Source organism: Vibrio cholerae (assembly GCF_008369605.1).
Lineage (GTDB): Bacteria > Pseudomonadota > Gammaproteobacteria > Enterobacterales > Vibrionaceae > Vibrio > Vibrio cholerae.
Genome location: NZ_CP043554.1, coordinates 1,799,286 through 1,856,956 on the forward strand (window position 1 = coordinate 1,799,286; position 57,671 = coordinate 1,856,956).

A 57,671-nucleotide genomic window follows, 5' to 3' on the forward strand; every position below is an offset into this window, starting at 1 on the left:
CATTCTGAGCGCGGTCAACGAAGGTCGCTTAGACTACTGCCTGACTAAACCACTGCAAGATAACGTGCTACGCAAAACGGCTTTACAAGAACTGACCTCCTTTGTACTTGAACACGATAAAGACAATATCTTGAGCTACAGCACGGTGTTGGATCAGCAGCGTCTGTTACGCGCGCACATCGATAATAAGATGCGCAGCTACCGTGAAGGATTCATCACGGATTATCACCGCTTATCCGATAGTGAATTAGCCGAAAAAGTGATTGGTGCGCTGTACCAGTTTTTTGATGAGAAAGACGAGACTCAAGCGTGCCGAACCTATTCCGCGCAGCATTTACTGACCGAAGAGGGCGAGCCTAACCGTTTCTTATGGTTTATCACCGAAGGCGAAGTGGCTTTATATAAGCGAGACGATCTTGGTCAACAGCGTGAAGTGGTACGCCATAAAAAAGGCAATATTATTGGCGGTATGTCATTTGTGACTGGCGAACCCTCTTTTTCGACTGCGATCACCCTAACCCAGACTGAAGTGATAAAACTTGATCGTGACGTGTTCGCCAAAGTCATGCACAACGACACCAGTCTACTGCCGCTGTTTACCAACTTACTTCTGCGCCATTTTAATCGTCGATTGCAACGCAGCATTACCACGAAACTTGAACTGCAAAAAACGTTGGAGTCTTTAGAGTCTGCCCATCAACAATTGATGGAGCGTGAAAAAATGGCGATGTTAGGACAACTGGTGGCAGGCGTTGCCCACGAGTTGAATAATCCGGTCGCTGCCATTTTGCGCGGTACTGAAACCTTATCCAGCCATATTGGACATTTGATTGAGGGTGAAGAGCGAGCGCCAACCGAGCAATTAGGTGCGCAACTATTGCAAAAAGCCATGCAGGCTAAGCCGATATCCACTTCCGAAGAGCGTCACAAAGCCAAACTGTTAGAAGAGCTTATCCATCACCGTTTAATCGCCAAAAAAATGGTCAAATTGGGCTTGGATGACGATGAGGCCATGATCCAACTCGCCAAAAGTCGACCGGAAATAGCGCAAAAACAACTTGAACAGCTGGAAAGCTATCACCTCACCGGCAGTACTCTGCGTTCAATCCAAGTCTGTGCACAGCGGATTGCTGACATGGTGAAAAGCCTTAAAGGCTATGCACGTCCTGACGATGAAACTTATCGACTCTCCGATATTCATGAAGGGATAGAAGATACCTTGGTCATTTTTGAAAATCGCCTAAAACGGCATAGTGTCGAAAAAGAGTACGCACAATTACCATTAATCTATTGTTTGCCAATTGCGCTACAGCAAGTGTGGACCAATCTCATCTCAAATGCGATTGACGCTTTTCCTGAACATGGCGTATTGCGAATTGAAACCGAGCAGCAACGTCGTCAAGATATCGACTACGCCGTAATTCGCTTCACCGACAATGGTTGTGGCATTCCACAAGCGTTACAGCAGAAGATTTTTGCCCTCAACTACACCACCAAACGAGAAGGTAACTTTGGTCTTGGGATTGGCCTATCTGTCTGTCAACAGATCATTATGCAACATCAAGGTTGGATTGATGTCGACTCCCAACCTAACCACTACACCACCATGACGGTGTGGCTGCCTTTAATGGTATCCGCACCCACCTTGGCAAGGAGCAAGCCATGAACAAATTTTTGATTTTATGTGTGGATGACGAACGAGAAGTGCTCGACAGTGTGGTGCAAGATCTCGACTGTTTTGAAGAGCATTTCATTATTGAAGCGGCCGAATCGGTTGCGGAAGCGAAATCCGTGATTGAGGATTATCGCCAAGAGGCGATCCCCCTCGCCCTGATCCTGTGTGATCACATCATGCCGGAGCAGACTGGCATTCAATTTCTTATTGAGCTCAACCAAGAAGCCGATACCACCAAAACACGCAAGATGTTACTCACAGGCCAAGCAGGACTGGAAGATACCGTACAAGCCGTTAACCATGCCAGTTTACACTTTTACATCGCTAAGCCTTGGCATGGCGAACAACTGCGCCAAGCCGTAAAAGAGCAATTGACTCATTACGTGATTGAGAACGAAGAGGACTTAATGCCTTGGATTCAAATTCTCGATGCAGAAAAAATTCTAAATGCGATCGCCGCTAAAAGAATGAGCTTTGGTGAATAGGGAATTTGGCACTCTAATTGCTTAAATTTCATATGAACGACAAAACTCTGACATTTTTTGATAGTAGCTTGATACATCAATGCTTTATGATGTCAAACCATGAACCCGGAGTCGATTTTAAGGCTTCAGTCACTGCAACTTTCAGGTAGTGGCCTTGGAATTAATCAGAAGATAAAGGTTTATCTTAATTATGCGTAAAACAATCGTTGCAACTGCACTACTTCTCGTCGCTGGCTCGGCACTGGCTGAAGGTGAGCGTGATAGCCGTACCGTAATGAGCAACTTTAGCTATGACTATGTAGAAGCGCGCATCGGCGCCAGCCCTATGACTTTTGGTGCTGCGATGAGTCGCTCTATTCACCCTAATGCTCATGTGATTGGTCGAATCGACTCAGAATTTGAAAGTGACTACGATGTCGCGGCCGGATTTGGATTCCACGCGCCGGTCAATAACTGGGCAGATCTTACCGGTGAAATGCTGTTTCGTTTAGTCGATGATCGCAAACGCTCTAGCGCCGATACCGGCATGGAACTAAACATTGGTATTCGTCAGTGGTTAGGGCCTCAGCTTGAGGTGGGCGGTAAAGCAGGTTACGTCTCTATCGACAACAATGATGATTGGCTAGGCTCAGTATACGCACGCTTCCACGCAACCGAGCTGTTCTCTCTCGGTGCAGAAGCTCGCATAAACGACTTTTATGACGATCAGTTGATGTTCACAGCTCGCTTTAACTTCTGATCCGTTAGCGTTCGTCGCGATACAGTAAAAAAGCCATAAACCAGATTTCTGGCTTATGGCTTTTTTATGATTGAGAACGTGGGTAACGCTTTAACTTAACGCTGCTGACAACTTTCTAACAGTTGGCGCTTACGCGGCTCTTGCAGCAGTTTCCAGTGAATGCCTTCAATCGCACCCGCAAACTTCCACAGTAGTTTTACATCGACATCACTTCCATAAGCTTGACGCACCTTATTAAACACTTCTGGCGCACCGAGGCTCATAAAAGTTTCCACATCGTCAATGCCCGCTTTTTTTACCATACGCTCCAAAGTCAGTTGCATATTGGGTAAATCCCGTAGACGACGACTGGCTGCTGAGCGTTGAAATTCCCGCTGATTCACAGAAAACTGAATCGAGCGTTCAATGATCGAGTCTAGCTCAGGGTGATGTTGCTCATACAGTTCAGTGATGTCGTAATAGTTTACGGTTGCCGTTGTCTGTTTTTTAACATGGCGATATTTCTCACACCCTAAGGCCAAGAGCTCAGGGTCGAGCTCTTCTCCACCACGCACAAAAATGCGGTCTTCACTGACCAACACATACATAGCGTCGTGTTGAAACAAGCCAATACCACCAAACATCGAGCGTTTTTGGTAGGCGCCAAACTTAGTTACGTAGTCGAAAAACTGTTGCTCATTCATATCCATTGATCCTTTAATCACGTTCCCCGATTAAGGAAGATCACCAGATAGCAGCAATAAAGCGAAAATAATGAAATTGTTTAGCAAGTCTATTCAATCGTTCGTATGAGCTTGCTTGTTTTATGAAGCTAATGATAGTTTACGAAGAGAAATAAGTCTGGACTTATCTCACATCGATGCAATACTTTTGCGCCAGATTATGAGACCAGTATCACAGCGTCAATTTTTTGTTGCTCCTCTATACTTAAACCTCATCTATTAAATCGCTCAATAGTTCAACGAAAAAACCAGCGTAATCGGTAAAATGCATGGAACCGTTTGCTTATTTAGTTTAGCGATAGTTAAAATGCTACCAACTTTGCTTGATCGTGTATTTTATGAGTCACCTATCTTTTTACTGGTTACCCGAAACCAAACATAAACTCATCCAAGGATTGGAAAGTGAATTTGCGCAATTGGTCGAGCTTTCTATCAGTACCGGGAAAATTTCGCTTCCCCCAATTCCAGATGTCGTTTTAAAAATTCAGCGCCTGTGCTTAGCGGAATCGACATCCATATCCGATGTCGCGGACTGCTTAATTGAAGATCCTGGGCTCTCTGCGATTGTGATTCGCGTGGCGAACTCAGTTGTGTTTAATCGTCGAAACATTACGTGCACCGATATTGTCACGGCCGTTTCACGTCTTGGCATTTTGCGCGTTCGTGATATTGTGACGGCGCAAGCTATTGAACAGTTGAAGTACTCCGTCAACCTCAGTAAAGAGTGCAATCGCATCTTACTTAAAAGTGCGACCATTTCTCGCGAAATGGGGGCCACCATGTTACTGGTGACCCAGACATTTAAGTGTGTGGATGCGAAGAAATACCAGTACCTTGAGCTAGAAAAGGCACTACTAGTCGGTTTGTTGGCGGATATCGGTATCTTCTGTCTGGTCAATGAGTACCATTTATATCTACAAAATGGTAATTATCTGGATCCCACTATTGCACTGAAGATTTTCCAATCTCAGTGCTCACCAATCAGTCAATTGGTGTTACGTCACTGGGGATTTGATCATGACTTTTTGGAAGTCGCTTGCAACACTGAGCTGGTAACCGAGCGACAAGAAGTCACTTACCTCGATATTGCTCGTATTGCTCATCACTTACTGATGTTCAGAAAGAAAGATGATGCGATTGACGATCACAATGTCGAGATCAACTCTGAAGGCGCTGAAGTGCTCTACCAGCTCAGCAACTTAAGTGAAATGGAATTTAACAACAAGCTAAGTGATGTGATCAGTGCCAGTGGCATCTGAAGTACCACTGTGAGGATGTTATGCTGTCAGGGATGATCTTTGTTTTTGCACCACTCGTGGTGGGTTACCTATTCATTATTCGTAACCCATCTCATCTCCATCGTTTGAGTCGAGCAACCTCGCATCTCGTTTACGTCATCTTATTTTTGATGGGTCTCAGTCTCGCGGGCTTAGATAACCTACAAAGTAACTTACAAACCATTGTCAAATACACGGCCGTTTTTTTCGTGGTGCTAGGGACATGCAACCTCTTAGTCTTACCTTTAGTTGATCGCTATCTGCCACTTAGTACCGATATCACTCATAAAAAAGTCCCGCTCTCAAGCATGATGTTGGAGTCTGCGAAGCTTATTTTGGTGGTCGGTGCAGGCCTGGTGGCGGGTGTGTTACTGAATCAAGACTTACATTGGGTCGAATCCGCGAGCGGCTGGATCCTCTTCCTTTTGCTGTTTTTTATTGGTATTCAACTGCGCAACAGTGGTTTATCGCTCAAACAGATCTTGCTAAATAAGCACGGAATGGTTATTGCGGCAGTGATCATCCTAACCAGTTGGCTAGGTGGCGTGATTGCTGCGTGGCTACTCGACATGCCAATTTACCAAGCACTGGCGATGGCCTCAGGTTTTGGCTGGTACTCATTAGCCGGTATCTTAGTCGGCGATGCTTTTGGGCCGGTACTCGGCGGAGCCTCTTTTATGATTGAGCTACTGCGCGAGCTAGTCGCGCTGGTGTTAATTCCCATGCTGATCCGGCGCAAACCCTGTACCGCGATTGGTTATGCAGGAGCGACAGCCATGGATTTTACCCTGCCCGTCATTCAAACCACTGGCGGTGTAAAATGTGTTCCGGTGGCGATTGTTAGCGGCTTTATTCTGAGTCTATTGGTGCCGGTTTTGATCCTGTTCTTTGTTTCTCTTGCAAGCTAGATCGCAGGATTTCCCTCTGAGCTCGTTTACAATGTTTCGCCTTGAGATTTACAATTTAGTAAACAATATTTTAACCTAGCGCCCCTAAATGATTGGGTAGAACAAGTCTCTTCGAGTTAGGGGGTTAAGGTTTATCTCAATGAAGTCCCATCAAGAACGACTAAAAATAACAATTCAAAAGGAAAGATTATGAAACGCCTGAGCACTGTTTTACTGATGTCGGTCGTCTCCGCTTCAGCCTACGCGGATAACACCTGCTTCAGCCAAAAATACGATGCCTACATCGATGCTTCATTGAACTGGTATGCCGATCTCACCAAACTGACCAGTGAACGCAACCCAGATTTAGCCGAAGTGAGTCAATGGTTTTTAGAGGGCAGACAGCACCACTTTGCCTTGAATCGCGCGGCTGTTCATTACTACTTACAACATGACCCAAGTAAAGTCGCAACCACCCAACATGTTGAATCATGGTTAAAACTAGAACAGCCAGAAATCAAACAATTGGCGACACGCAGCGATGAGCTTGGCAAGTTAGCCAGCGTAACCTTTGCCGACCGACAAGCCACACCTCACCCGAAAAATTATGAACTGCGCTCCGCGTTGGCAGACCTGCTCAGTCACCCTAAGCAGATCGAATCGGCGCTGAATCGCTATAATCAGGCGATTGAAAAAGTCGAAGCGATGAAGTGCCAATAATCACACACCAGTGCAATCAAGGCTTTCCGAATTAAGACGGGACATTGTTCCCGTTTTGAATTAGATTGTCCCGCTTGAAGCCCATCAATCAGAATAATAACGACGCTGTATGGTATCAGAACACAAATCCGCGCAAGTCAACTTCGATTCTCTGCTCAAGATCTTCACCGTACCGGAAGGTCCAGACTCAACATTAACTAAAATCGATGAAGAGCTTTCTCGCAATTTAAACCACTTCTTGCGCAAACACATTGTGGCAGAAGAAAAGCCGCTCAAAGAGATTGAGAAAGATTTTTCCAACGCGCACATTCCCGAACAGCCTCAATTCGTTTCCGATCATACCCAACATTTACTGGATACACTGGTGTCACACTCGGTGCACACCGCATCCCCCAGTTTTATTGGCCACATGACATCGGCACTGCCCTACTTCCTGATGCCGCTGTCAAAAATCATGATCGCTCTTAATCAAAATCTGGTCAAAATTGAAACCTCTAAGGCATTCACGCCGCTAGAGCGTCAGGTGCTAGGCATGATCCATCGCTTGATTTATGGCGAGACGGATCACTTCTATCAACAGTGGATGCACAGTGCTGAGCACTCACTCGGCGCTTTCTGCTCAGGCGGGACCATCGCCAACATTACGGCACTTTGGGTTGCTCGCAATAATGCGCTTAAAGCAGAAGGCGATTTCCCCGGCGTTGAAAAAGCGGGGCTCTTCAAAGCCATGCGCCACTACGGTCATGAAGGTTTAGCCATTTTGGTTTCCGAACGAGGCCACTACTCGTTGAAAAAAGCGGCCGATGTGCTGGGTATAGGCCAAGAAGGCTTGGTCGCGGTCAAAACCGATGCGCATAACCGTATCTGCCCACACGATCTAGAGCAGAAAATCACCGAGTTAAAAGCCAATAAGATCAAAGTGTTTGCCGTTGTCGGAGTCGCCGGCACCACAGAAACCGGCAATATTGACCCACTGCGCACCATTGCTCAGATTTGTCAGCGTGAACAGATCCACTTCCATATCGATGCGGCTTGGGGCGGCGCGACGTTAATGTCAAACCGTTATCGAGGACTGCTTGATGGTGTCGAGTTGGCCGATTCAGTGACCATTGATGCTCATAAGCAGCTCTACATCCCTATGGGTGCGGGTATGGTCTTGTTTAAAGACCCGAATGCGATGCGCTCAATTGAGCATCATGCCCAGTACATTTTGCGTCAAGGCTCTAAAGATTTGGGTAGCCATACCCTGGAAGGATCACGCTCAGGCATGGCGATGTTGGTTTACGCCAGCATGCACATCATTAGCCGCCCAGGCTATCAGCTACTTATCGATCAAAGTATTGAAAAAGCGCGATATTTTGCCGACCTGATTGATGCGCAAACTGACTTTGAGTTGGTTTCGCAACCGGAACTCTGCTTGTTGACTTATCGATATCTACCCGCGCATGTCCGCATGGCGCTAGAAAAATCGCAAGGGGTACAGCGTGCGCAGTTGAATGAGCTACTGAACGAACTCACTAAGTTTATTCAGAAGAAACAAAGGGAAACGGGTAAATCCTTTGTGTCACGTACCCAACTCAATCCACACCAATGGGATAAATTGGCAACCATAGTCTTCCGAGTGGTATTGGCCAACCCTCTGACAACCAAAGAAATTTTGCATAACGTGCTGGATGAACAACGAGAAATCGCACAACAAGCGCCAAAGTTGATGCGTCAAATCGAACATCTAACCCAATGCATTCTGAACCAATAATCCTTCGCTAAGAGTTACAGCAAACAGAAATAAAATTTCAGTTTGCTGTAACTCTTGCGTCAATCATGGGCTAGAAGCACCAGATATGGGCAACACCACACCTCAAAAGTGTAGTTTTTATAAAATTTAATTGAGGCTTGTCATATTCTCACGGTCTTTCTGAGAGTTTCGTTTCTGGATCCATCACGCTTAGGTTTATACTCGGCTTATTGGCGTTGGTGGGTTTAACATTTGGAAGCCATTGATTTCTCCCCTATTGTTTCCAAAGCCCAGACCAACGAGTTGTTCTCTAGCCTGCGTGAACACTATGAATACATTAGAAAAAATTCAAAAAAACCTGGAAAACTTTAGCAAGTCTGAGCGTAAGGTTGCCGAAGTGATTATGGCATCACCACAAACCGCTATTCATTCCAGCATTGCTACGCTGGCAAAAATGGCGGACGTGAGTGAACCTACGGTGAACCGTTTCTGTCGCCGCCTTGATACAAAAGGTTTTCCGGACTTTAAACTGCATTTAGCTCAAAGCCTTGCAAACGGCACGCCTTACGTTAACCGTAACGTAGAAGAGGATGATGGCCCAGATGCTTACACCCACAAGATTTTCGAATCGACCATGGCGTGTCTGGATGTGGCGAAAAACAGTTTGGATCCCGTGCAAATCAACCGTGCTGTTGACCTGCTCACTCAAGCAAAACGTATTTCGTTTTTTGGCTTAGGCGCGTCCTCTGCGGTCGCACGCGATGCACAGAATAAATTTATCCGCTTCAATATTCCGATCAGCTGCTTTGAAGATATTGTGATGCAGCGAATGAGCTGTATCAACTGCACTGATAATGATGTTATTGTGCTGATTTCTCATACTGGCCGCACCAAAAGTCAGGTTGAAATCGCCAATCTTGCTCGTGAAAACGGAGCAACGGTGATCGCGATTACCGCTAAAGATTCACCACTGGACAAAGCCAGTTCATTATCGATCTGCTTAGATGTGCCTGAAGACACAGACGTGTATATGCCAATGGCAAGTCGCGTAGTGCAAATGACCGTGATCGATGTATTGGCAACTGGCTTTACTTTGCGCCGAGGTTCAGGCTTTAGAGAAAATCTTAAGCGCGTGAAAGAAGTGCTGAAAGATTCTCGCTACGACAAACTACCGCCTTACTAGGCCACACACAAAGACAGAATAACGGAGCCCAGTGGCTCCGTTTTCATTTTGAGTCAGAATAATGATGGCTTCCAATAAAGAGGAATAGGCTCAATGTTGCCCGCTCAAACGGCTCCCTTCCTCTTTTAGCAAATGGCGAATCTCCACCTCACCTTGTGATGCTCGAGGCTCTATCGCCGCAAGTGGTTGACAAGAGCAGACTTGATGCAGAATGTGAGTCAAGCGCTCCATGGTCAAAGGGATCGGGTTACCTTTAATCGCTGTTGATTTCAGTGCATCTGCGGCCACGCGTTCAAAAGAGGTCGCGCAGACACCAAAATCGGTCAAATTAGGAATCGATAATTTTTCTAGCATCATATTGACCCATAAGATGCCATCTTCCACACAGGCATTTTTACGGCCAGTCAGAATGCGCGAAACGATCTTGTAGCGCTGTAGAATATCACTGCGCCCAGCCTCTTTAGCCACATCAATATTTTCTCGCATTACAATCGGCGCAAGTCGCGCGGTAATCACACTGTGTGGCGCATCCAATTTGCCGCCCAGTGCAGAAGCCAGCCCATGGGCGGCCCCTAATTTGGCATTGGTTGTCGCCATTCCACCCAGCATGGCAGCGAAGGAGAGATCACTGCGTGCTTTTTTATCATCGCGCAAGCAGCCCGCGATCATCGCTCGGCTTAAACGCCGTAACCCTTCCTCACAAATCATATCGGTTAGAGGATTGGGCTCTCCACACACGTAAGCTTCCATAAGATGGGTAAACGCATCCATGGCTCCTCGACCAGACGTCACAGGATCTGTACCGTAAGTCAAAGTGGGATCAATGATCGCAACGTCCGCTAACATCTCAGGACTGCGCAAGCTAATTTTGACTCTGTCTTGCGCCGATTTCAGCACCGCATTACGCGTCACTTCAGATCCCGAGCTAGCAGTAGTCGGAATCGCGATAAATGGCAGTGGTTTGGCTTTGAGAGGCACACTGCGCCCAACCACCTCAACATAGTCATACACGTTGCCTTGATTGGGGATAATCGCCGCGACCGCTTTCCCCATATCCAGCACACTACCGCCGCCTATCGCAATCACCATGTCAGGTTTAAAGCGACGACCGAGCATCGCGGCTTCTTCAACCATAGTGATATTGGGCTCGCCAGAAACTACAACATGTTGGTAGCGCATGTTCTGCTGTTGTAGATAGGCCGTTAGAGGAGCATAGCGCTCAGCGTTTTTCCCCGAGACCAGTAGCACGCTGTATCCGTACTGGCTGATTATCGAAAGGGAGCTCTCTAGCGACCCCTCACCAAAGATGATCCGTGTCGCGGTCATAAACTGGAACATGCTCCCTCCAAGGCCTTTCACACATCAGATAGTGCTAAGCTTGCATCCAAATGGGAGAAATTTGTTTGACCCAGTGCAACTTGCCGAAATTAGCCACAAAAAATCTGCTAGTTCTTGCACAACATCACATAGAAATTGAGGATTTTCAATCTCTTCCATGATAACTGCGAGCCAAGAAGAGTGGTGAGAAAAAGCGAAGCAGAGAGTAAAACCATTGTTTTTATCTATTAAATCAAGAGGAAAAATCACGCTTTATTTCCCCCTTTGAATCGGGCATAGTACCCGCAAACAAAATGAAGGAGAAAGATATGTTTGTGGTCATTTTTGGTCGTCCTGGCTGTCCTTACTGTGTTCGTGCCAAAGAGCATGCTGAAACATTGAAAGCAAAGCGTGATGATTTTAACTATCGCTATGTTGATATCCACGCCGAAGGCATCACTAAAGCCGATCTAGAAAAAACCATCGGCAAGCCAGTCGAAACCGTTCCACAGATTTTCATCGATGAACAACACATCGGCGGCTGCACAGACTTCGAAGCGTACGCAAAAGAGAATCTAGGTCTATTTGACTAATAAAATGATAAATCGAAAAAGCCTGTGAATATCGCAGGCTTTTTTGTTCGTACGAGATTCTGCAGACTTAGGATTTTTTAGCTATTTCGCTCCAAATAATGCGCATCCGCGCAAAAATTCACTTATCTTTTTGCAATATTCGGATACAATTCCCAAAATTTTATTATTTCCCCTCTTGTCACGCGTGAATTGAGTTAAATCGTGAACATCGACGTCGTTTTGTTGCTAGAGCAAAATCCAATTTTGCTGATATTTGTTGTCCTCGCCATCGGTCTCTCTTTCGGGAAAATTCGCTTTGGCAGCTTCCAATTGGGTAATTCGATTGGAGTGCTCATCACCTCTCTGATCATGGGACATCTTGGTTTTTCCTTTACACCGGAAGCATTAACCATCGGCTTTATGCTCTTTATTTATTGTGTCGGCATTGAAGCGGGTCCTAACTTCTTTGGTATTTTCTTCCGCGATGGTAAACACTACTTAATTCTAAGCTTAGTGGTTTTGATCACTGCGACTTGGATTGCCTACTTTGGTGGTTACTATCTTAATCTGGATTATGGCTTAGCCGCCGGGATGATGGCGGGCGCATTGACCTCAACGCCCGTACTGGTAGGTGCTCAGGATGCGCTCAATTCTGGACTTGCCGCGGTACCAAGACATATGGATTTGTCACTGATTCTAGATAATGTCTCGGTCGGTTATGCGATGGCCTACTTGATCGGCCTTATCAGCATGATCATGTTTGCTAAATTACTCCCTAAGTTGCAAAAGCAAAACCTGTCCGATTCTGCTCAACAAATCGCGCAAGAACGAGGGTTAGGCAGTCAGCGTAAAGTCTATCTGCCGATCATCCGTGCCTATCGAGTCGGACCTGAACTGATTAACTGGATCGACGGTCGTAATCTGCGCGAGCTGGGTATCTATCGTCAAACAGGCTGTTATATTGAGCGTATCCGCCGACATGGCATTTTGGCCCATCCTGATGGTGATGCCATTTTGCAAGAAGGGGATGAAATTGCTCTCGTAGGTTTCCCAGATAGCCACGCTCGTCTTGACCCGAGCTTTCGCAACGGCAAAGAAGTGTTTGACCGTAACTTGCTCGACCTACGAATTTCAGAAGAAGAGATCGTGGTAAAAAGTGACAGCATTGCGGGAAAACGCCTCTCCGATCTTAACCTTTCGGAATACGGCTGCTTCCTTAACCGAGTCGTTCGTGCACAAATCGAAATGCCGATGGATTTGGATATCGTGCTCGCCAAAGGCGATGTCCTGCAAGTCAGCGGCGAGAAAAGCAAAGTAAAGGGGCTGGCAGATAAAATCGGTTTTATCTCAGTACACAGCCAAATGGCCGACCTGCTTGCCTTCTGTAGCTTTTTTATTCTTGGCATTCTGTTTGGTTTGGTCACCATGACCTTTGGCCAAGTTTCGTTTAGCTTAGGTAATGCGGTGGGGTTACTGCTCTCTGGTATCACTTTGGGCTTTTTGCGAGCCAACCACCCGACTTTCGGTTATGTTCCGCAAGGCGCACTCAATATGGTCAAAGACCTTGGTCTGGCCATCTTCATGGTCGGGATTGGGCTCAATGCAGGTAGCAAAATGTTCCAGCATCTCTCCGAAGTAGGTGTGCAAGTGATCGGCTTAGCCTTTTTAGTGAGCGTTGTACCTGTCGTGTTCGCTTACTTGGTTGGTGCCTACATTCTAAAGATGAACCGCGCTCTATTGTTTGGTGCGATTATTGGCGCGCGCACCTGTGCTCCGGCGATGGATGTGGTTAATGAATACGCTAAGTCTACCATTCCAGCACTGGGTTACGCGGGTACCTACGCGATTGCCAATATCTTAATGACCTTAACGGGCACCATCTTTATCTTGCTCAGTTAAATTGGAGTTATCCAATACTGTGGATCAAAAAAGGCACCTTGCGGTGCCTTTTGCGTATTGTGAGATGTCTAGTGAACCACCTCTTCACGAGTACCGAAATACTCGAAAGCCAGTCTGTCATCACTCAGCGTCACTTTCACTGTGCCACCATCGACTAACGAGCCAAACAACAGCTCATTGGCGAGTGGTTTCTTCAGTTGTTCTTGGATCACACGTCCCATCGGACGAGCACCCATCTCACGGTCATAACCTTTCACTGCTAACCAGTGGCGGGCATCTTCCGAGACTTCCAGAGAAACGCCACGCGCATCCAACTGAGCTTGCAGTTCCACGATAAATTTATCGACCACTTGATGAATCACACGCTCATCTAAGCTATTGAACCAGATAATGTGATCAAGACGGTTACGGAATTCGGGAGTGAACACCTTTTTAATTTCCGACATCGCATCATGACTATTATCTTGCTGGATCAAACCAATCGATTTTTTCACCGTTTCAGCTACACCCGCGTTGGTGGTCATCACAAGAATCACGTTACGGAAATCGGCTTTACGACCGTTGTTATCCGTCAGCGTACCGTTATCCATCACCTGCAATAGCAAGTTAAAAATATCGGGGTGCGCTTTTTCAATTTCGTCCAACAAAACAACCGAGTGCGGGTGCTTAATCACAGCGTCCGTCAGTAACCCACCTTGGTCATAACCCACATAACCTGGAGGTGCACCAATCAAACGGCTTACCGAATGGCGCTCACCGTATTCCGACATATCAAAACGTAGTAGTTCGATACCGAGCAGCTTAGAAAGCTGCAGAGTCACTTCTGTTTTACCAACCCCAGTTGGGCCTGCAAACAGGAAAGAACCGACTGGCTTATGTTCTGCGCCTAATCCAGCACGGGTCAGCTTGATCGCCTCTGTCAGCACATCAATCGCCGCATCTTGACCAAACACCAACATTTTCATCTTCTGATCCAGATTCTTCAGAATGTCTTTATCAGAAGAGGAGACGGATTTTTCTGGGATCCGCGCCATTTTGGCGACCATGGATTCAATTTCCGCCACACCGACCGTTTTCTTACGACGGCTTGCTGGCATCAAACGTGCCCGCGCACCCGCTTCATCAATTACATCAATCGCTTTGTCAGGCAGATGACGCTCATTAATGTATTTGGCTGAAAGTTCAACCGCAGCACGCAGCGCTTTATTGGTATAGCGCACATCATGGTGAGCTTCGTATTTGGTCTTCAATCCCATCAAAATCTTGGTGGTATCGTCCAATGAAGGCTCTACAATATCAATCTTTTGGAAGCGGCGAGATAGCGCACGCTCTTTCTCAAAAATGTTGCTGTACTCTTGATAGGTGGTTGAGCCGATACAACGCAGTTTACCGCTACTAAGCAGAGGCTTAATTAGGTTCGCCGCATCGACTTGACCGCCAGAAGCGGCACCCGCACCGATGATGGTGTGAATTTCATCGATAAACAGGATGGCGTCTTTCTCTTTCTCAAGCTGTTTCAAAATCGATTTGAAACGTTTTTCGAAATCACCACGATATTTGGTGCCCGCTAACAGCGAACCAATATCCAGTGAATAAATCACACTACGCTGAATCACTTCCGGCACATTGCCTTCAACAATTCGCCATGCCAAGCCTTCCGCAATCGCAGTTTTGCCGACACCCGCTTCTCCCACCAGCAGTGGGTTGTTTTTACGACGGCGACACAGAACTTGAATCGTGCGTTCCAACTCTTTGTCACGGCCAATCAGTGGATCGATCTGGCCTTGTTTTGCTAACTGATTAAGATTGGTCGCAAAACTTTCCAAACGCTCGTCAGCACTCACCTCTTCAGAAGTATCACTGCTGCCAAACGAATCGGAAGAAGAGTCTTCACTATGGTTAGACGCTTTGGTAATGCCGTGCGAAATAAAGTTGACAATGTCCAAGCGGCTGATGTCATTTTTCTTCAGCAGATAGGCCGCGTGCGACTCTTGCTCACTGAAAATCGCCACCAGCACGTTGGCTCCCGTCACTTCGCTTCGACCGGAAGATTGCACGTGGAACACCGCGCGTTGCAGTACGCGTTGGAAACTCAACGTCGGTTGTGTCTCGCGAGTTTCGTCATTTTTGGGGATAAGGGGCGTGGTCTGGTCGATAAAAGTATCCAGCTCACGGCGTAATACATCAATGTCGGCTTGACAGGCTAACAGGGCTTCCCGCGCTGCATCGTTTTCCAACAATGCAAGTAGGAGGTGCTCGACGGTCATAAATTCATGTCTTTTGTCTCGTGCCCGAGCGAACGCGCCGTTTAGACTCGACTCTAATTCTTTGTTAAGCATAAGGCCTCCTTAAGGAACAACCACATTGCCCGGCAAGTTTAAGCTTGCTCCATCGTGCACAAAAGTGGGTGCTCATTTTCCCTTGAGTACATCGTTACTTGAGCGACTTTCGTCTCTGCAACTTCTGCAGTAAACGTGCCACATATTGCTTTTCCTTCGTAATGCACTTTGAGCATCACTTGCGTCGCTCTCTCTATATCCATAGAGAAAAAGCGCTCAAGAATCTCAATTACAAAGTCCATCGGTGTGTAATCATCGTTGTTTAACACCACGTGATACATAGATGGTGGCTTAACCGCCGTCTTTTCTTTCTCCAGCAAATCAAAGTCTGGAGAGATCCATTCAAAGTTTTTACTCATGACACTTCAATATTTGAGGGCTTCTTACAGAGAATTCAACTATAAAGTGCTGTAAAACTAGCCGTTTAAACTCACTGACGGCATCCGCACTTTAATGAATTTCGCCTCTTACTTAGAGACTAATGCAGCAATTGTAACGCTGCAAATAAAACATTGCGAATGACGATCACGAATAGCGCGATTGCTTACTTTACCGACACCAATATGCAAGTTTGTTAATAATTTGCTTCGCGATTTGCAAATGACAAATTTATATAATTGCAATTGCAAAATTGAGTTTGCATATCAAACTGTGTGCTTTTATACGTTCGTCCTATTGACTGCGTTCAATCATCGTCTAAATTGGTCAATTAGTGACTAACGTTAAGCATAGGCTGAATCGCTATTCACTTTTGAGAAGTCAGGATGTCCTAGGGACAAATTGACGTTTCTCTTAAAACATCAGTTATAAAATGCATGAGGGATGTATAGCATGGCTACAGGTACAGTGAAATGGTTTAATAATGCCAAAGGCTTCGGTTTTATTTGCCCGGAAGGTGAAGACGGAGATATTTTCGCTCATTACTCAACCATTCAGATGGACGGATACCGTACACTCAAAGCCGGTCAACAGGTTTCTTATCAGGTGGAGCAAGGTCCTAAGGGATACCACGCGAGCTGTGTTGTGCCAATCGAGGGACAATCAGCAAAATAGTGGATTGATTGCCACACTAGCGTGCTTTGGCAATTTGCAAAGCACAAAAATAGAAACCCGCCCAATTGGGCGGGTTTTGTTTTGGTGTCTAAACTAGATTAACGGTCAATGATCGCGTTGAAGGTCGAGCTAGGACGCATAAGCGGAGCCACCTTCGCAAACTCAGGGGCGTAATAGCCACCCAAATCGCCAGGCTTGCCTTGCGCGCCATTCAGTTCTGCGACAATTTGCGCTTCTTTCTCTTCAAGCGCTTTTGCAATCGGAGCAAACTCAGCTGCGAGATCTGCATCTGCCGTTTGTTCAGCCAGTGCTTGCGCCCAGTAAGTCGCCAAATAGAAATGGCTACCACGGTTGTCAATTTCACCGACACGGCGTGAAGGCGATTTGTTCATATCGAGGAACTTACCCGTCGCTTTATCAAGCGCATCCGCCAACACTTGTGCTTTACGATTGCCAGTGACCACACTCAAGTGCTCCAGAGATGCGGCAAGCGCTAAAAACTCACCCAGTGAATCCCAACGCAAGTGGTTCTCTTTTTGTACTTGTTGTACGTGCTTCGGTGCCGAGCCGCCCGCGCCCGTTTCAAACAAACCACCACCGTTCATCAACGGAACGATAGAGAGCATTTTCGCCGAAGTACCCAGTTCAAGGATTGGGAATAAGTCAGTCAAGTAATCACGCAGCACGTTACCTGTTACAGAAATGGTGTCTTGTCCCGCCTTCATACGCACAAGTGAGTATTGCGTGGCTTCAACCGGTGACAGGATCTTGATTTCCAAACCAGAGGTATCGTGATTAGGTAGGTACTGATTCACTTTCTTGATCAGCTCAGCGTCATGAGCGCGTGCAGGATCCAACCAGAAAACGGCTGGCGTGTTGGAAGCGCGAGCACGAGTTACCGCCAATTTTACCCAATCTTGGATAGGGGCATCTTTTACCTGACACATGCGGAAGATGTCGCCCGCTTCCACGCTTTGTTCAAGCAGCACTTTGCCCGCTTCGTCAATCACACGCACCACACCTTCAGCATCCAGAATAAAGGTCTTATCGTGTGAGCCGTATTCTTCTGCTTTTTGTGCCATCAGACCCACGTTGGGCACACTGCCCATAGTGGTTGGGTCAAACGCGCCGTGCTGTTTACAGAAATCGATAACGGTTTGGTAAACGCCTGCGTAGCAGCGATCGGGAATCGTCGCTTTGGTGTCTTTCTGCTTACCATCAGGGCCCCACATTTGGCCTGAAGTACGGATCATTGCTGGCATAGACGCATCAACAATCACATCGCTTGGGACATGCAGGTTGGTGATACCGCGGTCAGAGTCCACCATCGCCAGAGCGGGTTGAGTCGCATATACCGCTTGAATCGCCGCTTCAATTTCTGCACGTTGCGCTTCTGGCAGCGATTGAATTTTCGCGTAGACATCACCTAGACCGTTATTAACGTCCACACCCAGTTGATCGAACAGTTGACCATACTTATCAAAAACCGCTTTGTAGTACACCTTCACCGCATGACCGAAGATCACTGGATCCGAGACTTTCATCATGGTCGCTTTCATGTGCAGTGAGAACAGCACGTCTTGCGCTTTCGCATCCGCGATTTCTTTTTCAAAGAAGGCAATCAGCGCTTTTTTGCTCATCACGCTGGTATCGATGATCTCTTTATCTTGCAGCGCAAAAGGCTTTTTCAGCACTTTCACTGCACCCTCTTTACCCACGAACTCAATCGTCACTTTAGTTGAGCCGCTCACCGTCATCGACTTCTCGCTACCGAAGAAATCTTTATCGCTCATGCTTGCAACATGTGATTTTGAATCCTTACTCCAAGCGCCCATGGAGTGCGGGTTTTTCTTGGCGTAGTTTTTCACCGAGGCTGGCGCACGGCGATCGGAGTTACCTTCACGTAACACGGGGTTTACCGCACTACCCTTGATCTTGTCATAAGTGGCTTTGATCGCTTCTTCTTCGTAGCTGCTCGGTTCTTCTGGATAATTTGGCAGTGCATAGCCTTTGTCTTGCAGCTCTTTAATCGCCGCTTTGAGTTGAGGAACAGAAGCTGAAATATTGGGCAGTTTAATGATGTTCGCTTCAGGCGTTTTTGCTAGCTCACCCAGTTCAGTCAACGCATCGCTGATACGTTGTTCTTCGGTCAAATGCTCAGGGAAATTAGCCAGAATACGGCCAGCTAATGAAATATCGCGTGTTTCTACGTTAATGCCTGATGAAGCAGTAAATGATTGAATAATCGGCAGTAATGAATACGTTGCCAGCGCTGGGGCTTCATCAGTAATGGTATAAATAATTGTAGGTTTATTGGTAGGCATGAACTTTCCCTATCTGTTCTAACAGCACCATTGGATGCAATGACACTGTGTGACTGTCCGTTCTCAAGTCGGCGACATCCCCTCAACCTGAGTACGATCTTCTCACTCTTGCAAATCCTGTGTTCGAATGACGTTGAGCCGCCTTCGAGCTCGTCCTTGAGTGAAGGTATTTATAATTAAACAAATTGAAGACAATAGTCTATTATCTTGTTCGTTAAACCTTTTCCCGGGCGCGCAAATGATAGCCGATCTCGCCTCTGCGGAAAACTTTCAAACACAGTTTATTTACATTTTTGCAAGGTGCTTAACATGTCATCTCGCTTGTCCAGCGATGCCACCTCCTCTTCTTCCGATCAACGAAAGTCGCATTTTAAACAAAGAGCCGCGAGAAACGCAGGCCATCCACCAACGAGAGCAAATCGAAAAAGTGTTGCTAACAAGAAAAGAAATGCCACTCAAACGGCTTTGTCACCTAAGCGCCCCCTTTCTCCTGCTGAGCGTAAAGTGGTCCTGTTTAATAAACCTTATGACACTTTAAGCCAATTTACCGATGGGGACGGAAGAAAAACCTTGGCCGACTACATCCCAATTAAGGATGTTTACGCGGCAGGCCGTTTGGATCGTGATAGCGAAGGGCTACTGATTTTGACCAATGATGGGATTTTACAGGCTAGATTGACTCAGCCGCAATCCAAAGCGCCAAAAACTTACTGGGTGCAAGTTGAAGGTGCGCCACAAGAGAGCGACCTTGAGGCATTGCGCCACGGAGTGACCTTAAAAGATGGCCCGACTTTACCGGCGAAAGTCGACATCATGCCCGAACCCACGCTTTGGCCACGCAATCCGCCGGTGCGTTTTCGCGCAGCAATTCCGACCACATGGTTAGCCATTACTTTAATGGAAGGGCGTAATCGCCAAGTACGACGCATGACGGCGCACATCGGTTTCCCGACTCTACGCTTGATTCGTTACTCCATGGGCGATTGGAACTTGGGAGATTTGCAGCCCGGTGAGTGGCGGGAAGTGACGCTTTAACACTCTGATTAATCAACGATATATAGCCAAACTACTTGGAGTTGCCGGTAGGCGGCAAATGAGTGAATCCCCATGAGCATAGATACACTATGTGATTGGGGTGAACGAATACAGCCAACACCGCTGCAGCTTCAAGTCGGAAGGCAATAACGCCCCAATAATGGGGCGTTATTGTTTGGTTGGAGAAACTCGTCTACCAATTACTTATGGCGTTCTTTCAGCTTATTGATCACATCATTCATGGCTAAGCCTTGCTCTTGCAGCAACACCAACAAGTGATACATCAAGTCGGCGGATTCGCAAATCAGCTCCTCCTTATCCCCTGCCGTCGCCGCCAGCGCGACTTCAACCCCTTCTTCACCCACTTTCTGCGCAATGCGTTTGGTGCCACGCGCATACAAAGAGGCCGTGTAAGAAGAACTGGGATCGGCATTTTTGCGCTCTGCCAACAGTTGTTCCAACTGATGAAGCCAAACCATTTGTGACTCTTCTTGTGCATCACCATCCCAACAGGTCACGGCGCCTGTGTGGCAGGTTGGGCCAATCGGGTTCACTTTCACCAATAGCGTATCTTGGTCGCAATCCAGCGCGATATTTTTCAGTTGCAACACATGACCTGAGGTTTCTCCCTTAGTCCACAAACGCTGTTTGCTGCGCGAGAAAAAGGTCACTTGTTGAGTATCAAGGGTTTTTTGCAACGCCTCAGGGTTCATATACCCCATCATTAAGACTTGGCTGGACTGAAAATCCTGCACAATCGCTGGCACAAGTCCATCGACTTTCTGCCAATCAATACGGTCGGTTAGCGTGGCAAATGGGCTTGCTGGATTCATCGTCTCACCTCAATTCCTTGTTGTTTTAGATACTGCTTGAGTTCACCGATATTGATGATCTGCTTGTGAAAAACCGAAGCGGCTAAAGCGCCATCGACGTTCGCTTGAGTAAAGGCTTGCGCGAAATGTTCCATCGCCCCTGCACCACCGGAAGCGATCAGCGGAACTCGGCACACCGAGCGCACTAAGTTGAGCTGCTCAAGATCGTAACCATTGCGCACACCATCTTGGTTCATCATGTTCAGTACGATTTCCCCAGCGCCGCGCTTTTGCACCTCTTGCACCCAATCGCAAGTTTGCCACTGAGTCGCTCGGGTGCGGCTTTCGTCACCGGTAAACTGATAAACCTGATATTGACCTGTTTCTTTATCAAAATAAGAGTCGATACCAACTACGATGCATTGCACGCCAAAGCGATCCGCAAGATCGGTGATCAGTTGTGGATTCGCCAGAGCAGGTGAGTTAATTGACACTTTATCTGCACCGAACTCCAAGATTCGTGCAGCATCTTGCGCCGATTTGATTCCACCCGCGACACAGAAAGGGATGTCGATCACTTCCGCGACTCGCGCGACCCAGCTTTTATCGACAACGCGACCATCACTGGAAGCGGTAATATCGTAAAACACCAGCTCATCCGCGCCTTCTTCGGCGTAACGTTTGGCCAGTGGCACAATGTCTCCAATGATTTCGTGGTTACGAAACTGAACGCCTTTCACTACCTGTCCATCACGTACATCCAGACAAGGAATTATCCGTTTTGCCAACATGCGAATGCCTCCTGCGCGGTAAATTTGCCATCCAATAGCGCGCGACCGACAATCACACCCGCAACGCCTGTGCCTTTCAGTGCCTCAATATCGGCGAGTGAACCAATGCCACCGGACGATTGAAACTGCACTTGTGGGTATTGACGGCAGAGATCGAGATACAGCTCAACGTTCGAGCCGGCTAGCGTGCCATCGCGGGAAATATCGGTACACAGTACGTGCTTTAAGCCAACCGTTAAGTAGTCATCAATCAAAGCTTCGATCGTCACGCCGGAATCTTCCTGCCAGCCAGAAATCGCGACTTTGCGCGTACCTTGTTCATCAATGTTGATGTCCAACGCTAAAACAATTTTCTCAGCGCCGTATTTTTCCATCCAGCTTTTGACCAATTGCGGCTGTTTAACCGCGGTTGAGCCCACCACCACGCGCTGCGCACCTGCTTCAAGCAGATCCACCACGTCTTGTTCGCTGCGTACTCCACCACCAATTTGAATATTGGCGGGTGTGCTCGCGAGCAGGCGAGCAATCAAATCCAGTTGGCGTGCTGCGGTATTTTTCGCGCCAGTTAAGTCCACCAAGTGCAACCAACCTGCCCCTGCTTGGTGGTACAAATTAAACTGCTCTGCTGGGTCTACTTTATATTCGGTCACTTGTCCGTAATCACCTTGATACAGACGCACAACCTGACCTTCAATCAAATCTAATGCGGGAATAATCATTGTGGTTCCTTGTATTGCGCCAGCTTTGACCAGCGCTTGTCCCTAAAGCTCAAGAAAGTTTTGAATCAAGCGTGCGCCCGCTTTTGAAGAGCGCTCAGGGTGAAATTGCACCCCGTAATAGTTCCCCGCTTGAATCGCTGCGCTAAACGGCTGACCATACTCGCACTGGGCAATGGTGTAATCGCCAACGGGCATGGCAAAGCTGTGCACGAAGTAGAAGTACGCATCACGTTCTATACCGTTAAACAGTGGATGCCCCTCTTTCACTTGCACCGTGTTCCAGCCCATGTGTGGCAACGGCAGATCGCCGGTTTGCAGCAAACGGACTTCGCCATCGACCAGCCCTAAGCACTGCACAATCTCATCGGCTTTCTGACCTTTTTCTTCCGACAATTTGCCAAGCAATTGCATGCCAAGGCAGATGCCAAGCAATGGTTTCTCAACCCGTTTCACCAACTCGATCAAATCACGTTCGGTGAGGTTTTTCATCGCTTCGCTCGCGGTGCCAACTCCGGGCAGAAACAGTTTATCTGCCGCGAGTACCACTTGCGGATCGCGCGAAATCGTCACCGCATAACCTAATCGTTCAATGGCGAATTTGACCGAGGAGATATTGGCGCAGCCAGTATCAATAATCACCACATTCTGAGTCATCAGAGCACCCCTTTACTGCTCGGCAGATCGTTACCTTGCACCGTGATGGCTTGACGCAGCGTGCGGCCAAACGCTTTAAACAGGCTCTCAATGATGTGGTGATCGTTATCGCCACTGGAAGAGAGGTGCAGAGTACACGCCAAAGTATCGGTCAATGAGCGAAAGAAGTGATACACCATCTCAGTCGACAGATCGCCCACTTGCGGGCGGCTAAAGCTCGCATCAAATTTCAGATACGGGCGGCCCGAGAGATCCAACGCGCACTGTGCCAAACACTCATCCATGGGCAATGTGAAACCAAAGCGTCCAATACCACGTTTGTCACCCAGTGCTTCACGCAGTGCTTGCCCTAGTGCCAAGGCGGTATCTTCCACCGTGTGGTGATCATCAATGTGCAGATCGCCCACCACTTTCAGTTGCAGTTGGAAACCGCCGTGGGTCGCGATTTGATCCAGCATGTGATCAAAAAAGCCCAAACCCGTTTCGATCTGATTACCGCCAGTTTGGTCAAGATTGACTAGAACCTGAATATCGGTCTCTTTGGTTTTACGCACCACTTGGGCAACACGCGGCTTGGTGGTGAGATCTTTAACGATATCCAGCCAACCCATAGTTTGCGGGTGGTATTGAATACCGCGAATCGCCATATTTTCCGCCAGTTGCAGATCGGTCATGCGATCGCCAATCACGGCTGACGATTTGAAATCGACTTTGCCACCTTGTAGATACTCTTTGACCAAGCCAAGTTTCGGTTTGCGGCACGAACAGTTATCACGCTCAAAGTGCGGGCAAATCAACACATCATCAAACTTCACGCCTTGCGATTCAAAAATGTCCATCATCATGTTATGCGGCGCATCGAAATCGGCCTGCGGGTAGCTTGAAGTGCCTAAACCATCTTGATTGGTCACCATCACCAAACGATAACCCGCCTCTTGTAGCTTGAGCAGGCTTGGGATCACATAAGGCTCAAGTTTGAGTTTGTCCAAACGGTCAACTTGGAAATCCACTGGCGGCTCAACAATTAAGGTGCCGTCGCGGTCGATAAAAAGAATTTTTTGTTGTTTGCTCACAAGAATGTCCTTTTCATCAGCAGCCCGCGCTGCGAGCTGCTGTAAACAAAATTACTGGTAGTAGTTACGGATGAACGCGACGGTTTTTTCACACTCTTCGCGATTGCCAACACTGATACGCACACAGTTTTCAATCGGTGAATTACGCAAAATAATGCCGTGCTCCCACGCCGCTTTAAACAGTGCATCACCATCAGGGAATTTCACTAATAGATAGTTACCCCAACCTTCAAAGACCTGCACACCCGGAACCATAGAGAGCCCCACTTGTAGGTAAGCTCGATTCGCGCCGAGATCCAATACTTGGTATTTGGCGCGCGCGAGACCTGCAGGTGATAAGGCTTGCACCGCGATTTCGGCAACCGGCACTGGCACCGGATAAGGCGCGATCACTTTGAGTAACACATTGATGAGTTCAGCATTGGCAAGCGTGAAGCCACAGCGTAGTCCCGCCAAAGCAAAAGCTTTAGAGAGTGTGCGTAGAATCGCCAAGTTCGGATATTGGGCGAGCAAATCAACCGTCGATGCCTCTGGGCAGAAATCGATGTAGGCTTCATCCATCACCACAATCGCGCGATCTTTGGTCATATCAAGCAGTTTGATAATGTCGGCACGTTTCACCAAGTTCCCAGTCGGGTTATTGGGGCTACACACAAACACCAATTTGACGCGATCCAGATTGGCTTCGATGCTCGGTAAATCGAGTTGCCAATCGGCAGTCAACGGCACTTTTTTACGCTCGACGCCAAAGGTTTCTGCACTGATCGCGTACATGCCATAGGTTGGAGGACAAAACAGAATCGCGTCTTGATTGGGTTCGCAGAAAGCGCGGATCAAAAGCTCAATCCCTTCATCCGCGCCGCGCGAAGTCAGCACTTGCTCCGGCTGTACCCCTGCGTAATTGGCGTAGGCTTGGATCATCGCCTTAGGTTGGCAATCACTGTAACGATTAAGGCGCGCAAAATCGGTTTTGTATTCGTTATTGAAAGGCGATTCGTTGGCATTGAGCCAAACATCACCACTACCACCAATACGACGCGCAGAAAGGTATGGGGTTAACGCCTGAATTTGTTGACGAGCCAGTTTTTCCATAATTTATTGAGCCTTCTGTAATTTTTCTACTCGAATCGTAACCGCACGTTTGTGCGCGTCTAACCCTTCCGCTTCCGCCATCGTGACGACGGTAGGCGCGAGCAATTGCAAGCCATCAGCGGTCAGTTCTTGCACTGTCATGCGTTTGCTGAAATCGGCCAAACCTAAGCTGGAATAGGTGCGGGTGTAACCGTAAGTCGGCAGGACATGGTTAGTACCTGAAGCGTAATCGCCTACCGATTCTGGCGACCAATCGCCAAGGAAAATGGAGCCTGCGTTATCGAGCAGTGGAACCAACTCACGCGGGTTGCGCGTCTGCACAATCAAGTGCTCAGGTCCGTAGTAGTTAGAAATTGACACTGCTTGGGTGAGTGATTCAGCAATAATGATCAGACTGGAAGCCAAGGCTTTTTCAGCAATGCTGGCGCGCGAAAGGACTTTAAGCTGCTTTTGCACCGCATCAGTCACTTGATCGGCCAACACTGGTGATGGTGTGACCAGAACCACCTGTGAATCTGGGCCGTGCTCTGCCTGACTGAGTAGATCGGCGGCGATAAAATTGGCATCCGCCGTTTCATCAGCAATCACCAACACTTCAGAGGGGCCAGCTGGCATATCAATCGCTGCGCCACGGAAATCGTTACTCACTTGGCGTTTTGCTTCCGTCACATAGGCGTTACCGGGACCGAAGATTTTGTCGACTTTAGTGACCGTTTCCGTGCCATAAGCCATAGCAGCGATCGCTTGGCCGCCGCCTAAGTTGTACACCTCATCGATGTTACACAGCTTAGCGACGTAGAGAATTTCATCAGCGATGGGCGGTGGTGAGCAAAGCACCACTTTACGGCAGCCTGCAATTTGTGCAGGCACACCAAGCATTAGCACGGTTGATGGTAGCGGCGCGCTACCACCCGGAATATACAGACCCACTTTATTGATCGGACGAGTCACTTGTTCACACACCACTCCGGGCATGGTTTCCACTTTGATTGGCTGAGCTTTCTGCGCCTTGTGGAATTTGCTGATGTTGTTGTATGCCAGCTCCAACGCCTGTTTCATTGTTTCCGACAAACGCGCGGCCGCGGCATCCATCTCTTCGCGAGATACGCGCAGTGAAGCGGGTTTTACACGATCAAATTTTTCAGTTAATTCAAACAGGGCTGCATCACCCTCACTGCGCACTTTCGCAATCACCTGCGCAACTGCGGCAGTGATGTTTGCTCCTTCGGTAATCGCAGGACGTTCTAAAATCGATTCTTGCTGAGCTTCACTCAACGATTGCCAAACAACGGTTCTCATCGCCTTACTCCATCATTTTTTCAATCGGTAACACCAGAATTGAGCTGGCACCGAGGGCTTTCAGTTGTTCCATGGTTTCCCAGAATAGATTTTCCGAACTCACCATGTGCACTGCAACTTTGGATTTGTCGGCAGACAAGGGAAGCACTGTTGGGTCTTCCGCTCCGGGCAACAAGGTTTTGATTTGCGCCAGCTTCTCAACCGGAGCGTGCAGCATGATGTATTTCGATTCTTTGGCTTGTTGCACGCCGTGCATGCGAGTGAGGAGTTTATCGATCAGTGCGGCTTTATCGGCAGCAAAAACACCTGGGCGCTGAATAAGCGTCGCTTTCGATTCAAAAATCACTTCCACTTCTTTAAGACCGTTGGCTTCCAAGGTTGCGCCAGTGGAGACCAGATCCGCAATCGCATCCGCTAACCCCGCGCGTGGTGCAACTTCAACCGAACCCGTCAACATACAGGTGCTGAAATCCACGCCTTGGCGATCCATATAAGCTTTGAGCAGTTGTGGGTAGGTGGTGGCAATACGCTTACCATTCAGATCTTGCGGGCCACGATACTCAGCATCTTTTTCAATCGCGATCGAGAGACGGCAACCACCAAAATCCATACGGCGCAGAGTGATAAATTCGTTACGTTGGTTGAGCGCTAGGCGATCTAAACGTGTTTCTTCAAGCACGTTTTCACCAACAAAACCCAAATCCACCACCCCATCCATGATCAGTCCTGGAATGTCATCGTCACGCACCAACAACAGGTCAATCGGCATATTCAGTGAATGAACCACCAAGCGCTCACCCATGATGTTGAATTTCACACCGCATTTTTTCAGCAGTTCTTGGCACTCTTGGCTCAGGCGGCCTTTTTTCTGTATCGCGATTCTGAGTCGTTGTGTTTGCATGTCATTCTTCCTTTGCAATTTGTTGAATTTAATAATTTTTCCAAAGCTTAAAACGAAAAACCCTCGGGAGGTTTGGTCTCCCGAGGGTTAGAATCTTTTTATGGCTCTGATTTCAACTCCGGGAGATTCCTGTCCCCCGGGTATGCGTACATCTCCCGAAAGACACCTTAGGGATGATGATGGTGATGAATGTTCATTACGAAATTACGCATACTTAGTGGTTTCTGTCTGTTTGAGAACTGCCTTCACACTAACCAAGCTAAGTTTTTTTTTCAACCACAAATTGACACTTTTCTGGTTATTTTTTTATGACGGCTTTAAGAGCTCATCACCACAACTCAAAGCTGCAACTAAGGTTAGCGATAAAAAAAGAGGCCGACTGGCCTCTTATCTCTATAGCGATGCGAATTAGGCAGACACCTGTTTGCTCACTTTGGCTTTTGATAGTGCTGCAAAAATTAAGCAAACCACCACAAAGCTCACGGATGCGGCAGCTAAAGCCAGCCCGAGTGAAGCAAAAATTCCCAGCACCACGTAACCAATCGCTGACACTAACGCAACCGCCAATGCGTAAGGCAGTTGAGTCGCAACGTGGTCAATATGATGACAACGTGCTCCCGTCGAAGAGAGAATCGTGGTATCTGAAATCGGAGAACAGTGATCGCCAAATACGGAACCGGCAAGCACCGCACCGAGCATCGGCAGCATAAGTGCAATATCTGTAGCGCCCGCCATGTCACCCGCAATCGGCAGCATGATGCCAAAAGTGCCCCATGATGTGCCGGTAGAGAAAGCCATCGCGCCTGACAAGATGAACAGAATGACCGGAAGCCAATGTGGGTCAATATTGCCTTGTACGAGAGAAGAGAGATAAGCACCGGTCTTCATGTCACCGATGACAGAACCTATGGTCCACGCAAAAATCAGGATCAAAATTGCACCAAACATCGATTTCGCACCAATCCATAAGGTTTTTGCGATTTCAGCCATCGGTAGTTTTTGGCGCAACACGGTCACGAAAGCCATCGCCAGACCGACTAATCCACCATATACCAATGAAGTACCAACATTGGTATTTTCAAACGCCCCAAAAATATCAAATGACTGACCACTTTCCGCTAATGCACTTGCGCCAGTCCAAATCATTGCACCAATGGTCGCAACGACCAAAAATACAATCGGCAACATGAGATCGAGTACTGTACCGCGTTCACTTTCACGAATATCAAGCTCTTCATTGAGTTCGTGAGCCTCTTGTGTATCTGTACTCGGGTCTTCATCAAAACCACGCCCTTGAGAAGCGGCAATTTCATGCTTGCGCATCTGGCCGATATCCATTTGGAACCACACCACCGCAAATACCATCAGCAACGCAAAGATCGCATAGAAGTTCATCGGCACTAAACGCAGATAAGCACCTAATGCGGAATACTCCTCGATACCGTGCGAAACTAAAATGCCACCGATAATGGTCATGATATACGCGCCCCAACTTGAGGCGGGCATGACCACACACATAGGCGCAGCAGTAGAATCGAGAATGTAAGCGAGTTTGGCACGCGAAACGTAAAAACGATCGGTCACTGGGCGAGAAATAGAACCGACAGCGAGGCTATTAAAATAGTCGTCAACAAAAATGAATACGCCTAAAAATGCCGCCAGTAATTTAGAGCCACGTTTACTTTTCACCCGGACTTGTGCCCACTGAGCAAAAGCGCGAGTGCCGCCCGACAACGTCAGTAGCGCAGTCATCATACCCAGTAACAGTAAAAAGCCGACAATACTCATATTCCAAGCATTGATCGCGCCCTCTTTGACAAACACGCTACCCACTTGTGTGGCGATATATTGCAACGACTGACCAATAGAATAATCAGCCAGCAGTAAAGCACCTAAAAAAATCCCCACGCCAAGAGAAAGAAGTACACGGCGAGTCACAATAGCCAAACTCAATGCCACCAGCGGTGGTAAAACAGAGAGTGGCGAAGAAGCAAAATCGATTAAATTCATGATCTTCCTAAACCAGTAAAAAATGGTTAGAGATCTACTGCAGACAAATCAAGCGACATCATGTCAACTTAATTTATGTTGAACTAAGCGAAAGGGAAGCGAACACTTCACCCAACCCTACAGTAGCGCTCCATAGTTTAACAACAATATAGACTATGGCAGTGTTACACCTATTGAATGTAACCCCAGCCAACTGCGTTGATGGGCAAGTTGACTTCGGCGGCAACGCCTTTTTCCACAATTCATTGGCATCACCCCAACTGTGGATACTTTTCGTAACCGCTCCTCTACGGCGAAAACTTCATCCTAATCTGCCAATTCATTTGGCTCATTTAGTCTGCTTTTCGCATTAGGTGAGAGACATTTTACTTAACAAAAATATCAATGCAACTAGGTTCCAGTGAGAAAAACAAGTGCCACAGCTCACAAATCAATCATTTCATTGATACTTATTTCATAAAAACACCGCAAGACTTGATATATAGAACTAATATTATTTACCTGTATGATAAGTTCCTGCAGCTGCTTTTATATGCGTCTGCAGTATTCTAAATAGTAAATTCATTAAATAAACATCATTTTATATTTTTACTTTCTTACTATTTTGACTTAATATTTGCAGCGAAAACTTGTCAGTATAATAAGCTAGGTTTAGTATTAACTCGTTATCCAAATTGTGAACAGGAAATGGTAATGTCGGAAATCACTAAGACTTTATTAAATATTCGTAGCCTACGTGCTTATGCACGCGAACTGACTATTGAGCAACTTGAAGAAGCGTTAGATAAATTAACGACCGTCGTTCAAGAGCGTAAAGAAGCAGAAGCAGAAGAAATTGCTGCTCGTGCAGAGCAAGAAGCGAAATTAGCCGCAATTGCTGAACAAATTGCTAAAGATGGTATCGACCTCGAAGCGCTTATTTCTGCGCTATCAGGCGAAACTAAAACGAAAGCAAAAGGCAAACGTGCACCTCGCCCTGCAAAATACAAGTATATCGACACCAACGGTGAAGAAAAAACTTGGACAGGCCAAGGCCGTACTCCTTCAGTGATCCAAAAAGCACTGGATGAAGGTAAATCTCTGGAAGAATTCGCTCTGTAATTTTGCCAGAAACTAAAATGATAAAGGCTCCGGAAGGAGCCTTTTTGTTATCTTTCCCAATAAGCCTCTTCAAGGCTATCTTCTCGCTCAGGAAGACCACGTGAAAGACGTGGTGAGTGCTGCGCCAATACTTCATAACTTGCACGGTTAGAGTATTTGCAAACTTGAGAGAAAGAAGAATAGGTTAAAAACTCATGTTGATGCTTACTTGAGTTAGGGACATTTTCTTTATGGTATTTATTAGCAGCCATATCATGCAGTAGAGCGGATAATGCTGCGTCTCCAGCACCATTGGTATTTTTTATCTTCTCTGGACCGCCCATATACGGTGAAATATGTGAATAAACACGAATAGGATTTATACAACTCTCTTTACGGGCAGGACGGCTAAATTCATAGCGGTTAAATTCTGGGACCGATCCCGGTAATAACGGTAATGACGTTTCACGTTTAGCGGAATCTTCGGTGTAACCCGCCATAAATAAACCGACTGGGCCTGCAGTACACAGTACTAAATCAACCCAATCTAACGCTTTATCTGAGGCTGCGAGCGGATCGCTTTCTCCTGTTAAAGCTAATGCTTCATCTTCATTCATTGCCACCACAGTGACATGATCACGTAAAAATTCTTGCCAGAATTTCGGATCATCTTGAATAACAAATTTAGTACCTAGGGTTAATACCACAGGCACATCATATTTTTTGGCATATTCAATGGCACGCATTGTTGCTTCCGGCATAGGGTCGCCTTCTTTACAACGAACTAAATAAGCCGTGATCACTAATGCAGAAGCACTAGCAAATATTTTTTCAGGAATACTGTCTGGGCGTAATTGGTTCATTTGACCTTCGCTGATCGCGAAAGTACGTTCACCATCTTCGGTAATCAAGGCAAAGCAGCGGCCAATAGCACCATCTACACCTTGTAAATAGTTGAGATCCATCCGGCTAGAAGTGTTACACAGATAGCGATAACCGTAACTGCCAATTTTAATATCTTGGCTCATCACACCCAGTAGCGTGGAGCGATCATCCGCAAGCACGGAGTAATTATGCAGCGTATTCCCTATGGTTCCACCTGCATATTCATTGGTAATCAAACGCTGCTCTTTTAATTCGTTGTATAACGCTTCTGCAGCCTGATCATCAATGACCAATGAGTGTCCTTTACTTAAACCATAACGCTCAATCAAATCTGAATCGACTTTGGCCTCAATATCCACTAGGGTTTGATCAATACCGATAATGTGGGTGCGCGACATCTTCTTATTTTCTTGCGCTTGAATGACCAGAGGATCACGCGCGTGAACCGGAAAATAATGCTTAGATTTGCGTTGGCCAGGAAATTTCATAAAGGTTACTTGGGTTCAAGGATGAAAGGAGCGCCGATTCTACCGCGCACCTTTTAGTGCAGCAATAAAGGAAAAAAAAGCAAACGTTTGCACGCTGAGGATTTTATTTCGCGCTCTTCTCTTAGCGCTTGGAGCACAAGTGATTCAATAGGTTAGCAACATAGCGCTTAAGTTCGGGGAAGTGTGATTAGCGTCTCGGATCTGTCCTCGAAAAATTCTTTCTGTTAGAATCCCCGTCCAAGTTCCTCAAGTGGTAGATAAGTGATGTCTGTAGAGCACAGCGCAAACAGCCAAAAGAAAGTGATTGTCGGTATGTCTGGAGGGGTTGATTCCTCTGTTTCAGCCTATCTTCTCAAGCAACAGGGTTACCAAGTGGAAGGCCTGTTTATGAAAAACTGGGAAGAAGACGATAACGAAGAGTATTGTACTGCGGCGGAAGATCTTGCCGATGCTCAGGCGGTGTGTGACAAACTCGGCATCCCACTTCATACCATTAACTTCGCAGCAGAATACTGGGACAACGTATTTGAATACTTCCTCGCGGAATATAAGGCGGGACGTACTCCTAACCCAGATATTTTGTGTAATAAAGAGATCAAATTTAAAGCCTTCTTAGAATTTGCTGATGAAGTGCTGGATGCGGACTACATTGCCATGGGGCACTATGTGCGTCGCACCTTCCCGCAGAATGGCGAAAAACCGCAAATGCTGCGCGGTTTAGACGGTAATAAAGACCAAAGCTACTTCCTTTATACTCTGAGTCATGAGCAAGTGGCGCGTAGCCTATTCCCAGTAGGTGAACTAGAAAAACCTGAAGTACGCCGCATTGCCGAAGAACAAGGCTTAATTACCGCGAAGAAGAAAGATTCAACCGGTATTTGTTTTATCGGTGAGCGCAAATTTACCGACTTCTTATCTCGCTATTTGCCAGCCCAACCGGGTAAAATTGAAACCCCGGAAGGCAAAGTGATTGGTGAACACCAAGGCTTGATGTACCACACTCTCGGACAGCGTAAAGGTCTGCACATTGGTGGTATGAAAGAGAGCAGCGAACAGCCATGGTATGTGGCGGATAAAGATCTCAAACGCAACGTACTCATCGCGGTACAAGGCGCGGATCATCCCCTACTCAAATCGCATGGTTTGGTGGCGGCTCAGTTACATTGGGTTGATCGCACCCCCATCACAGAACCTGTACGTTGCAGCGTGAAGACGCGTTATCGTCAAAGTGACATCGCTTGTACCATCATTCCCCTGAGTGATGACCGCATCAAGGTGATGTTTGACGAGCCACAAGTGGCCGTGACTCCGGGACAATCCGCCGTCTTTTATCAAGGTGAAATCTGCCTTGGTGGCGGCATTATTGAAGAGCGCATTTAAAGTCAATTTTTAGGAGATTTACGTGGCTAACGCAATTTACGACCGTACCATCGCTTTCGCTGGCATTTGTCAGGCAGTGGCACTTGTGCAGCAAGTCGCCAAAAATGGGTACTGTGATTCTGATGCGTTTGAAACGTCGCTCAAAGCGATTACTTGTACCAATCCAAGTAACACGCTTGAAGTTTTCGGTCACGAAAGTCAGCTCAAGCTCGGCTTAGAGTGCTTGGTCAAAGGGATTGACAGCACGCCATCAGGTAGCGAAATTACCCGTTACCTGATCAGCCTAATGGCGCTTGAGCGTAAATTAAGTGGTCGCCGCGATGCCATGAGCCAACTCGGTGACCGCATTCAAATGATTGAGCGTCAGCTTGACCATTTTGACTTATTTGATGATCAAATGATCAGTAACCTCGCCAGCATTTACCTTGATGTGATTAGCCCAATTGGCCCGCGCATTCAAGTGACTGGCACTCCAGCCGTATTACAGCAAACCGCTAACCAGCACAAAGTGCGCGCCCTACTCCTGTCAGGGATCCGCTGCGCCGTATTGTGGCGTCAGGTTGGTGGACGCCGTCGTCACCTGATTTTCGGTCGTAAAAAGATGATCGAACAAGCGCAGATTTTGTTAGCGCGAATCTAAGTGATGACTACCCACTCGAATTACTCACACCTTTAACTCAATATTCAGGAGAAGAACATGGAACTGTCAGCATTGACTGCTGTTTCACCGGTAGATGGCCGCTACGGAAGTAAAACGATTGCGTTACGCAGTATCTTCAGTGAGTTTGGTCTCCTAAAGTACCGCACTATCGTTGAAATTCGCTGGCTACAAAAGCTAGCCGCCACTGCTGAGATCGCAGAAGTGCCTGCATTCAGTGCCGAAGCGAATCAATTCCTTGATGCGATTGCCGCCAACTTCAATGAGGCGGATGCACTCCGTATCAAAGAGATTGAACGCACCACCAACCACGATGTAAAAGCCGTGGAATACTTCCTGAAAGAGAAAGTAGCGGCCATGCCTGAGCTGCATGCCGTCAACGAGTTCATTCACTTTGCTTGTACTTCCGAAGACATCAACAACACTTCACATGCGTTGATGCTCAAAGAAGCGCGTGACACGGTGATCCTGCCTGAAATTCGCAACGTGATTGACGCAATTCGCAAACTGGCCGAAGAGTACCGCGATATTCCGCTGCTTTCTCGTACTCACGGTCAGCCAGCCTCTCCATCGACCATGGGTAAAGAGATGGCGAACGTGGCCTACCGCATGGAGCGCCAATACAAGCAGATCGCTAACGTAGAAATCCTAGCCAAAATCAACGGTGCGGTGGGTAACTACAACGCGCACCTTTCTGCTTACCCAACGGTAGATTGGCATAAATTCAGCGAAGAGTTCATCACTGAATCTTTGGGCGTAGATTGGAACCCGTACACCACGCAAATCGAGCCGCATGATTACATTGCTGAGCTGTTTGAAGCGGTGGCACGTTTTAACACCATCTTGATCGATTTTGATCGTGATGTTTGGGGTTACATTGCTCTGGGCCACTTCAAACAAAGAACCATCGCGGGTGAAATTGGCTCGTCTACCATGCCACACAAAGTCAACCCAATCGACTTTGAAAACTCAGAAGGTAACTTGGGTCTGGCGAATGCGATGTTTACTCACCTAGCGCAAAAGCTGCCTATCTCTCGTTGGCAACGTGACCTAACGGATTCTACTGTGCTGCGTAACCTCGGTGTGGGTGTCGGCTATGCCATCATCGCTTATACCTCAACTTTGAAAGGCATCAGCAAGCTGGAAGTGAACCGCGACGCACTACTTGCAGAACTGGATCACAACTGGGAAGTTCTGGCAGAGCCAATCCAAACTGTGATGCGCCGCTACGGCATTGAAAAGCCATATGAGAAGCTCAAAGAATTGACTCGTGGTAAGCGAGTAGATGGCGAAGCGATGCGTCAATTCATTGATGGTTTAGCACTGCCAGCGGAAGAGAAAACGCGCTTGAAAGCCATGACACCAGCCAGCTATATTGGCTACGCGATTGAGCTGACGGACAAGCTGTAATCTCGACAAGAGAGACCAAATGACTAAGGGGAGCAACGGCTCCCCTTTTACTTATCGACGACTTATCGACTTGGTTTATACCAGACCGTTTCACTCTTGCTTTTCAAAAAACAGAGTAATCCGACCGACTTCAAGACCAAATTTGCGAATTTTGGTTAAATTAAATACTCGCTTGTCATCTTGTCGATACAGCCAGTCATCGAAGTGTACTTGCACATCGCCGCTGTCGAGTTTCAACACAAAATCGTATTGCCACTGCAGTGCATTACCCACTTCTTTACCGCGAGCCGTTCCAACAATGTCATCCGCTTGTCCTTCGTACTCATCATCAGCCGTTCGGTTAATCGTCCAGATCCGTTGATCCTTCTCCCCATCATCAAACACGAAGTCTTCGACTAAAATCAGTTGGTTATTCTCAATCCGACCTTCAATTACCACCTCAAAACGGCGCGTCTGCTTCTCGGTATAGTCTTGCACCATACCCCACGCATGTGTCGTTCCGACAAAGTAATTGAAGAGATCAAACTTAGGCGTCGTCGCACGATAATCATCAATCTCTGCCGAGCATCCACTAAGCCAGATACAGAGCAGTAATAGCCAACATTTAGCCAATCTCATGGTCGATTCATTCCTATCAATTGATTACGTAAGGTTAAATATTCCGTTTGCGGCGACAGCCAAATGGAGAGAAAAGCATCATTAAACGCTTCATCATCAATGCGGCCTACCGAACGTTCCGTCTGTTGCTGTCGACTAAAGAAAAACTCTCCGCGCTGCCCATCAGAGACATACACTAGGCGATCTCCCGTCGCGACATCCGGCAGTATTTGCTGCAGTTGCTTCAACCACGCTTGGGTTTGCGGTGCGGTGAATCCCAGTTTTCGCCACTGATCCTCAGTAGCATCCACCAACTGTTTACTGCTGATATCGCGCAAATAACGGATCTCAAGAGCCACAGGATGTGGCGAGACATCTTGCGACTCATGATACAGGCCATCAGGCGCTCGCAACTGCGAGGAGTAGATATCCAGCCACAGCCATGAAAGGGTGGCCTGCCCAACAACTGGCCATTCTGCCCATCGCTGGAAAGTTTTATGCTCCGCTTGCGCCGCATTAGCGACGGCGGCGTAACCAAGTCCGCTCGCGAGCAAAACGAATAGGGTTATAAGTCCTTTTTTCATGCCTCATTACCTTCAACAGTAACCAAGTGATACCTATCCATTCCAAAAACAGTGCCAACATGACGATAAAGGTGGGGTATTCCCAACCAACCGCGCCCATTCGGTAACCAAACCAATAACTTAAACTTCCCAAAACGCCTCCGGCGAGACACAGAAGAGTATGGGAATATTGGTTAAGCTGCGGCAGTAAGTGGCCTGCATACCAAGTAAACGCAAACCAGAGTGCCACCAACCAAAGTGGAAATTGATCGTCGGCAAAGGTGAGTAACCCAAGCAGCATATTGCTGCTGTCTATCATGATGCCAACCACCGCCATCCAAACCATTTTTTCAAACAGCGGATGGCGCTGGATTGCCGTTAAGCCATAGGTGGCAACCACCAGTAATGTGGTGAGCCATAACCAGGTTTGCTGCCCCAAGACAGCCAGTGCCCAGAGCAGGTCAAACCACAATGAGATCGCCACTAACGCCATGATTAATCTCGTTCAAAAGTCATGTGCACGGTACTGATGCTACGGGCTAAAAAGCCACCTTCGCAGTAACAAAAGTAATAACGCCACATACGGATGAAACGTTCGTCATACCCAAGATCACGTACTTTCGGCAATTGCTGCTCAAATCGGTCACGCCAGTGTTGCAACGTCAGTGCGTAATCTATGCCGATGTCATGCAAGTTACGCAACACCAACCCAGTTCGTTTGGTGGCTAATTCGGTCAACACACTGATCGAAGGCAAAAAACCGCCGGGGAAAATATATTTCTGAATAAAGTCCACGTTATTGCTGTAGCTTTCATAACGCTGATCGGCAATGGTGATTGCCTGAATCGCCATTTTGCCGCGCGGCTTCAGTAACGCATAGCATTGGCTCAAAAACGTCGGCAAGTAGGCCTTACCCACCGCTTCAATCATTTCAATCGATACCAACTTGTCATACTGACCGCTCAGCAAACGGTAATCTTGTTTGAGCAGGGTAATTTGGTTATTTAGCCCAAGTGCCGTAATTTTTTGCTGTGCGTAAGCATACTGCTCTTCAGAAATGGTGGTGGTGGTGACCTTACAGCCATAGTGCTGCGCCATGTAAATCGCCATCGCGCCCCACCCCGTACCAATTTCTAACACGTGATCGGTCGGTTTCAGTTGTAGTTGATCACACAAACGCTGCATTTTGGCTTGCTGCGCCTGCTCTAGTGAGAGCTCTGGTTGGGTAAACAGCGCGCTGGAGTAAAGCATCTCTTCATCGAGGAACAGTTGATAAAGCTCATTCCCCAAATCATAGTGCTGGTGAATATTATCTTTGGCTTGATCTATGGTGTTGCGTTTGAGCCAGTGAGTGAAACGGTTTAACCATTGAGTCACAGGACTACTTTGACTTTCTAGCTTATCCAGCGTACCGAGGTTGGCAGCCATCAACTGCATCAAGGCCGTCAGATTAGGGCTTTCCCACCACCCTTCCATGTAAGCTTCTGCGGCAGCAATACTCCCGCCCTTCAATACTCGGCTATAAAAATCCGGGTGTTTAACTTCAATCACCGCATGAATGGCATCGGGCTTATCTTGGCCAAATTGTTCATGCGTGGTTTGGGTTTGATCGGGGAAATGTTCTATCACCGTTAAATTGCCTTCGAGATACTGTAATGCACGGTGAATGATACTGCGGGCACCTTTCTGCCAACTGGTGAGAGAGCGGGATATTTCCATCGACGAGCTATTTAACATGAGGTTGCTCCTTATTATTGTTCTGAGTTTGGTCTGGGTGCGCATAAAACGGGGCACCTTTGCGCCACAATTTGAAAGCGTGCCAATAAATGCCCAATACCACTTTTACTGCCATGATCGGCGTTTTGATCAATCGAGGTAATAAATTGCCTGCGCTCAAGGGTTCAGCCTGCATCGCTAAGGTGGCATCAAACTCTTTATCACTACGATGACACTCAAGATGGATCATCAGCACGCGAGTTAAGGGTTTAATTTTCCAGCAGTATCTCTGTTCGATGGGATTGAATGGCGAAACATGAAACGCTTTCGCATGCTGCCATTCAATCACGGCAGCCTCTTCTGAGGTTAATGCTGCTTGTGCTGGAACCGCATAGTAGTGGCGCTCATTCCACGGGGTATTGCTGACTTCAGCCAACAAATAACGCCAACGCTTTTCGCTATCGTAGACGTAGTAAAAGTTGACTGGGCTAAAATAGATTCCGAGATAACGCAGGTGCAGCAAAGCCACCACTCTGCCGCCTTCTATTCGCTCTCCCGTCAGTTGCTCGACCTTATCAAGTACTGCTTGTTTGAGTGGGCCTTGCCCGAGATAATCTTCACGGCGAAAACGCGCCCAATGCCACCAACGCTCACCCAATCCCCACACTTTATCCGCCAACTGTGGCCATTCATCTAAATCAATACAAGGCATAAACAGCGGATAGTTGAGTGCGTGCCCGACCGGCGTAAAACGTCGGTGTCTGACTTGTCCAACCATCAAACAACTTTGCCACTCGGTGCTATCTTGGGGCACAGGCATTAGGCCGCTCCTTGCTCACTGCGCTGTGCGTAAGCTTCCAATTGGGTCACCACATCCAGCGCACTGCGTACCCCATCTTCATGAAAACCGTTATGCCAGTATGCGCCACAAAACCAAGTATGGTTGACACCGCTGATCTGCGCTTTTTTCTGCTGCGCTTCAATCGCAGGACGAGAAAACACCGGGTGATGATAGGTAAATCGGCGCAGTATCTTGCTCGGGTCAATATCCTCACTACTATTGAGTGTGACACAGAACGTCTCAGGCGCTTCAATATGCTGCAAAATATTCATGTTGTAGGTCAAAGATGGCAAACGCGTTTCTTGATTGGCTTCACCTTTCAACCAGTAATTCCAAGCCGCCCAAGCCGCTTTACGTTTGGGCAGCAGACGAGTATCCGTATGTAGCACCACTTCATTCGCCTGATAAGCGAGTGCAGACAGCAGTTGTTGTTCGGTGGAACTTGCATCACTGAGCATGGCAAGAGCTTGGTCGCTATGGCAAGCAAAAATCACCTCATCAAAACGCTCACTCTGACCATTGACCACAACTTCTACCCCACTTGGTAAACGCTTCACTTGAGTGACCGCGCTATTGAGGCGGATGCGATCGCCAAATCCTTGGGTTAAAGGCGCAATATAACTGCGCGAACCGCCGGGGATCACATACCACTGTGGACGATTGGTGACATCCAGTAGGCCATGGTTTAGGAAAAAGCGCGCGAAAAACATCAGAGGGAAAGCTCGCATATCCGCCAGAGAGGAAGACCAAATCGCCGCCCCCATGGGCAGAATGTAGTTTTCACAGAAGTATTCAGAAAACTGATGCTGAGCCAGAAAATCACCTAAGGTTTGCTCATTCGCCAATTGATTATCGACGCACGCTTTCGTTAAACGGTTAAAGCGTAAAATCTCCGCGATAAAACGATAAAACTTTGGATTCAGCCAGTTACGTTTTTGAGCGAATAAGGTCGTCAGGGTATGCCCGTTGTACTCCAAACCGTTAGCATCATTACGCACACTGAAGCTCATCTGCGTCGGTTTACCTTGTACGCCAATCTCATCCATCATTTTGATGAAATTAGGATAGGTTCTGTCGTTATAAACGATAAAGCCTGTATCCACTGCGTATGGCTTACCCGCAAGCTCAACATCCACCGTCGCAGTGTGCCCGCCAATGTAGTCATTGGCTTCGAATAGGGTGATATCGTGATAACGGTGCAGATAGTAACCACAGGTTAAACCTGAAATGCCCGAGCCAATGATTGCAATTTTCATCAAAAAATCCTTATTAAGCCTTCAACAGACGTCGAACTAAGCGACCTTGCCATGCATAAGGCAAAGCACCGAGTAACCGAATCAGCCAAGTAAATCGTTTAGGGAAATAGAGTTGTGACACACCGCGCGCCAAGCCAGCTTTGATCTCCTGGGCGGCACGCTCTACTGTGATGATCATGGGCATGGCAAAAGTATTGCGATCCGTGAGTGGTGTGGCGACAAAGCCCGGAAAAATGGTGGTGACTTCGATACCAAGCGGACGCCAATCGAGTTGAAGCGTTCGTGCTAAATAAGCGACGGCCGCTTTGGAAGCGCCATAAGCTTCTGCTCGCGGCAAGGCCAGCTCACTGGCAATCGAACCAACAATCGCCACACGGTGACCACGGGACAAATGTGGCTGTATACCTTCAATCACCGCCGCTACGCCAAGCACATTGATATTGAACACACGTGCCATCAGTGTGACATCCATCTTGCCATCGTCAATGTACTCACAATCGCCTGCATTTAAAATCCAGAGTTTCGGCTGACATGGAAGCTGCGCTAATGCCGCTTTTGTGCCGGGATGATCGGTAACATCAAACGCCAAGGGAAAAATGTTGGCATATTGTGTATGTAAGCTGTCTAACACCGACTGATTACGTCCACACGCAATCACTTGCCAACCCTGTTTGGCATAATCCAACGCCAGTTGTTTACCAATTCCGGAGGTCGCACCGGTAATGAACACCGCGGTCATTGTCCTAGTCTCCGCTTAATCGCGCGGATAACTTGCCCAAGCACAGGCAATTGCTCATAAAGCATTTCCCCCATATCGAAATAATCGCGATGGTAGGTCACTTTGCCCTCGGCAAAGCGCAAGTGGCTCACGCCTTTCACATCCACCTGTTCGCCCTTGGCTAATTTGGGGTGACGCAAATGCATGGTCCAGACCAAAAACGCGCCCTCATTGACTGCATACTGCTCATGAATGGTAAAAGTGCAGGTCTGAACATTTTGGTAAAGATTCAAAAAATACTGGTAAAGGGCGTCAAACCCTTCGATGCGATGTGCGGCATCTTCAAACACCACATCAGGATGATAGATTTCAATCAGCCTATGTAATTGGCTTTTATCTAATTGTTGATAAAACTGCGCGACGTGTTGTACGTCCATAATGCTCATCCCTAAAGTTATACAAATTTAAGATTCGTATAATGCATTACAACCATAGTTGAGTTTGTAAAGTTGTACAAGATTTTTTCTGTACAACTTTATACTTCATGTTACGAAACTCAGAATGTAAGGGATCACTAAAGAGCGTTAAGAAAACGAGCTCAAGAAGACTATAAATAAAGATAAACAAAACCAGCCCGAAGGCTGGTTGGAAGAGATTACATATTGCGCAGTGCTGCGATACGTTTTTCAAGAGGTGGGTGAGTCATCATTAATTCGGATAGAGAGCGTTTACCTGTGATGCCAAACGCCATCATCGAACCTTCAAGATGCGACTCCTGACCCATTTTCAGGCGTTCTAACGCCGCAATCATCTTGTGCTTACCGACTAACTGAGCGGCACCCGCATCGGCATGGAACTCACGGTGGCGGCTATACCACATGGTGATGAAGCTGGCTAAGAAACCAAACACCAATTCAAGCACCATAGATACACCGAAATAGACCATCATGTTGCTACCTTCACCTTCTTCCGAATCACGTGAAGCCACGATATTGGCAATAAAGCGCGACAAGAAGATCACGAAGGTGTTCACCACCCCTTGCATCAGCGTCATGGTGACCATGTCACCGTTAGCAATGTGGCTAACTTCATGCGCCAACACAGCTTCAGCCTCATCACGCGTCATGTTGTGCAGCAAGCCCGTTGAGACCGCGACCAGAGAATCATCACGCTTTGCACCCGTGGCAAACGCGTTCATGTCTGGCGCATCATAAATCGCCACCGTTGGCATACCGATACCCGCTTGGTTTGCTTGGCGACGTACCGTTTCCAATAGCCAATGTTCCATCTCATTGCGTGGAGTATCAATGACGACACCACCCACTGAGCGTAGGGCCATACTTTTTGACATCAGCAGTGAAATAAATGCACCGCCAAAGCCAAACACAGCCGCCATCACCAACAGACCAGACAAACTCCCTGGCTGCATGCCCGTGACGGCATAAACAATATTCAAAACAACACTAAGCACCAATACGACAGCAAGGTTGGTTGCTAAGAATAACAATATACGTTTCATGACTTAATCTCCGAAGGAAACTTCTCAGCGGTTGTGATGCGCGACTTTACCACACATCGTTTGTTCTTATTTACAACATATGTTCTTCCATTTGAAAAACAAGGTTAAGTAGTAAATTGCAACATTTAATGTCCAGATTCTGTTCAGCAAATGCTGAGCAGCCTAGAAGGCGCAAGGATATAGACTTTGGTCGTATTGAGATAGCCGTAATGAAGGCATAGAGTGCGTGAGTCGAAGGAATTTAACCACAAACAAAGGAAAACACATGGCTGAAGCACATAGCTACCAAATGGCGATTGATTTACTTTGTTGTCATTTAGGTATCAGTGAACAAGAAGCTCGTACTCAACTCGGATTGGAAGCCAAAGAGCAGACGCTGCAGCAGCAGATCGTCGATACTCAACACTCTTTAATGGGTTTGAGCGCAGAGAAATAGCCTCTCGCACACTCAACTTCCATACAATCTGAGACGAAAAAGGCTGCTCATGTTTGAGCAGCCTTTTGTTATTTAGCGTCGTTATGCCACGGTGTCGGGTTCTAACAAGTGATCCAGTTGGATGAACTTGCCTAACTCTTGACGTTTAGCCTTAGGCATATAAGGGATCTCCCCTAATTTCGGTGTACCAAGCCGCCCTTCTAGATGCTCAATGATCTCTGCATAGTGTTCAGTCCCCGGATTAATCCGGTTGGCAATCCAGCCGACTAGCTCTAACCCATCGGCACGAATCGCTTCTGCGGTCAAAATCGCATGGCTCAGACAACCGAGTTTAATTCCAACCACCAAGATGACCGGTAAACGCTCTTGTTTTACCCAAGTAGATAAACAATCGGAATCGGAAGTAGGAACTCGCCAACCTCCCGCACCTTCTACCACGACTAACTCTGCATTTTGCTTATGTTTCGAGAGCTTATTGCTTAGCAGCGCATAATCAATCGTAACATTTTCATGCTTAGCGGCGATGTGTGGTGAAGTGGGAAGTACTAAGGCATAAGGATTGACGTCCTCATACGGCATATCGACGGTCGCGGCTTTCATCAGATGCAAGGCATCGGAATTGCGATAGCCAAACTCAGTTTTATCACTCCCCGCTGCGACTGGCTTATAGCCAATCGTAGCGATATTGTGTGTCGCGAGCGCCTGAAGAATCGCTTTCGAAGCGACTGTTTTCCCAACGTCGGTATCCGTCCCTGCGATAAAAATTGCATTTCTCATCGGTGAATAACCCCTAAACAAACCTGATATGTGGCAGGCACAAGACCCTGTTGGTTACGAAATGATTGGTAGGCCAATTCCACTTTTGCCAACGTTCGGCGACTGATTAGCCCCGTTGAACGTCCACTGACATGATTGGCGCCGATCCCTTTTAGATCGCGCATCAGCATAAAGGCAGTTTCATACCAAACCGTAATTGCCGCTAAGTCTAAGTGATGTTGCGAACATCCGGCTTGCGCTAACGCAATTTTTACCTGATTGATGGAAATGAACTGATTGATATGACGATGATGATCAACGCTGCGCCACGCTTGCTCGAGTTCAAACAGCGAACCGTCTAACAAGGTGGAGAGGAAGGCTTGACCATGTGGTTTGAGTACACGGCGAATTTCGCTCAGCGGCAGCGACAGATCTTCACACCATTGTAATGCTAAGCTTGAAAATACCATGTTAAAACAAGCAGATGCAAAAGGCAGTTGCTCGGCATCCGCTAACTGGTAACTCATGCCTTCATCACCGCAGCGTTGCTTTGCTTGCTCAAGCATGGCGTGTGAGATATCGGCGCACACCACTTGCGCTCCCCGCTCGCGCAGCAGGGCTGAAAAATAACCGGTACCACAACCGAGATCCAATACTCGCAGCCCCTTCAGACAACTGGGCATTTTTTGCAGTAAACGCAATCCGACATCGCGCTGAAAAGCCGCGTGCTGATCATAGTGCGCGGCGGCTTTGCCAAAGGCTTGCGCAATCGCACTTTTATCTTTTAATTCAACACAAAGCTCCGTGGCTGTCATGCTCATGTGTCCTTCTCCATCACATGTTCTAACTGCTCCGATAACCGGCGTATCTGCGCTTGGGTATGTGCCGCCGTTATCGTGATACGTAAACGCGCACTGCCTACAGGCACGGTGGGTGGTCGAATGGCACTCACCCAAATCCCTTGTTGCTTGAGCTCGTGGGATGCGCTCAATGCGGAATCAGAGCTGCCTAACAACCAAGGTTTGATGGGCGTTTGTGTTGCCACAAAACCCGGAATATTGCGGCACTGCTCATCAAAACACGCCATCAGCTCAGCCAGTTTTTCTCTGCGCCAAGACTGACTTTGGATCATCCGCGCAGCATGAGTCAGAGCATGCGCTTGTGCCGGAGGCATAGCGGTGGAATACACATGGTGGCGTGCAAATTGCGTCAGATAATCGCCAACGTGTGCATCACACAACACCGCCGCACCTGCTAAACCAAAGGCTTTACCAAAACTAACGACCAGAATCTCGGGATGAATCCCTGCCGCTTGGCAGCTCCCCGCCCCATGCTCTCCAAGCACGCCAATGCCGTGTGCATCATCCACCATCAACCAAGCGCGCTGTTTCACTAAAGTTGCAATTTGCGCCAAGGGTGCGCAATCACCATCCATACTAAACACCCCTTCCGTTACCACTAAGCTGTTGCTCTGCTCATGCAGTAATTGGCGAAGATGCTCAGTATCATTGTGCTTAAAGCGTTTCATGGTGGCAGGACTTAACATACCCGCTTCCATCAAGGAGGCGTGATTGAGTTTGTCTTGCAGCAGCAAGTCCTCTTTTTCGAGCAGAGTAAACAGCAGGGCTTGATTGGCACTAAAGCCAGAGCTGAACAAGACTGCTCGCTCGTAACCAAGCCAGTGACACAACTCATGCTCTAACTCGGCATGAGCTGAGCTAAAACCAGTCACCATCGGCGAAGCGCCACTGCCAGCGCCAAAGCGCGCCAGACCGGTTTGCCAAGCCTGTATTAGCTCTGCATCATTGGCTAAACCAAGGTAATCGTTGCTTGAGAAGTTCAGGTAAGTACGATCTTGCTGAATCAGTTCACCTTGTGCGCTTCGCTCTAAAAGCTGAAGACGGCGAGTCAGCCCTGAATGTTCACGCTCATTCAGAGCTTGCTCAATCCGCGACTTAAAGCGCAGCGTCATAAAATAAATCGCTGGCGGTTGGGCGCGCGGCTACTCGTTCAACGACTCTATCCAACAACTCATTTTCCGTGATTTCATCGGGCTTTTGCGCCACTTGTTCACGGTTAATTCCTAGCTTTTTAAACAGCAGCATATCGCTGTCTTCCGCTGGGTTGGGGGTGGTCAGCAGTTTGCAACCGTAGAAAATCGAATTGGCTCCTGCCATAAAGCACAGCGCCTGCATCTGCTCATTCATCTTCTCGCGTCCAGCTGAAAGGCGAACCGCAGATTTCGGCATCATAATGCGCGCTACCGCAATCAAACGCACAAAATCAAAGGGTTCCACATCATCGACTTGTTCCAGTGGTGTACCTTTCACTTTGACCAGCATGTTGATCGGCACACTTTCCGGATGAGTCGGCAAATTCGCGAGCTCAACCAATAACCCAGCGCGGTCATTTGTGCTTTCGCCCATGCCGATAATGCCCCCCGAGCAGATCTTCATCCCGGCATCACGCACGTGCGACAAGGTATCTAGGCGATCTTGGTATGTGCGTGTGGTGATGATGTTGCCGTAAAATTCCGGAGAGGTATCAAGGTTGTGGTTGTAATAATCCAGCCCCGCTTGCGCCAATTGCTGCGCTTGATCTGGCGTCAACATACCCAGCGTCATGCAGGTTTCTAGGCCCATATCCTTGACGCCGCGGATCATCTCTTTGAGCAGCGGCATATCACGCTCTTTCGGATTCTTCCACGCCGCGCCCATACAGAAACGGGTCGAGCCTGAATTTTTGGCTTTTTGCGCCGCATCCAACACGCGCTCGACTTCCATCAAACGCTCTTTATCTACATCAGTACGGTAGTGAGCACTTTGCGGGCAATATTTGCAATCTTCTGGACAAGCGCCAGTTTTGATCGACAGCAGCGTGCTGACCTGCACATGGTTGTGCGGATGATGAAGACGATGCACCTGCTGCGCTTCAAACAGCAGATCCATAAAAGGTTTATCCAGTAACGCTTTGACCTCAGCGACCGTCCAGTTATGACGAACTTCCACGTGTAATCCTTATTGGGGTTATTGGTTTTATGCTTGGCTAGTCTACTGACAGGCGTTAGACTGTCAACAACAAGAAAATCACAAGGTTTACATGTGATTATTAATTAATCTTTTATTAATTTTGGAATGATGATGGATTTAGCCTTCGACCGTTGCCATATCTGGCATCCTTACACTTCGACCTTGACACCTCTGACCTGTTATCCGGTAAAACGAGCCGATGGCGTAATGATCACGCTTGAGGATGGGCGCAGCTTAGTCGACGGCATGTCCTCTTGGTGGGCAGCGATCCACGGTTACAATCACCCAAAACTCAATCAAGCGGCGCATCAGCAAATCGAGCAGATGTCGCACATCATGTTTGGTGGGTTAACTCATCAACCAGCGATTGAGCTTTGCCAAAAGCTGCTCAAACTCGCGCCCAACAATTTACAGCAAGTGTTTCTCGCCGATTCAGGTTCGGTTGCGGTCGAAGTGAGCCTGAAAATGGCGCTACAGTATTGGCACAGTAAAGGTCAGCCGAGAGCAAAGTTTCTCACCCTACGGCACGGCTACCACGGCGATACCTTCGCCGCGATGTCAGTGACCGATCCAGATAACTCTATGCACAGCCTGTACAAGGGTTTTCTGCCCGAGCATATTTTCGCTAATTCGCCAGAAGGTGGATTTTTTGATGCGTGGGATGAGCGTGATATTGCCGATTTTCGTGCCAAACTTGCTGAACATCACCCCCAGATTGCGGCCGTAATTCTTGAGCCTATCGTGCAAGGGGCTGGTGGTATGCGTATCTATCACCCCGAGTTTTTACGCCAAGTTAGAGCTTTGTGTGACGAATTTGGTGTACTGCTGATTTTGGATGAGATTGCGACCGGCTTTGGCCGCACAGGCAAACTCTTTGCTTGTGAACATGCGGGAATTCAACCGGATATTCTCTGTGTGGGCAAGGCGCTGACTGGCGGATACATGACGCTATCCGCTACCCTCACAACCCAACAAGTGGCCGATACTGTGTGTGCGGGAGAAGCCGGCTGCTTTATGCATGGCCCTACCTTTATGGGCAATCCGCTGGCTTGCGCAGTAGCAAGCGCGAGTTTATCGCTGATTGAGCAAGGGGATTGGCAACAGCAAGTCGCGAATATTGAAGCGTTTTTTGCCGAGCAACTGCCTAAACTCAATAATTTTCCACTGGTGAAACAGACTCGTTGGCTAGGCGCGATTGGTGTGGTGGAGACTCATCTCCCGGTCAATATGGAAGTGATTCAGGCTCTCTTTGTGGAGCATGGGGTTTGGATCCGACCCTTTGGTCGGTTGATTTACCTGATGCCACCCTATATTAGTCAACCTGAACATCTGCAAAAACTGGTGGATTCAATGGCAGCCGCGTTAAGCCAACCAAACTGCTTTAAGCAATAGACAATATGCTGCGCAACAAACGACAGGCATAAAAAAGCCGACATCACGTCGGCTTTTTTCATTCTTATACGCTTTGAGCGCTAATTTCCCTTTAAAGGAAAACGGGATTAACCGATATGGGTTAAACCGCCCATGTACTTTTGCAGTACCGCAGGAATCGCAATGCGACCATCGGCTTCTTGGTAGTTTTCCAAAATCGCGACCATGGTACGACCCACCGCCAGACCAGAGCCGTTCAGCGTGTGCACCAACTCAGGCTTCTTCTCACCTTTGCGGCGGAAACGCGCTTGCATACGACGCGCTTGGAAATCCCACATGTTTGAACAAGAAGAGATTTCACGGTACGTCTTCTGCGCTGGAACCCAAACTTCCAAGTCGTAAGTTTTGCAAGAGCCAAAGCCCATGTCGCCCGTACACAGAATCACTTTGCGGTAAGGCAGCTCCAGCAGTTGCAGAACTTTTTCTGCGTGACCAGTCAGCTCTTCCAGTGCCGCCATAGAATCTTCAGGGCGAGTGATTTGTACCAGTTCCACTTTATCAAACTGATGCATACGGATCAGACCACGAGTATCACGACCGTAAGAACCTGCTTCAGAGCGGAAACATGGCGTGTGTGCGGTCATTTTCAGAGGAAGTTCAGCTTCATCCAAAATGGTGTCGCGCACTAAGTTGGTCACTGGCACTTCTGCGGTTGGGATCAGTGATAGACGGCGTGGCTCTTCATCACTGGCTTTCTCAGTCAGAGGCTCAGTGTGGAATAGATCTTGACCGAATTTTGGTAATTGACCAGTACCGAACAGCGTTTCCGCGTTCACTAGGTAAGGTACATACAGCTCAGTGTAACCATGTTGATCGGTGTGCAGATCCAACATGAACTGTGCGATAGCACGGTGCAAACGAGCAAATTGACCTTTCATCACCACAAAACGCGCACCCGTGATCTTGGTTGCGCTAGCGAAATCCAGACCGTCGCCCATTTCGCCCAAATCCACATGATCTTTTACTTCAAAATCATAAGTTTTTGGTGTTCCCCAACGAGAAACTTCTACGTTTTCGCTGTCGTCTTTACCGTTTGGCACTGCATCGTCTGGAATGTTAGGCACGGTTTGGGTGATCGCATCCAATTGCGCCATAACCGCATCCAGTTCAACTTTTTTCGTATCCAGATCGTCACCCAAGGTGCCGATTTGTTGCTTAACCGCTTCTGCGCCCGATTTGTCGCCAGACGCCATCAGTTGACCGATTTGCTTGGAGATGGAGTTACGCGTGGATTGTAAATTCTCAACTTCTACTTGAATGGACTTACGTTGTTCTTCAAGAGTACGGATAGTCTCCACGTCGAGTTTAAAACCGCGACGTGCCAATTTTGCAGCTGTTTCGTCCAGCTCAGTACGAAGTAATTTAGAATCCAGCATTGCTAATCCTATGCTTTAAGAGTTGCGAGAAAGCGCGTGTGCTTCCTTTTTAGCCAAAGCCACGCGTATTGAAATTTACCTTGCCAAAGATAACCAAAAGGCACTACTTTTCATAGCGCTTTTGTGGGCTTTTTGCGTTCAAATCCGCCAGATACGCTAACTTTTCAGCAATCTTAGTTTCTAGCCCGCGTTGAGTAGGCTGATAGTAGCGAGTTCCACTCATTTCTGGTGGGAAATAGCACTCCCCTGCAGCATAAGCGCCCGGTTCATCATGGGCGTAACGGTATTCCTCGCCATAACCAAGATCTTTCATCAATCGTGTTGGGGCATTACGCAGATGCGGCGGCACTTCAAACTCAGGCAGATTATGCGCATCCGACAGCGCTTGTTTCCACGCGGTGTACACTGCATTGCTTTTCGGCGCGCAGGCGAGGTAGACAATCGCTTGAGCAATCGCGCGCTCGCCTTCTGCAGGCCCCACACGGGTAAAGCAATCCCACGCTGCGAGTGCCACTTGCATGCCCCGTGGGTCGGCATTACCAACATCTTCAGAGGCAATCGCGAGCAGACGGCGCGCGATATACAAAGGGTCACAGCCTGCGGAAATCATCCGCGCCGCCCAATACAGAGCCGCATCGGGATCGGAACCTCGAATCGATTTGTGTACAGCGGAAATTAGGTCATACCAAATATCGCCCTTGTTATCAAAACGCGACACTTTTTCACCAGCGACTTCAGCCAATAAAGGCAGATCAATCTGCTTGCGTCCCTGATCATCTTCGCGAGCCATGTCGTACAGCAGCTCAAGATAATTGAGCGACATGCGCGCATCGCCATTGACCAGTTCGGCTAGGCGATCCAACACGTTATCAGCAAATACCGCCGCCACTTTGCCAAGCCCGCGTTCAGTATCGGCAATCGCTTGATGCAGAGCTTGCAGAATTTCTTGTTGATTGAGTGAGGTGAGCTTATAAACCCGCGCGCGGGAAAGCAGCGCGTTATTAAGCTCAAAAGAAGGGTTTTCCGTGGTTGCACCAATAAAAGTGACCGTGCCGTCTTCAATATGCGGCAAAAACGCATCTTGCTGCGATTTATTAAAGCGATGGACTTCGTCGACAAACAAAATAGTGCGACGACCACTGAGTTTGTTCTCACGCGCTTTTTCGATCGCGGCACGGATCTCTTTGACTCCGGACGTCACTGCCGATACGCGTTCCACTTCCGCATTGGCGTAGTTGGCTGCCACTTCAGCTAAAGTGGTTTTTCCGGTGCCCGGAGGTCCCCAAAGAATCATCGAGTGAATATGCCCCGCTTCTAATGCACGGCGCAGCGGTTTTCCCGGCCCTAAGATGTGTTGCTGACCAATATACTGCTCCACGGTTTGTGGACGCATACGGGCAGCTAACGGACGAAAATCTTCGTCGCCGGAAAAATCTAAGCTGTAATTACTCACTCGACTCGCTTCCTTGGTGCTGATTTAGTTACGCTGATCGTCAACTTCCACGCCTTTCGGCACTTTGTAGTTAAATACGCTAGCGTTTGGTTTCTGCTGTTTCACCTTACTAAAGGTAAATTCGCTCTGCTGGCCATCTTGCTCGATCACTTTAAAGCCTTGCACAACCCCTTTATCACTGATGGTGATTTGGAAACGACCTTGGTTTGAATCCAGCGCGGTAGGCGTCAGGGTAAATACATCACCCTTTTCTTCCACATGGTACGCATCCCAATCGCTGGCTTTATTACGAGTCAGCAGCACAAAAGGCGTCTGCTCTAAGGCTTCTTCGGCGCGGTACAAGGTGACCTGCTCCACGAAAGGATCGAAATGCCATAAGGTTGTACCGTCAGAGACCAGTAAGTTTTCATCTGGCGTTTCGGTTTCCCAACGAAATAGGCTCGGACGAGCAATATCCACCTTGCCATTTCCGGTCAGGATCACTTTGCCCTCTGGGCTTAATACTTGCTGATTAAAGATCGCGCTGAAGCCTTCACTCATGGCTAAACGCTCACTTAAGGTATCTTTAGGGGCGGCAATGGCCGAGAAACTACAAAATAACAGGGCTAACCATTTGTTCATGCTGACTCTGCTCCAAGCAATTTAGCGATGAGGAAGATAATAAAGCAAAAGCCTAAGCGTTTGCCTTCTCTAACGTGTCAGTGATGTGTAATAAACTATTGCCCACAACACTGTTTGAATTTTTTACCGCTGTCGCAAGGGCAAGCATCATTGCGGCCAATGCCTTTAAACGGATTCACACTTTGTGCTTTAGCGCCGAGCATGGCTTCATCCGCCGCAAGCGCGACTTCGTGCACCATTAAATTCAGTTGCTCGATCAAATCGGCGAGCGCAGGAACTTGTTCATAGCCCGCTTCGCGCATTTGCGCTTGGGTTTGCGCTTCATCAATCGCCAACATCAAGGTGGTCAATAATGCTTGCAGCATGCGGATCGAACCATCTGCAAATGCGCCTTGCTGCCACATGGGTTCAACTTGCGGCCATAATTGCATAAAGCCTTCCGAAAAATCTGCCAAACCTTGCTCACGCGAGGGTGCATGCTCATTCAACAGCGTCAACAAATCGTACCCATTGCCTTTAAGTTGCTGGTATTGGAGATGAATTTGCTCGGTCACCGGTTGTAATAGCGCCTGATGTTGCTCGACAAACAGCTCGGGTAGCCACTGCTCAGGATCGAGCGGACGAGTCGCAAAATTAGCAGCGAGCACCACACCTTCAATAAACAGATCCGACTCAGGGCATTCAATCGCGCTGAGATCGATCAGGGAATAATTCATAGGAAACACTTAAGACAAGGAAAGTTGCGCCGCATTATATACTCAAAGCGAAAGAAGTGGCAGGCTGTCACACTGAACTTGAATCAGAAAGGATGGGTGACATTTATTGATGCTACTACTACAATCTCGCTCCCTTTTCTTCAGCGCTAGCCGGTATTCATCACTATGCGAGTTATTTTAGGCCCGATGGAGGGCGTGTTAGATCATTTGATGCGTGACATGCTGACACAAATCAATGACTACGACTTCTGCGTCACCGAATTTGTGCGCGTAGTGAATCTGCTGCTGCCTGATCATGTGTTTTATCGCCTCTGTCCTGAATTACGGCACGGATCTAAAACTCCGTCCGGTGTTCCGGTAAAAGTACAACTGCTTGGCCAAGACCCACACTGGATGGCTGAAAACGCGATCCGCGCTGCTGAGCTTGGGGCTTATGGCATCGATCTTAATTTCGGTTGCCCTGCCAAAATGGTCAATCAAAGCAAAGGCGGCGCGGCTCTTTTGCAGCATCCCGAGCTAATTTATCAGGTAGTCAAAGCGTGTCGGGACGCAGTACCGGCGCACATTCCTGTGTCGGCGAAAATCCGCTTAGGTTGGGAAGATCCGGAAGATTGTTTTGAGATTGTCGATGCCGTTGCGCAAGCTAAAGCCGATGAGCTCACTGTGCACGCGCGCACCAAAGCCGGAGGCTACAAGGCCAGCGAAATCAAATGGCATTACATTGACCAGATCCGCCAAAAATGCAGTATTCCATTGATTGCTAACGGTGAAGTGTGGAATTACGCCGATGGTCAAGCTTGCATCCAAACCACAGGTGTCGATTCACTCATGGTGTGCCGCGGCGCGCTCAACGTGCCGAATTTAGGCAATGTGGTCAAACACAATCACGCCGCCATGCCTTGGCATGAAGTGGTGGATTTGTTGCTGCGCTACACGCAATTTGAAGTGCGTGGTGACAAAGGCAAATACTACCCAAACCGTATTAAGCAGTGGTTTGCTTATCTGCGCCACGCATATCCTCAGGCTAATGAGCTGTTTGGTGAATTACGTACGTTGACTCAAGTCGAGCCGATCGTTGATCAGCTACATCGCTATCGCGATCAACTCCATCATGCTGCGGCCAAGCTACCTGTCTAACGAGTAAAACAACGGATCAGTAAATCAACTGATCAGTAAACCAACTGATTTTTGCCGCTGGTTTTCGCCACATACAACTTTTCATCAGCGGCTTTAAACAAATCTTCAAAACTGCGATCGGTTGTACTTTCAACCACCTCTATTCCACCGGAGACGGTAAAACCTGGCTCTAGTATTAAAGGGGACTCGCGGCAAACCGCATCAAAAATGCGCTGCATAATTCTCGTGATCTGCTCTTTTTCTTTTGCTGTGACATAAACCACAAACTCTTCGCCACCAAAGCGTGCCACGGCATCTGAGCTACGAATATGGTTTTCAATCTGCTCACCAATGTAGCAGATCACTCTATCCCCCATATCGTGCCCATAAGCATCATTGATCTGTTTGAAGTCATCGATATCCAACACGGCAATGGCTAAATATTGACTGTGGCGTTTGCCTTTCAGAAAGCTTTCCATACCACGTCGATTGAGTAAACCCGTCATCGGATCACGCGCGGCGAGCTGCGCATAATGCTGGCGATCCCAGCGCGTATTGAGATAGATAAGTACGCCTGTGAGAAAGAGGTACACCAGAGCAACGACCAGTAAATTACCGCTCTTCTCAGTAAGAAAATTGCTCAATTCGGACTGAATATCCAACTTATAAAATACCACCTGATGATAGTCGGCATATTCACTGGTGAGCTTGTGTGGACGATAGGCAAACGTTGGAATAGCCATCTCATTCAAATCAATCATTTCAAAACGAGAAGCTAAATGAGGCATGCGGCTAAGCAATTCGCGCAAACCAATATCTACCGCAACGAGTCCTTGATAATCCGCGTCACGGTAAACGGGCAGAATCAGTGTTAATAACCACTCATGTTGCTCTCTGATCACTGAGCGATAAGGCCCATCAACGGCAATCATATTGGGGGCAGCAATCGCATGGCTCCACAAAGGACTCTCGCTGATAAAGTCTTTAATTTGCTGATAGGTTACCTTTTCGCTGATGGTATCCGGCGATGAAATGATATAACCGCTGGTATCCACATAATGCACACCATAAATATATTCATCCATGTCATGCAAAAACGAGAGCATAGGTGCCATGGAGAGTTTGATTTGTAAACTGGGATCATGACTTGGTTTGGAATCGCATAACGAGGCATCCCCAATTAGCATATAACTTAGATCTAATTTGGGAACAGCAAAGCTGGAACTCAGCCCCTGAGCCAGAACTAACCCATCTATCGGTTTGATTTGGCAAACATTCGCAACCACACGGGCTGAGTGTTTAAACAATATATTCTCTGCTGGGCGTTGATTATGCGTGAAAGTGTAATCCAGCGCTGTCACCACTTTTTCGGCGCGCTCAAGCTGCTGTTGAATGTCGGCGTAGGCGTCGTCAATTTCTTGGTTAAGATCGTACAGATATTGCTGAAAGACCGATGCGGCCAGCACAAAAACGATAAACAGTGGCGCACAGATAATCCAAGTTAAACTCATGCGCTGATTCATAATTGCCTGCTAACCTCTAGAAATGAAAAACCCACCATAAACCGATAACGCTTATGATGGGTAAGGATATTGCGTTGCGGCGATTATGCCAAAAAAACACAAAACAGTGTTAGCGCTTGTTCATCATCCGTCTCTTTTTCCTCACCGTTTTCTATTCAAACAGGCACTTAACTCAGTAGCAAACTATCGTCTGCCAACTCTTCTCCACGCACTTTAGAAAACATCTCAAGTAGCTCAGGAACGCCCATATTCGCGCGCTGTTCCCCTGTGACATCCAAGACAATCTGACCTTGATGCAGCATGACGGTGCGATCACCACAAGCCAGAGCATCTTTCATCGAGTGGGTCACCATCATCACGGTTAAATTGAACTCTTTAACGATTTTTTTCGTGAGATCGATAATGAATGCCGCCATACGAGGATCGAGTGCCGCCGTGTGTTCATCTAAGAGCAAGAGCTTGCTTTCTGACAGTGTCGCCATCACTAAACTCACCGCCTGACGCTGACCACCTGAGAGCAAACCAATATTGTCACCGAGACGATCTTCTAACCCCAAACCGAGGATGCTGATCCGTTCTTGGAACAACTTCCGGCGCTGGTTTGAGAGCGCCAAGCTCCAACCACGTTTTTTACCGCGCATATAAGCGAGCGCCATATTCTCTTCGATGGTCAGGGCTCCACAGGTTCCCGCTAATGGGTCTTGAAACACGCGAGCACACAGATTCGCACGCTGATCCACACTCTGTTTGGTTACATCAATCTCATCAATTAACACCTGACCGCCCACGATAGGCGTTTCACCAGTGACCGCACCGAGTAGCGTCGACTTCCCCGCCCCGTTAGAGCCAATCACGGTTAAAAATTGGTGTTCCGGAACCTCTAGCGATACGCCGCGTAATGCGCGATTTTCCAGAATCGTGCCAGGGTTAAACGTCACCTGAATATCTTGCAAACGGATCATACTGCATCTCCTGACACGCTTCCCTGCTGAGAGACTTCGGGCTTCTGAGCAGGTGCGTTACGCTTTTTTGATTTTAAATTCCTTTTAATCTTCGGCATGATCAGCGCCAAAGCCACTAACACGGCTGTCACCAAGTTAAGATCGGACGCTTGTAAGCCAAACATGCCTGAACTGAGTGCAAAGGCAACCGCTAAACGGTACAGCACAGAGCCGACAATGACCGCCACGACAGCGACCCAGATCTTGCGACCGGGGATCAGGGTTTGTCCTAAAATAACTGCAGCAAGCCCCACCACAATTGTACCAACGCCAGAAGTGACATCCGCAAAACTGTTGGTTTGCGCAAATAGAGCCCCTGCAAAACCGACAAAACCATTAGACAGAGCCAAACAGAAATACGTGTAAAACGCAGTGCTTGCCCCTTGGGCTGCCACCATACGAGCGTTGACGCCTGTGGCTCGCAATCCTAAACCGAAATCGCTGTTGAGCAGTCGAATAACCAATAGCGCAGAAATCACGACCAATACTGCGACAACGAGAGGACGAATTAAGACGGGATCACCCAAGGCTTCAAACGGGGTCAAAATGGTGTCTTCACCCAATAAGGCCAGATTAGGACGTCCCATAATGCGGATGTTGATGGAAAACGCAGCAATCATGGTCAAAATCGAGGCCAAGAGATGCAAGATACCACATCGCACACTGAGAAAAGCCGTGACCCAACCGGTAGCGGCGCCAGCAAGAATGGCTAATCCTGTCGCCATCCATGGATTAATTCCTGCCACAATCGCAGTAGCCGCCACCGCAGCGCCCATTGGGAAACTGCCGTCGACGCTCAAATCAGGGAAATCTAGCACTCGGAAAGTTAAATACACGCCCAAAGCTACTAAGCCATACAACAAGCCAAGCTCCAAAGCGCCAAAAAAGGCAAAAGCAGACATACATACTCCTTTCTGCTTACAGAAGTTGAAATACCCCAACTCCTTGGAATATACGCTTCCGACGAGGGGCTAGCGCGTCAAGCGTTACCCCTCGTCATTTGGATAGAGCTTACTTATTTGGTACTGGTTGCACGCGCAAGTACAGCTTCAGGAATGGTGATGCCTAACTGTTCTGCGGCGGTTTTGTTGATCACAAGATCCGAACCTTTTGCCACTTGAACATCAAGCGAACCCGGCTCTTTACCTTCTAAAATAGCCGCCACGTAGTCAGCGGTTTGCACTCCGATTTGGTAATAGTCAAAGCCTAAGCTCGCAATCGCGCCACGTTCTACATAAGAAGTCGCTGCACCAAAGACTGGGGTTTTGGCTTGGTTAGCCGCCACAATCATACCTTCGATTGCACTTGCGACTGTGTTGTCGATCAGGGCATAAATCACATCGGACTTTTCTGCAATCGCTTGGGTAGCGGATTGAACATCAGCACTTTTCAGCGCAGTTGCTTCGACCAGCTTAATACCATGCTTTGCAGCCGAGAGTTTGAGTAACTCCATTAAACTGACCGCATTGGCTTCACCTGGGTTGTACACCACGCCAATCGATTTGACGTTGGGTAGGATTTCTTTAATCAGTTCAACATGTTGCTCAACCGGAGACAAGTCTGACAAACCCGTCACGTTTTTGCCCGGTTGTTCAAGTTGTTTCACCAACTTAGCCCCAACAGGGTCAGTCACTGCAGTAAACACAATAGGAATGGTTTTTGTGGCAGAAACCAGTGCTTGGGCGGTAGGTGTCGCAATACCGACTAAGACATCTGGGTTTTCACCGACAAATTGACGGGCAATTTGGACCGCAATGGCAGGGTTGCCTTGCGCGGTTTTGTAATCAAA

The 57,671-nt window shown here is 47.8% G+C and carries 55 protein-coding genes, 1 riboswitch and 1 other annotated feature (2 of these 57 cut by a window edge); of the genes, 19 read left to right on the forward strand and 36 right to left on the reverse strand.

Annotation, left to right across the window (positions count from 1 at the left end):
• The 3 genes from F0316_RS08330 to F0316_RS08340 all read left to right on the forward strand — a co-directional run.
• Window positions 1-1,666, forward strand: partial view of an ATP-binding protein gene (locus F0316_RS08330; RefSeq protein WP_148548854.1) — the 3' portion only. 290 nt of this gene lie to the left of the window's left edge; 1,666 of the gene's 1,956 nt are visible here — the last part of the coding sequence; its start codon lies beyond the left edge, outside the window; its stop codon occupies window positions 1,664-1,666.
• Complete coding sequence (locus tag F0316_RS08335) at window positions 1,663-2,160, forward strand: response regulator (protein WP_001031962.1); 498 nt, start codon at window positions 1,663-1,665, stop codon at window positions 2,158-2,160. The genes F0316_RS08330 and F0316_RS08335 overlap by 4 nt, the downstream gene beginning before the upstream one ends.
• A 190-nt stretch (window positions 2,161-2,350) precedes the next feature.
• The gene (locus F0316_RS08340; protein ID WP_001232640.1) at window positions 2,351-2,899 is read left to right on the forward strand and encodes a hypothetical protein; all 549 of its coding nucleotides are present in this window, start codon (window positions 2,351-2,353) and stop codon (window positions 2,897-2,899) included.
• Window positions 2,900-2,994: 95 nt separating this feature from the next.
• On the opposite strand, the gene F0316_RS08345 is transcribed toward F0316_RS08340, so the two are convergent.
• The gene (locus F0316_RS08345) at window positions 2,995-3,582 is read right to left on the reverse strand and encodes a TfoX/Sxy family DNA transformation protein (protein WP_001005366.1); all 588 of its coding nucleotides are present in this window, start codon (window positions 3,580-3,582) and stop codon (window positions 2,995-2,997) included.
• Between the two features lie 377 nt (window positions 3,583-3,959).
• Between F0316_RS08345 and F0316_RS08350 the strand changes: the two genes are divergently transcribed.
• The 5 genes from F0316_RS08350 (at window position 3,960) to F0316_RS08370 (ending at window position 9,423) form a co-directional block, all read left to right on the forward strand.
• Window positions 3,960-4,880, forward strand: coding sequence for an HDOD domain-containing protein (locus F0316_RS08350; protein ID WP_000019000.1), 921 nt, complete (start codon window positions 3,960-3,962; stop codon window positions 4,878-4,880).
• A gap of 20 nt (window positions 4,881-4,900) precedes the next feature.
• Complete coding sequence (locus tag F0316_RS08355) at window positions 4,901-5,806, forward strand: lysine exporter LysO family protein (protein ID WP_000948497.1); 906 nt, start codon at window positions 4,901-4,903, stop codon at window positions 5,804-5,806.
• A gap of 189 nt (window positions 5,807-5,995) precedes the next feature.
• Window positions 5,996-6,505: a hypothetical protein gene (locus F0316_RS08360; RefSeq protein WP_000826868.1), complete on the forward strand. Its 510-nt coding sequence runs from the start codon at window positions 5,996-5,998 to the stop codon at window positions 6,503-6,505.
• Window positions 6,506-6,614: 109 nt separating this feature from the next.
• Entirely contained in the window at window positions 6,615-8,261 is a 1,647-nt protein-coding gene (gene panP / locus F0316_RS08365; protein ID WP_000253198.1) for a pyridoxal-dependent aspartate 1-decarboxylase PanP, read from the forward strand.
• Window positions 8,262-8,568: 307 nt separating this feature from the next.
• Complete coding sequence (locus F0316_RS08370) at window positions 8,569-9,423, forward strand: MurR/RpiR family transcriptional regulator (protein ID WP_001093848.1); 855 nt, start codon at window positions 8,569-8,571, stop codon at window positions 9,421-9,423.
• A 90-nt stretch (window positions 9,424-9,513) separates the two neighbouring features.
• Here F0316_RS08370 and F0316_RS08375 read toward each other — a convergent pair whose 3' ends face one another.
• On the reverse strand, window positions 9,514-10,761 hold the full coding sequence (locus F0316_RS08375) for an iron-containing alcohol dehydrogenase (protein ID WP_000486144.1): 1,248 nt from the start codon (window positions 10,759-10,761) through the stop codon (window positions 9,514-9,516).
• A 308-nt stretch (window positions 10,762-11,069) separates the two neighbouring features.
• On the opposite strand from F0316_RS08375, the gene F0316_RS08380 reads away from it, so the two are divergent.
• Together F0316_RS08380 and F0316_RS08385 are read left to right on the forward strand one after the other, a co-directional pair.
• Window positions 11,070-11,333: a GrxA family glutaredoxin gene (locus F0316_RS08380; protein WP_000498418.1), complete on the forward strand. Its 264-nt coding sequence runs from the start codon at window positions 11,070-11,072 to the stop codon at window positions 11,331-11,333.
• 201 nt (window positions 11,334-11,534) lie between these two features.
• A complete protein-coding gene (locus tag F0316_RS08385; RefSeq protein WP_001018084.1) occupies window positions 11,535-13,211 on the forward strand; it encodes an aspartate:alanine antiporter in 1,677 nt (558 codons plus the stop codon).
• A 68-nt stretch (window positions 13,212-13,279) separates the two neighbouring features.
• Here F0316_RS08385 and clpA read toward each other — a convergent pair whose 3' ends face one another.
• Both clpA and clpS read right to left on the reverse strand, forming a co-directional pair.
• A complete protein-coding gene (clpA, locus tag F0316_RS08390; RefSeq protein WP_000932415.1) occupies window positions 13,280-15,550 on the reverse strand; it encodes an ATP-dependent Clp protease ATP-binding subunit ClpA in 2,271 nt (756 codons plus the stop codon).
• A 38-nt stretch (window positions 15,551-15,588) separates the two neighbouring features.
• The gene (clpS, locus tag F0316_RS08395) at window positions 15,589-15,909 is read right to left on the reverse strand and encodes an ATP-dependent Clp protease adapter ClpS (protein WP_000041728.1); all 321 of its coding nucleotides are present in this window, start codon (window positions 15,907-15,909) and stop codon (window positions 15,589-15,591) included.
• A gap of 472 nt (window positions 15,910-16,381) precedes the next feature.
• Between clpS and cspD the strand changes: the two genes are divergently transcribed.
• A complete protein-coding gene (gene cspD / locus F0316_RS08400; protein WP_000190603.1) occupies window positions 16,382-16,603 on the forward strand; it encodes a cold shock domain-containing protein CspD in 222 nt (73 codons plus the stop codon).
• A 98-nt stretch (window positions 16,604-16,701) separates the two neighbouring features.
• On the opposite strand, the gene F0316_RS08405 is transcribed toward cspD, so the two are convergent.
• Window positions 16,702-18,927: an NADP-dependent isocitrate dehydrogenase gene (locus F0316_RS08405; protein WP_149560404.1), complete on the reverse strand. Its 2,226-nt coding sequence runs from the start codon at window positions 18,925-18,927 to the stop codon at window positions 16,702-16,704.
• A 309-nt stretch (window positions 18,928-19,236) separates the two neighbouring features.
• Between F0316_RS08405 and rluE the strand changes: the two genes are divergently transcribed.
• Window positions 19,237-19,962 carry a 23S rRNA pseudouridine(2457) synthase RluE gene (gene rluE, locus F0316_RS08410; protein WP_149560405.1) on the forward strand — a complete coding sequence of 242 codons (726 nt, stop codon included), beginning with the start codon at window positions 19,237-19,239 and terminating at the stop codon, window positions 19,960-19,962.
• Window positions 19,963-20,162: 200 nt separating this feature from the next.
• On the opposite strand, the gene hisIE is transcribed toward rluE, so the two are convergent.
• From hisIE to F0316_RS08455, 9 genes are all read right to left on the reverse strand, one after another.
• The gene (hisIE, locus tag F0316_RS08415) at window positions 20,163-20,795 is read right to left on the reverse strand and encodes a bifunctional phosphoribosyl-AMP cyclohydrolase/phosphoribosyl-ATP diphosphatase HisIE (RefSeq protein WP_101410740.1); all 633 of its coding nucleotides are present in this window, start codon (window positions 20,793-20,795) and stop codon (window positions 20,163-20,165) included.
• The gene (gene hisF / locus F0316_RS08420; RefSeq protein WP_000880146.1) at window positions 20,792-21,565 is read right to left on the reverse strand and encodes an imidazole glycerol phosphate synthase subunit HisF; all 774 of its coding nucleotides are present in this window, start codon (window positions 21,563-21,565) and stop codon (window positions 20,792-20,794) included. Before hisF ends, hisIE begins: the two co-directional genes overlap by 4 nt.
• Window positions 21,547-22,284 carry a 1-(5-phosphoribosyl)-5-[(5-phosphoribosylamino)methylideneamino]imidazole-4-carboxamide isomerase gene (gene hisA / locus F0316_RS08425; protein ID WP_000586507.1) on the reverse strand — a complete coding sequence of 246 codons (738 nt, stop codon included), beginning with the start codon at window positions 22,282-22,284 and terminating at the stop codon, window positions 21,547-21,549. The genes hisF and hisA overlap by 19 nt, the downstream gene beginning before the upstream one ends.
• Window positions 22,285-22,326: 42 nt before the next feature.
• A complete protein-coding gene (hisH, locus tag F0316_RS08430) occupies window positions 22,327-22,938 on the reverse strand; it encodes an imidazole glycerol phosphate synthase subunit HisH (protein ID WP_101410742.1) in 612 nt (203 codons plus the stop codon).
• Window positions 22,938-24,011 carry a bifunctional histidinol-phosphatase/imidazoleglycerol-phosphate dehydratase HisB gene (hisB, locus tag F0316_RS08435; protein WP_000043564.1) on the reverse strand — a complete coding sequence of 358 codons (1,074 nt, stop codon included), beginning with the start codon at window positions 24,009-24,011 and terminating at the stop codon, window positions 22,938-22,940. Before hisB ends, hisH begins: the two co-directional genes overlap by 1 nt.
• A gap of 51 nt (window positions 24,012-24,062) precedes the next feature.
• Window positions 24,063-25,103, reverse strand: coding sequence for a histidinol-phosphate transaminase (hisC, locus tag F0316_RS08440; protein ID WP_101410744.1), 1,041 nt, complete (start codon window positions 25,101-25,103; stop codon window positions 24,063-24,065).
• Between the two features lie 3 nt (window positions 25,104-25,106).
• Window positions 25,107-26,402, reverse strand: coding sequence for a histidinol dehydrogenase (gene hisD / locus F0316_RS08445; RefSeq protein ID WP_101410746.1), 1,296 nt, complete (start codon window positions 26,400-26,402; stop codon window positions 25,107-25,109).
• Between the two features lie 4 nt (window positions 26,403-26,406).
• Complete coding sequence (gene hisG, locus F0316_RS08450) at window positions 26,407-27,303, reverse strand: ATP phosphoribosyltransferase (protein ID WP_101410748.1); 897 nt, start codon at window positions 27,301-27,303, stop codon at window positions 26,407-26,409.
• A gap of 55 nt (window positions 27,304-27,358) precedes the next feature.
• Window positions 27,359-27,492, reverse strand: a sequence feature (His leader region).
• A 219-nt stretch (window positions 27,493-27,711) separates the two neighbouring features.
• Window positions 27,712-29,313: a Na+/H+ antiporter NhaC family protein gene (locus F0316_RS08455; protein ID WP_084981882.1), complete on the reverse strand. Its 1,602-nt coding sequence runs from the start codon at window positions 29,311-29,313 to the stop codon at window positions 27,712-27,714.
• Window positions 29,314-29,428: 115 nt separating this feature from the next.
• Window positions 29,429-29,611: riboswitch (Lysine riboswitch) on the reverse strand.
• 395 nt (window positions 29,612-30,006) lie between these two features.
• Here F0316_RS08455 and F0316_RS08460 point away from each other — a divergent pair.
• Entirely contained in the window at window positions 30,007-30,414 is a 408-nt protein-coding gene (locus F0316_RS08460; protein ID WP_001290200.1) for an H-NS family histone-like protein, read from the forward strand.
• Between the two features lie 47 nt (window positions 30,415-30,461).
• Here F0316_RS08460 and F0316_RS08465 read toward each other — a convergent pair whose 3' ends face one another.
• Complete coding sequence (locus F0316_RS08465) at window positions 30,462-31,766, reverse strand: inosine/guanosine kinase (protein ID WP_000671617.1); 1,305 nt, start codon at window positions 31,764-31,766, stop codon at window positions 30,462-30,464.
• A gap of 264 nt (window positions 31,767-32,030) precedes the next feature.
• On the opposite strand from F0316_RS08465, the gene mnmA reads away from it, so the two are divergent.
• The 3 genes from mnmA to purB are packed head-to-tail and all read left to right on the forward strand — an operon-like array spanning window position 32,031 to window position 35,214.
• Entirely contained in the window at window positions 32,031-33,146 is a 1,116-nt protein-coding gene (gene mnmA / locus F0316_RS08470) for a tRNA 2-thiouridine(34) synthase MnmA (RefSeq protein WP_000109995.1), read from the forward strand.
• A 22-nt stretch (window positions 33,147-33,168) separates the two neighbouring features.
• Window positions 33,169-33,786, forward strand: coding sequence for a high frequency lysogenization protein HflD (gene hflD, locus F0316_RS08475; protein WP_001262240.1), 618 nt, complete (start codon window positions 33,169-33,171; stop codon window positions 33,784-33,786).
• Window positions 33,787-33,843: 57 nt separating this feature from the next.
• Window positions 33,844-35,214 (forward strand): adenylosuccinate lyase, encoded by a 1,371-nt coding sequence (gene purB / locus F0316_RS08480; RefSeq protein ID WP_000423486.1) that lies wholly within the window; start codon window positions 33,844-33,846, stop codon window positions 35,212-35,214.
• Window positions 35,215-35,304: 90 nt separating this feature from the next.
• Here purB and F0316_RS08485 read toward each other — a convergent pair whose 3' ends face one another.
• The 9 genes from F0316_RS08485 to htpX all read right to left on the reverse strand — a co-directional run bounded on the left by F0316_RS08485 (window position 35,305) and on the right by htpX (window position 42,424).
• Window positions 35,305-35,832 (reverse strand): DUF3833 domain-containing protein, encoded by a 528-nt coding sequence (locus tag F0316_RS08485; protein WP_001234235.1) that lies wholly within the window; start codon window positions 35,830-35,832, stop codon window positions 35,305-35,307.
• A complete protein-coding gene (locus F0316_RS08490; RefSeq protein ID WP_000881186.1) occupies window positions 35,829-36,365 on the reverse strand; it encodes a chalcone isomerase family protein in 537 nt (178 codons plus the stop codon). The genes F0316_RS08485 and F0316_RS08490 overlap by 4 nt, the downstream gene beginning before the upstream one ends.
• A complete protein-coding gene (locus tag F0316_RS08495) occupies window positions 36,328-36,867 on the reverse strand; it encodes a DUF2878 domain-containing protein (protein WP_001229555.1) in 540 nt (179 codons plus the stop codon). The genes F0316_RS08490 and F0316_RS08495 overlap by 38 nt, the downstream gene beginning before the upstream one ends.
• Window positions 36,868-36,869: 2 nt before the next feature.
• Window positions 36,870-38,111, reverse strand: coding sequence for an SAM-dependent methyltransferase (locus tag F0316_RS08500; RefSeq protein ID WP_172625998.1), 1,242 nt, complete (start codon window positions 38,109-38,111; stop codon window positions 36,870-36,872).
• Entirely contained in the window at window positions 38,101-38,910 is an 810-nt protein-coding gene (locus F0316_RS08505; RefSeq protein ID WP_149560407.1) for a DUF1365 domain-containing protein, read from the reverse strand. The genes F0316_RS08500 and F0316_RS08505 overlap by 11 nt, the downstream gene beginning before the upstream one ends.
• Entirely contained in the window at window positions 38,910-40,187 is a 1,278-nt protein-coding gene (locus F0316_RS08510) for an NAD(P)/FAD-dependent oxidoreductase (RefSeq protein ID WP_000684174.1), read from the reverse strand. The genes F0316_RS08505 and F0316_RS08510 overlap by 1 nt, the downstream gene beginning before the upstream one ends.
• A gap of 13 nt (window positions 40,188-40,200) precedes the next feature.
• Window positions 40,201-40,926, reverse strand: a complete 726-nt coding sequence (locus F0316_RS08515) for an SDR family oxidoreductase (protein WP_095463471.1) — start codon at window positions 40,924-40,926, stop codon at window positions 40,201-40,203.
• The gene (locus tag F0316_RS08520; protein ID WP_042988611.1) at window positions 40,923-41,342 is read right to left on the reverse strand and encodes a nuclear transport factor 2 family protein; all 420 of its coding nucleotides are present in this window, start codon (window positions 41,340-41,342) and stop codon (window positions 40,923-40,925) included. Before F0316_RS08520 ends, F0316_RS08515 begins: the two co-directional genes overlap by 4 nt.
• 218 nt (window positions 41,343-41,560) lie before the next feature.
• Window positions 41,561-42,424 carry a protease HtpX gene (gene htpX / locus F0316_RS08525; RefSeq protein ID WP_000821682.1) on the reverse strand — a complete coding sequence of 288 codons (864 nt, stop codon included), beginning with the start codon at window positions 42,422-42,424 and terminating at the stop codon, window positions 41,561-41,563.
• Window positions 42,425-42,689: 265 nt separating this feature from the next.
• Between htpX and F0316_RS08530 the strand changes: the two genes are divergently transcribed.
• Entirely contained in the window at window positions 42,690-42,860 is a 171-nt protein-coding gene (locus tag F0316_RS08530; RefSeq protein ID WP_000796532.1) for a hypothetical protein, read from the forward strand.
• Window positions 42,861-42,941: 81 nt separating this feature from the next.
• On the opposite strand, the gene bioD is transcribed toward F0316_RS08530, so the two are convergent.
• The 4 genes from bioD to bioB are packed head-to-tail and all read right to left on the reverse strand — an operon-like array spanning window position 42,942 to window position 46,624.
• Window positions 42,942-43,637, reverse strand: coding sequence for a dethiobiotin synthase (gene bioD / locus F0316_RS08535; protein WP_001243139.1), 696 nt, complete (start codon window positions 43,635-43,637; stop codon window positions 42,942-42,944).
• Complete coding sequence (gene bioC / locus F0316_RS08540; protein ID WP_149560408.1) at window positions 43,634-44,437, reverse strand: malonyl-ACP O-methyltransferase BioC; 804 nt, start codon at window positions 44,435-44,437, stop codon at window positions 43,634-43,636. The genes bioD and bioC overlap by 4 nt, the downstream gene beginning before the upstream one ends.
• Complete coding sequence (bioF, locus tag F0316_RS08545) at window positions 44,434-45,588, reverse strand: 8-amino-7-oxononanoate synthase (RefSeq protein ID WP_149560409.1); 1,155 nt, start codon at window positions 45,586-45,588, stop codon at window positions 44,434-44,436. The genes bioC and bioF overlap by 4 nt, the downstream gene beginning before the upstream one ends.
• The gene (gene bioB, locus F0316_RS08550; RefSeq protein ID WP_000453785.1) at window positions 45,572-46,624 is read right to left on the reverse strand and encodes a biotin synthase BioB; all 1,053 of its coding nucleotides are present in this window, start codon (window positions 46,622-46,624) and stop codon (window positions 45,572-45,574) included. The genes bioF and bioB overlap by 17 nt, the downstream gene beginning before the upstream one ends.
• A 132-nt stretch (window positions 46,625-46,756) precedes the next feature.
• On the opposite strand from bioB, the gene bioA reads away from it, so the two are divergent.
• The gene (gene bioA / locus F0316_RS08555) at window positions 46,757-48,037 is read left to right on the forward strand and encodes an adenosylmethionine--8-amino-7-oxononanoate transaminase (protein WP_172625999.1); all 1,281 of its coding nucleotides are present in this window, start codon (window positions 46,757-46,759) and stop codon (window positions 48,035-48,037) included.
• 107 nt (window positions 48,038-48,144) lie between these two features.
• Here the strand turns inward: bioA and serS are convergent, their stop codons facing one another.
• From serS to F0316_RS08575, 4 genes are all read right to left on the reverse strand, one after another.
• Window positions 48,145-49,452 carry a serine--tRNA ligase gene (serS, locus tag F0316_RS08560; protein WP_149560411.1) on the reverse strand — a complete coding sequence of 436 codons (1,308 nt, stop codon included), beginning with the start codon at window positions 49,450-49,452 and terminating at the stop codon, window positions 48,145-48,147.
• A gap of 103 nt (window positions 49,453-49,555) precedes the next feature.
• Complete coding sequence (locus F0316_RS08565; RefSeq protein WP_000073976.1) at window positions 49,556-50,905, reverse strand: replication-associated recombination protein A; 1,350 nt, start codon at window positions 50,903-50,905, stop codon at window positions 49,556-49,558.
• 24 nt (window positions 50,906-50,929) lie between these two features.
• Window positions 50,930-51,526 carry an outer membrane lipoprotein chaperone LolA gene (gene lolA, locus F0316_RS08570; protein WP_149560412.1) on the reverse strand — a complete coding sequence of 199 codons (597 nt, stop codon included), beginning with the start codon at window positions 51,524-51,526 and terminating at the stop codon, window positions 50,930-50,932.
• A gap of 95 nt (window positions 51,527-51,621) precedes the next feature.
• Window positions 51,622-52,242 carry a YecA/YgfB family protein gene (locus F0316_RS08575; RefSeq protein ID WP_001109756.1) on the reverse strand — a complete coding sequence of 207 codons (621 nt, stop codon included), beginning with the start codon at window positions 52,240-52,242 and terminating at the stop codon, window positions 51,622-51,624.
• Window positions 52,243-52,407: 165 nt separating this feature from the next.
• Between F0316_RS08575 and dusC the strand changes: the two genes are divergently transcribed.
• Window positions 52,408-53,379, forward strand: coding sequence for a tRNA dihydrouridine(16) synthase DusC (dusC, locus tag F0316_RS08580; protein WP_001887387.1), 972 nt, complete (start codon window positions 52,408-52,410; stop codon window positions 53,377-53,379).
• Window positions 53,380-53,411: 32 nt separating this feature from the next.
• Here the strand turns inward: dusC and F0316_RS08585 are convergent, their stop codons facing one another.
• The 4 genes from F0316_RS08585 to F0316_RS08600 form a co-directional block, all read right to left on the reverse strand.
• A complete protein-coding gene (locus F0316_RS08585; protein ID WP_001887386.1) occupies window positions 53,412-54,881 on the reverse strand; it encodes a sensor domain-containing diguanylate cyclase in 1,470 nt (489 codons plus the stop codon).
• Window positions 54,882-55,048: 167 nt separating this feature from the next.
• The gene (locus F0316_RS08590) at window positions 55,049-55,843 is read right to left on the reverse strand and encodes an ABC transporter ATP-binding protein (RefSeq protein WP_000620368.1); all 795 of its coding nucleotides are present in this window, start codon (window positions 55,841-55,843) and stop codon (window positions 55,049-55,051) included.
• Window positions 55,840-56,784 (reverse strand): ABC transporter permease, encoded by a 945-nt coding sequence (locus F0316_RS08595; RefSeq protein WP_043989962.1) that lies wholly within the window; start codon window positions 56,782-56,784, stop codon window positions 55,840-55,842. Before F0316_RS08595 ends, F0316_RS08590 begins: the two co-directional genes overlap by 4 nt.
• A gap of 113 nt (window positions 56,785-56,897) precedes the next feature.
• Window positions 56,898-57,671: the 3' portion of an ABC transporter substrate-binding protein gene (locus F0316_RS08600; protein WP_001201234.1), read on the reverse strand. 192 nt of this gene lie beyond the right edge of the window; the window shows 774 of its 966 coding nt (coding positions 193-966); its start codon lies beyond the right edge, outside the window; the stop codon is at window positions 56,898-56,900.

Bases quoted from the DNA above. Each gene is read 5' to 3' on its own strand.
- F0316_RS08515 (WP_095463471.1), bottom strand. From the start codon at position 40,926: ATGACCGCGGTGTTCATTACCGGTGCGACCTCCGGAATTGGTAAACAA.
- F0316_RS08460 (WP_001290200.1), top strand. From the start codon at position 30,007: ATGTCGGAAATCACTAAGACTTTATTAAATATTCGTAGCCTACGTGCT.
- F0316_RS08500 (WP_172625998.1), bottom strand. From the start codon at position 38,111: ATGTTAAATAGCTCGTCGATGGAAATATCCCGCTCTCTCACCAGTTGG.
- hisH (WP_101410742.1), bottom strand. From the start codon at position 22,938: ATGACTCAGAATGTGGTGATTATTGATACTGGCTGCGCCAATATCTCC.
- htpX (WP_000821682.1), bottom strand. From the start codon at position 42,424: ATGAAACGTATATTGTTATTCTTAGCAACCAACCTTGCTGTCGTATTG.
- F0316_RS08375 (WP_000486144.1), bottom strand. From the start codon at position 10,761: ATGTTCCAGTTTATGACCGCGACACGGATCATCTTTGGTGAGGGGTCG.
- F0316_RS08340 (WP_001232640.1), top strand. From the start codon at position 2,351: ATGCGTAAAACAATCGTTGCAACTGCACTACTTCTCGTCGCTGGCTCG.
- F0316_RS08485 (WP_001234235.1), bottom strand. From the start codon at position 35,832: ATGAGATTGGCTAAATGTTGGCTATTACTGCTCTGTATCTGGCTTAGT.
- hisA (WP_000586507.1), bottom strand. From the start codon at position 22,284: ATGATTATTCCCGCATTAGATTTGATTGAAGGTCAGGTTGTGCGTCTG.
- F0316_RS08530 (WP_000796532.1), top strand. From the start codon at position 42,690: ATGGCTGAAGCACATAGCTACCAAATGGCGATTGATTTACTTTGTTGT.
- panP (WP_000253198.1), top strand. From the start codon at position 6,615: ATGGTATCAGAACACAAATCCGCGCAAGTCAACTTCGATTCTCTGCTC.
- bioC (WP_149560408.1), bottom strand. From the start codon at position 44,437: ATGAGCATGACAGCCACGGAGCTTTGTGTTGAATTAAAAGATAAAAGT.
- F0316_RS08380 (WP_000498418.1), top strand. From the start codon at position 11,070: ATGTTTGTGGTCATTTTTGGTCGTCCTGGCTGTCCTTACTGTGTTCGT.
- F0316_RS08350 (WP_000019000.1), top strand. From the start codon at position 3,960: ATGAGTCACCTATCTTTTTACTGGTTACCCGAAACCAAACATAAACTC.
- mnmA (WP_000109995.1), top strand. From the start codon at position 32,031: ATGTCTGTAGAGCACAGCGCAAACAGCCAAAAGAAAGTGATTGTCGGT.
- rluE (WP_149560405.1), top strand. From the start codon at position 19,237: ATGTCATCTCGCTTGTCCAGCGATGCCACCTCCTCTTCTTCCGATCAA.
- F0316_RS08465 (WP_000671617.1), bottom strand. From the start codon at position 31,766: ATGAAATTTCCTGGCCAACGCAAATCTAAGCATTATTTTCCGGTTCAC.
- hisD (WP_101410746.1), bottom strand. From the start codon at position 26,402: ATGAGAACCGTTGTTTGGCAATCGTTGAGTGAAGCTCAGCAAGAATCG.
- F0316_RS08505 (WP_149560407.1), bottom strand. From the start codon at position 38,910: ATGCCTGTGCCCCAAGATAGCACCGAGTGGCAAAGTTGTTTGATGGTT.
- F0316_RS08595 (WP_043989962.1), bottom strand. From the start codon at position 56,784: ATGTCTGCTTTTGCCTTTTTTGGCGCTTTGGAGCTTGGCTTGTTGTAT.
- F0316_RS08370 (WP_001093848.1), top strand. From the start codon at position 8,569: ATGAATACATTAGAAAAAATTCAAAAAAACCTGGAAAACTTTAGCAAG.
- F0316_RS08355 (WP_000948497.1), top strand. From the start codon at position 4,901: ATGCTGTCAGGGATGATCTTTGTTTTTGCACCACTCGTGGTGGGTTAC.
- cspD (WP_000190603.1), top strand. From the start codon at position 16,382: ATGGCTACAGGTACAGTGAAATGGTTTAATAATGCCAAAGGCTTCGGT.
- F0316_RS08455 (WP_084981882.1), bottom strand. From the start codon at position 29,313: ATGAATTTAATCGATTTTGCTTCTTCGCCACTCTCTGTTTTACCACCG.
- F0316_RS08345 (WP_001005366.1), bottom strand. From the start codon at position 3,582: ATGAATGAGCAACAGTTTTTCGACTACGTAACTAAGTTTGGCGCCTAC.
- clpS (WP_000041728.1), bottom strand. From the start codon at position 15,909: ATGAGTAAAAACTTTGAATGGATCTCTCCAGACTTTGATTTGCTGGAG.
- purB (WP_000423486.1), top strand. From the start codon at position 33,844: ATGGAACTGTCAGCATTGACTGCTGTTTCACCGGTAGATGGCCGCTAC.
- dusC (WP_001887387.1), top strand. From the start codon at position 52,408: ATGCGAGTTATTTTAGGCCCGATGGAGGGCGTGTTAGATCATTTGATG.
- F0316_RS08585 (WP_001887386.1), bottom strand. From the start codon at position 54,881: ATGAATCAGCGCATGAGTTTAACTTGGATTATCTGTGCGCCACTGTTT.
- bioF (WP_149560409.1), bottom strand. From the start codon at position 45,588: ATGACGCTGCGCTTTAAGTCGCGGATTGAGCAAGCTCTGAATGAGCGT.
- bioA (WP_172625999.1), top strand. From the start codon at position 46,757: ATGGATTTAGCCTTCGACCGTTGCCATATCTGGCATCCTTACACTTCG.
- F0316_RS08360 (WP_000826868.1), top strand. From the start codon at position 5,996: ATGAAACGCCTGAGCACTGTTTTACTGATGTCGGTCGTCTCCGCTTCA.
- F0316_RS08495 (WP_001229555.1), bottom strand. From the start codon at position 36,867: ATGGCGTTAGTGGCGATCTCATTGTGGTTTGACCTGCTCTGGGCACTG.
- F0316_RS08335 (WP_001031962.1), top strand. From the start codon at position 1,663: ATGAACAAATTTTTGATTTTATGTGTGGATGACGAACGAGAAGTGCTC.
- hisF (WP_000880146.1), bottom strand. From the start codon at position 21,565: ATGTTGGCAAAACGGATAATTCCTTGTCTGGATGTACGTGATGGACAG.
- F0316_RS08405 (WP_149560404.1), bottom strand. From the start codon at position 18,927: ATGCCTACCAATAAACCTACAATTATTTATACCATTACTGATGAAGCC.
- F0316_RS08590 (WP_000620368.1), bottom strand. From the start codon at position 55,843: ATGATCCGTTTGCAAGATATTCAGGTGACGTTTAACCCTGGCACGATT.
- F0316_RS08575 (WP_001109756.1), bottom strand. From the start codon at position 52,242: ATGAATTATTCCCTGATCGATCTCAGCGCGATTGAATGCCCTGAGTCG.
- F0316_RS08520 (WP_042988611.1), bottom strand. From the start codon at position 41,342: ATGGACGTACAACACGTCGCGCAGTTTTATCAACAATTAGATAAAAGC.
- hisC (WP_101410744.1), bottom strand. From the start codon at position 25,103: ATGGAAAAACTGGCTCGTCAACAAATTCAGGCGTTAACCCCATACCTT.
- bioD (WP_001243139.1), bottom strand. From the start codon at position 43,637: ATGAGAAATGCAATTTTTATCGCAGGGACGGATACCGACGTTGGGAAA.
- hisIE (WP_101410740.1), bottom strand. From the start codon at position 20,795: ATGAATCCAGCAAGCCCATTTGCCACGCTAACCGACCGTATTGATTGG.
- clpA (WP_000932415.1), bottom strand. From the start codon at position 15,550: ATGCTTAACAAAGAATTAGAGTCGAGTCTAAACGGCGCGTTCGCTCGG.
- serS (WP_149560411.1), bottom strand. From the start codon at position 49,452: ATGCTGGATTCTAAATTACTTCGTACTGAGCTGGACGAAACAGCTGCA.
- lolA (WP_149560412.1), bottom strand. From the start codon at position 51,526: ATGAACAAATGGTTAGCCCTGTTATTTTGTAGTTTCTCGGCCATTGCC.
- F0316_RS08510 (WP_000684174.1), bottom strand. From the start codon at position 40,187: ATGAAAATTGCAATCATTGGCTCGGGCATTTCAGGTTTAACCTGTGGT.
- hisG (WP_101410748.1), bottom strand. From the start codon at position 27,303: ATGCAAACACAACGACTCAGAATCGCGATACAGAAAAAAGGCCGCCTG.